At 51.5% G+C, this 57,671-nt stretch carries 49 protein-coding genes and 1 rRNA gene (1 of these 50 running past the window's edge); 31 read left to right on the top strand and 19 right to left on the bottom strand.

The genetic code is table 11. The features are described from left to right. The first annotated feature begins 145 nt into the window (after positions 1 to 145). From rrf to IEY53_RS16510, 3 genes are all read left to right on the top strand, one after another. Positions 146 to 262: ribosomal RNA gene (gene rrf, locus IEY53_RS16500) — 5S ribosomal RNA — on the top strand. 684 nt (positions 263 to 946) lie between these two features. Further along, a complete protein-coding gene (locus IEY53_RS16505) occupies positions 947 to 2,401 on the top strand; it encodes an HD domain-containing phosphohydrolase (RefSeq protein ID WP_229696204.1) in 1,455 nt (484 codons plus the stop codon). Between the two features lie 150 nt (positions 2,402 to 2,551). Then, positions 2,552 to 3,910: an LTA synthase family protein gene (locus IEY53_RS16510; RefSeq protein WP_189026818.1), complete on the top strand. Its 1,359-nt coding sequence runs from the start codon at positions 2,552 to 2,554 to the stop codon at positions 3,908 to 3,910. 136 nt (positions 3,911 to 4,046) lie between these two features. Here the strand turns inward: IEY53_RS16510 and IEY53_RS16515 are convergent, their stop codons facing one another. Further along, entirely contained in the window at positions 4,047 to 4,568 is a 522-nt protein-coding gene (locus IEY53_RS16515; RefSeq protein WP_189026820.1) for a DUF3231 family protein, read from the bottom strand. Positions 4,569 to 4,704: 136 nt separating this feature from the next. On the opposite strand from IEY53_RS16515, the gene IEY53_RS16520 reads away from it, so the two are divergent. Together IEY53_RS16520 and IEY53_RS16525 are read left to right on the top strand one after the other, a co-directional pair. Beyond that, positions 4,705 to 5,961 (top strand): erythromycin esterase family protein, encoded by a 1,257-nt coding sequence (locus IEY53_RS16520; RefSeq protein WP_189026822.1) that lies wholly within the window; start codon positions 4,705 to 4,707, stop codon positions 5,959 to 5,961. 61 nt (positions 5,962 to 6,022) lie between these two features. Then, positions 6,023 to 6,196: a hypothetical protein gene (locus IEY53_RS16525; RefSeq protein WP_157793966.1), complete on the top strand. Its 174-nt coding sequence runs from the start codon at positions 6,023 to 6,025 to the stop codon at positions 6,194 to 6,196. 62 nt (positions 6,197 to 6,258) lie between these two features. Here the strand turns inward: IEY53_RS16525 and IEY53_RS16530 are convergent, their stop codons facing one another. Both IEY53_RS16530 and IEY53_RS16535 read right to left on the bottom strand, forming a co-directional pair. After that, positions 6,259 to 8,031 carry an alpha-glycosidase gene (locus tag IEY53_RS16530; protein ID WP_229696192.1) on the bottom strand — a complete coding sequence of 591 codons (1,773 nt, stop codon included), beginning with the start codon at positions 8,029 to 8,031 and terminating at the stop codon, positions 6,259 to 6,261. A 122-nt stretch (positions 8,032 to 8,153) separates the two neighbouring features. Further along, complete coding sequence (locus IEY53_RS16535; protein ID WP_189026824.1) at positions 8,154 to 8,912, bottom strand: YqjF family protein; 759 nt, start codon at positions 8,910 to 8,912, stop codon at positions 8,154 to 8,156. A gap of 190 nt (positions 8,913 to 9,102) precedes the next feature. On the opposite strand from IEY53_RS16535, the gene IEY53_RS16540 reads away from it, so the two are divergent. The 3 genes from IEY53_RS16540 (at position 9,103) to IEY53_RS16550 (ending at position 11,829) form a co-directional block, all read left to right on the top strand. Further along, a complete protein-coding gene (locus tag IEY53_RS16540) occupies positions 9,103 to 9,798 on the top strand; it encodes a response regulator transcription factor (protein ID WP_189026826.1) in 696 nt (231 codons plus the stop codon). Beyond that, the gene (locus IEY53_RS16545) at positions 9,791 to 10,879 is read left to right on the top strand and encodes a HAMP domain-containing sensor histidine kinase (RefSeq protein WP_189026828.1); all 1,089 of its coding nucleotides are present in this window, start codon (positions 9,791 to 9,793) and stop codon (positions 10,877 to 10,879) included. The genes IEY53_RS16540 and IEY53_RS16545 overlap by 8 nt, the downstream gene beginning before the upstream one ends. Before the next feature lie 86 nt (positions 10,880 to 10,965). After that, positions 10,966 to 11,829, top strand: a complete 864-nt coding sequence (locus tag IEY53_RS16550; protein WP_189026830.1) for a M15 family metallopeptidase — start codon at positions 10,966 to 10,968, stop codon at positions 11,827 to 11,829. Positions 11,830 to 12,157: 328 nt separating this feature from the next. Here the strand turns inward: IEY53_RS16550 and IEY53_RS16555 are convergent, their stop codons facing one another. From IEY53_RS16555 to IEY53_RS16570, 4 genes are all read right to left on the bottom strand, one after another. Further along, complete coding sequence (locus IEY53_RS16555) at positions 12,158 to 13,690, bottom strand: DUF3502 domain-containing protein (RefSeq protein ID WP_189026832.1); 1,533 nt, start codon at positions 13,688 to 13,690, stop codon at positions 12,158 to 12,160. 141 nt (positions 13,691 to 13,831) lie between these two features. Continuing rightward, complete coding sequence (locus tag IEY53_RS16560; protein WP_189026834.1) at positions 13,832 to 14,716, bottom strand: carbohydrate ABC transporter permease; 885 nt, start codon at positions 14,714 to 14,716, stop codon at positions 13,832 to 13,834. A gap of 12 nt (positions 14,717 to 14,728) precedes the next feature. Then, on the bottom strand, positions 14,729 to 15,709 hold the full coding sequence (locus tag IEY53_RS16565; protein WP_189026836.1) for an ABC transporter permease: 981 nt from the start codon (positions 15,707 to 15,709) through the stop codon (positions 14,729 to 14,731). A 322-nt stretch (positions 15,710 to 16,031) separates the two neighbouring features. Then, positions 16,032 to 18,266, bottom strand: coding sequence for a helix-turn-helix transcriptional regulator (locus IEY53_RS16570; RefSeq protein WP_189026838.1), 2,235 nt, complete (start codon positions 18,264 to 18,266; stop codon positions 16,032 to 16,034). A gap of 201 nt (positions 18,267 to 18,467) precedes the next feature. On the opposite strand from IEY53_RS16570, the gene IEY53_RS16575 reads away from it, so the two are divergent. Both IEY53_RS16575 and IEY53_RS16580 read left to right on the top strand, forming a co-directional pair. Continuing rightward, on the top strand, positions 18,468 to 20,033 hold the full coding sequence (locus IEY53_RS16575) for a glycoside hydrolase family 43 protein (protein WP_189026840.1): 1,566 nt from the start codon (positions 18,468 to 18,470) through the stop codon (positions 20,031 to 20,033). Between the two features lie 18 nt (positions 20,034 to 20,051). Further along, positions 20,052 to 21,506 carry a glycoside hydrolase family 28 protein gene (locus IEY53_RS16580; RefSeq protein ID WP_189026842.1) on the top strand — a complete coding sequence of 485 codons (1,455 nt, stop codon included), beginning with the start codon at positions 20,052 to 20,054 and terminating at the stop codon, positions 21,504 to 21,506. Positions 21,507 to 21,514: 8 nt separating this feature from the next. On the opposite strand, the gene IEY53_RS16585 is transcribed toward IEY53_RS16580, so the two are convergent. Beyond that, positions 21,515 to 22,399: a helix-turn-helix transcriptional regulator gene (locus IEY53_RS16585; RefSeq protein ID WP_189026844.1), complete on the bottom strand. Its 885-nt coding sequence runs from the start codon at positions 22,397 to 22,399 to the stop codon at positions 21,515 to 21,517. A gap of 73 nt (positions 22,400 to 22,472) precedes the next feature. Here IEY53_RS16585 and IEY53_RS16590 point away from each other — a divergent pair, with 73 nt between their 5' ends. The 6 genes from IEY53_RS16590 (at position 22,473) to IEY53_RS16615 (ending at position 30,047) form a co-directional block, all read left to right on the top strand. Next, the gene (locus IEY53_RS16590; protein WP_189026846.1) at positions 22,473 to 23,363 is read left to right on the top strand and encodes a pectinesterase family protein; all 891 of its coding nucleotides are present in this window, start codon (positions 22,473 to 22,475) and stop codon (positions 23,361 to 23,363) included. 17 nt (positions 23,364 to 23,380) lie between these two features. Then, positions 23,381 to 24,403 (top strand): alpha/beta hydrolase family protein, encoded by a 1,023-nt coding sequence (locus IEY53_RS16595; RefSeq protein WP_189026847.1) that lies wholly within the window; start codon positions 23,381 to 23,383, stop codon positions 24,401 to 24,403. A 41-nt stretch (positions 24,404 to 24,444) separates the two neighbouring features. Next, a complete protein-coding gene (locus tag IEY53_RS16600; protein WP_189026849.1) occupies positions 24,445 to 25,572 on the top strand; it encodes a glycoside hydrolase family 88/105 protein in 1,128 nt (375 codons plus the stop codon). Between the two features lie 382 nt (positions 25,573 to 25,954). Further along, a complete protein-coding gene (locus IEY53_RS16605; protein ID WP_229696193.1) occupies positions 25,955 to 27,904 on the top strand; it encodes a serine hydrolase domain-containing protein in 1,950 nt (649 codons plus the stop codon). Positions 27,905 to 27,963: 59 nt separating this feature from the next. Beyond that, positions 27,964 to 28,641: a response regulator transcription factor gene (locus IEY53_RS16610; RefSeq protein ID WP_189026851.1), complete on the top strand. Its 678-nt coding sequence runs from the start codon at positions 27,964 to 27,966 to the stop codon at positions 28,639 to 28,641. Continuing rightward, positions 28,638 to 30,047, top strand: coding sequence for a HAMP domain-containing sensor histidine kinase (locus IEY53_RS16615; RefSeq protein WP_189026853.1), 1,410 nt, complete (start codon positions 28,638 to 28,640; stop codon positions 30,045 to 30,047). The genes IEY53_RS16610 and IEY53_RS16615 overlap by 4 nt, the downstream gene beginning before the upstream one ends. An 87-nt stretch (positions 30,048 to 30,134) precedes the next feature. Here the strand turns inward: IEY53_RS16615 and IEY53_RS16620 are convergent, their stop codons facing one another. Genes IEY53_RS16620 through IEY53_RS16645 form a run of 6 tightly spaced genes read right to left on the bottom strand, consistent with a single transcriptional unit; the run spans position 30,135 to position 36,829 of the window. After that, entirely contained in the window at positions 30,135 to 31,265 is a 1,131-nt protein-coding gene (locus IEY53_RS16620; RefSeq protein ID WP_189026854.1) for a YheC/YheD family endospore coat-associated protein, read from the bottom strand. Beyond that, complete coding sequence (locus tag IEY53_RS16625) at positions 31,247 to 31,774, bottom strand: GNAT family N-acetyltransferase (RefSeq protein WP_189026856.1); 528 nt, start codon at positions 31,772 to 31,774, stop codon at positions 31,247 to 31,249. The genes IEY53_RS16620 and IEY53_RS16625 overlap by 19 nt, the downstream gene beginning before the upstream one ends. Before the next feature lie 8 nt (positions 31,775 to 31,782). Continuing rightward, positions 31,783 to 32,904 (bottom strand): YheC/YheD family endospore coat-associated protein, encoded by a 1,122-nt coding sequence (locus IEY53_RS16630; RefSeq protein WP_189026858.1) that lies wholly within the window; start codon positions 32,902 to 32,904, stop codon positions 31,783 to 31,785. Beyond that, the gene (locus tag IEY53_RS16635; RefSeq protein WP_189026860.1) at positions 32,901 to 34,274 is read right to left on the bottom strand and encodes a YheC/YheD family endospore coat-associated protein; all 1,374 of its coding nucleotides are present in this window, start codon (positions 34,272 to 34,274) and stop codon (positions 32,901 to 32,903) included. The genes IEY53_RS16630 and IEY53_RS16635 overlap by 4 nt, the downstream gene beginning before the upstream one ends. A gap of 13 nt (positions 34,275 to 34,287) precedes the next feature. Continuing rightward, complete coding sequence (locus IEY53_RS16640) at positions 34,288 to 35,451, bottom strand: YheC/YheD family endospore coat-associated protein (RefSeq protein WP_189026862.1); 1,164 nt, start codon at positions 35,449 to 35,451, stop codon at positions 34,288 to 34,290. Positions 35,452 to 35,461: 10 nt separating this feature from the next. Further along, on the bottom strand, positions 35,462 to 36,829 hold the full coding sequence (locus tag IEY53_RS16645; RefSeq protein ID WP_189026864.1) for a YheC/YheD family endospore coat-associated protein: 1,368 nt from the start codon (positions 36,827 to 36,829) through the stop codon (positions 35,462 to 35,464). A 188-nt stretch (positions 36,830 to 37,017) separates the two neighbouring features. On the opposite strand from IEY53_RS16645, the gene IEY53_RS16650 reads away from it, so the two are divergent. Then, entirely contained in the window at positions 37,018 to 37,362 is a 345-nt protein-coding gene (locus tag IEY53_RS16650; RefSeq protein WP_189026865.1) for a YlbF/YmcA family competence regulator, read from the top strand. Between the two features lie 527 nt (positions 37,363 to 37,889). Here IEY53_RS16650 and IEY53_RS16655 read toward each other — a convergent pair. Next, complete coding sequence (locus IEY53_RS16655) at positions 37,890 to 38,465, bottom strand: LURP-one-related family protein (RefSeq protein ID WP_189026867.1); 576 nt, start codon at positions 38,463 to 38,465, stop codon at positions 37,890 to 37,892. A 201-nt stretch (positions 38,466 to 38,666) separates the two neighbouring features. On the opposite strand from IEY53_RS16655, the gene IEY53_RS16660 reads away from it, so the two are divergent. Continuing rightward, positions 38,667 to 38,951 (top strand): hypothetical protein, encoded by a 285-nt coding sequence (locus IEY53_RS16660; protein WP_189026869.1) that lies wholly within the window; start codon positions 38,667 to 38,669, stop codon positions 38,949 to 38,951. Positions 38,952 to 39,215: 264 nt separating this feature from the next. After that, positions 39,216 to 40,550, top strand: coding sequence for a DRTGG domain-containing protein (locus IEY53_RS16665; protein ID WP_189026871.1), 1,335 nt, complete (start codon positions 39,216 to 39,218; stop codon positions 40,548 to 40,550). Between the two features lie 235 nt (positions 40,551 to 40,785). On the opposite strand, the gene IEY53_RS16670 is transcribed toward IEY53_RS16665, so the two are convergent. From IEY53_RS16670 to IEY53_RS16680, 3 genes are all read right to left on the bottom strand, one after another. Next, positions 40,786 to 41,088 (bottom strand): YtpI family protein, encoded by a 303-nt coding sequence (locus IEY53_RS16670; protein ID WP_189026873.1) that lies wholly within the window; start codon positions 41,086 to 41,088, stop codon positions 40,786 to 40,788. A 70-nt stretch (positions 41,089 to 41,158) separates the two neighbouring features. Further along, positions 41,159 to 41,662: a sporulation membrane protein YtrI gene (locus IEY53_RS16675; RefSeq protein WP_189026875.1), complete on the bottom strand. Its 504-nt coding sequence runs from the start codon at positions 41,660 to 41,662 to the stop codon at positions 41,159 to 41,161. A gap of 4 nt (positions 41,663 to 41,666) precedes the next feature. Next, entirely contained in the window at positions 41,667 to 41,993 is a 327-nt protein-coding gene (locus tag IEY53_RS16680) for a YtrH family sporulation protein (protein WP_189026876.1), read from the bottom strand. Positions 41,994 to 42,137: 144 nt separating this feature from the next. Here IEY53_RS16680 and IEY53_RS16685 point away from each other — a divergent pair, with 144 nt between their 5' ends. The 9 genes from IEY53_RS16685 (at position 42,138) to IEY53_RS16725 (ending at position 52,920) form a co-directional block, all read left to right on the top strand. Further along, entirely contained in the window at positions 42,138 to 45,767 is a 3,630-nt protein-coding gene (locus IEY53_RS16685) for a DNA polymerase III subunit alpha (protein ID WP_189026878.1), read from the top strand. A gap of 72 nt (positions 45,768 to 45,839) precedes the next feature. Continuing rightward, positions 45,840 to 46,340, top strand: a complete 501-nt coding sequence (locus IEY53_RS16690; protein WP_189026880.1) for a phosphatidylglycerophosphatase A family protein — start codon at positions 45,840 to 45,842, stop codon at positions 46,338 to 46,340. Between the two features lie 285 nt (positions 46,341 to 46,625). Next, the gene (locus IEY53_RS16695) at positions 46,626 to 46,814 is read left to right on the top strand and encodes a glutamate decarboxylase (RefSeq protein ID WP_189027060.1); all 189 of its coding nucleotides are present in this window, start codon (positions 46,626 to 46,628) and stop codon (positions 46,812 to 46,814) included. A 76-nt stretch (positions 46,815 to 46,890) separates the two neighbouring features. Then, complete coding sequence (accD, locus tag IEY53_RS16700; RefSeq protein WP_189026882.1) at positions 46,891 to 47,784, top strand: acetyl-CoA carboxylase, carboxyltransferase subunit beta; 894 nt, start codon at positions 46,891 to 46,893, stop codon at positions 47,782 to 47,784. 1 nt (position 47,785) lies between these two features. Further along, positions 47,786 to 48,802 carry an acetyl-CoA carboxylase carboxyltransferase subunit alpha gene (locus tag IEY53_RS16705; protein ID WP_189026884.1) on the top strand — a complete coding sequence of 339 codons (1,017 nt, stop codon included), beginning with the start codon at positions 47,786 to 47,788 and terminating at the stop codon, positions 48,800 to 48,802. Between the two features lie 318 nt (positions 48,803 to 49,120). Further along, on the top strand, positions 49,121 to 50,539 hold the full coding sequence (gene pyk, locus IEY53_RS16710) for a pyruvate kinase (protein WP_189026885.1): 1,419 nt from the start codon (positions 49,121 to 49,123) through the stop codon (positions 50,537 to 50,539). Between the two features lie 227 nt (positions 50,540 to 50,766). Then, on the top strand, positions 50,767 to 51,951 hold the full coding sequence (locus IEY53_RS16715; protein ID WP_189026887.1) for an MFS transporter: 1,185 nt from the start codon (positions 50,767 to 50,769) through the stop codon (positions 51,949 to 51,951). A 37-nt stretch (positions 51,952 to 51,988) separates the two neighbouring features. After that, positions 51,989 to 52,525, top strand: coding sequence for an acyl-CoA thioesterase (locus IEY53_RS16720; RefSeq protein WP_189026889.1), 537 nt, complete (start codon positions 51,989 to 51,991; stop codon positions 52,523 to 52,525). Then, the gene (locus IEY53_RS16725; protein WP_189026891.1) at positions 52,522 to 52,920 is read left to right on the top strand and encodes an FxsA family protein; all 399 of its coding nucleotides are present in this window, start codon (positions 52,522 to 52,524) and stop codon (positions 52,918 to 52,920) included. The genes IEY53_RS16720 and IEY53_RS16725 overlap by 4 nt, the downstream gene beginning before the upstream one ends. Before the next feature lie 152 nt (positions 52,921 to 53,072). Here the strand turns inward: IEY53_RS16725 and ytvI are convergent, their stop codons facing one another. After that, positions 53,073 to 54,188, bottom strand: coding sequence for a sporulation integral membrane protein YtvI (ytvI, locus tag IEY53_RS16730; protein WP_189026893.1), 1,116 nt, complete (start codon positions 54,186 to 54,188; stop codon positions 53,073 to 53,075). Positions 54,189 to 54,574: 386 nt separating this feature from the next. Between ytvI and citZ the strand changes: the two genes are divergently transcribed. The 3 genes from citZ to mdh all read left to right on the top strand — a co-directional run. Then, the gene (gene citZ / locus IEY53_RS16735) at positions 54,575 to 55,687 is read left to right on the top strand and encodes a citrate synthase (RefSeq protein ID WP_189026895.1); all 1,113 of its coding nucleotides are present in this window, start codon (positions 54,575 to 54,577) and stop codon (positions 55,685 to 55,687) included. 102 nt (positions 55,688 to 55,789) lie between these two features. After that, positions 55,790 to 57,085, top strand: a complete 1,296-nt coding sequence (gene icd / locus IEY53_RS16740; protein ID WP_189026897.1) for an NADP-dependent isocitrate dehydrogenase — start codon at positions 55,790 to 55,792, stop codon at positions 57,083 to 57,085. Positions 57,086 to 57,128: 43 nt separating this feature from the next. Continuing rightward, positions 57,129 to 57,671 carry the 5' portion of a malate dehydrogenase gene (mdh, locus tag IEY53_RS16745; protein WP_189026899.1) on the top strand. The gene runs 399 nt beyond the window's last position, so 543 of the gene's 942 nt are visible here — the first part of the coding sequence; its start codon is at positions 57,129 to 57,131; its stop codon lies beyond the right edge, outside the window.

The raw sequence follows: 57,671 nt of genomic DNA on the forward strand, positions 1-57,671 counted from the left end.
GAGGGCTTATCCAAATAAATATAGAACGCAAATTCGATTCGGATTCAGTTTTCAGGCGATCAAGCCTGAGCAGAGTGTCGTTCCTTTTAAAGGTCTGATATTCTCTCGCAGCGATTTTGAGGAGCGGAAGCTTCGACAAATCATGTTTGGTGGCGATAGCGGAGGGGTTCCACACGTACCCATCCCGAACACGACCGTTAAGCCCTCCAGCGCCGATGGTACTTGGACCGAAGGGTCCTGGGAGAGTAGGACGTCGCCAAGCACTGAACAAAGTATGGCCCAATGGAGCCATGCTTTTTTTGTATGCATTTTTGTATACATTATTGTGAATTCCATCTCTGGAGAAGAGGGAGTTCATTATTTTTTAATTCTTTTTGTCATTAGGCAAACTCGTTTATAGTACATTTGGCTCCCCGCATCTTCAATTGGTTCTCACTTTAAAAGGTGGGAATAGAGGGCTCATTCGAAAGTCACCTCCCGGGAGGCACGCTGTAACCTAGGGCGGAGATCGATTGAGAGCACTTTATACATCAGAATGGGCAAAAGTAGGCTCGTTTTAAGGTTTCAGTGTATTTGGTGCAGCAGGAACCGCAGCCTTAGCCGGAAAGTGCCTTATGGCTATCCTTTGAATGTACAAAATACATCATGATGGAGGTTTGAGCCTCGTTTTAACCATTCTGATGTACGATATACATTAGAACAGCTCGAAGGCTGGTGACGAACGCTAATCCGTATCAAACAGCACAACCTTCTAATAAACGTACCCGTTGGTCCCTTTAACATCCCCTTCTAACATGGCCTTCGTAGTCTTTCTTCATATTCATAAACCAGATTCTCCTTCATTCTAATACAGTTTAAGCTTAAAGGCATCCTCTTTCCTGTGCTGCTGTGTGCCGTGTTCATCCCCCATTTTGTAAAAGGATTATCCGGGCATATGTTTTCTGAAATGTTCTATACGGCTGTGTTTCTCTTTTTTATCATCTTTTTTTCGAATGGATTTCTGCACCAGTATAACTTAAGGAAAAAAGCCTCTGAGGAGTTCATTCGTCTTTGTGAATTCAGGCAAGCGAAAACAGTCTATGGTCATGGGACAAGAAGCGGAGTGATTGCCGAACATATTCTTCTCAGGATCTCCTATAGCGGCAGATATAAAAATGAACTGATTATGTCCGCCATTCTTCACGATATCGGGAAATCATTAATTCCCTCCTTTATTCTGAAGAAACGGGGGGCCCTGTCGCTGACAGAAGAGAAAGAATACGAGTCGCACAGCGATAAAGGTGCAGAGGTTGTCCTGAATATTACGGGCAACAAAAAGATTGCCGACTGGATTAAATACCACCACGAGCGTTATGACGGAAAAGGATTTCCAGTAGGGCTAAAGGGTAAGGAAATTCCATTCGAATCCAGAATAATAAGCCTGTGCAATCAACTGGATCATCTGATGCTTAAATACAGCAGGGACGAGCATGTTCTAAATATGCTGCAGGAATACGCCGGCAAGATACTGGATCCGCGGTTGGTCAGTTATTTGGAGCCGGCCGATATCCGGTTGCTCCGCAGCCGTCTGGTCTACAATGAAGAGACGGAAGAGCAGCAACCGGAAGAGGAGGAGAGCTACAGCGAGAATGAGGCCTTTATAGGTAAAACCATTCTGGTGAAATACCCGGCTGCTGGGTATCTTAACGACATGCCGCCGCAGGATGTGGCGGAAGACATAACCAGGCTGGCCGACCGCGCGCTCTGTACGGAACATAGTTTTCACGAGGTGGTGAAGGGCGCAGGTACAACCTATGAGGCGCATTTCTACCCGGAGCAGGGGCTGGTCACCATTGTAATGACTGATATTACTCCTGCAATCCTTTATCGGGAGACGATGCACCGCAATATTTTGCGCTCCTACAAGGATGTTATTGAAACGTTGTCCAACAGCAAAGTGGATATTTGCTTAACCAAGGAAGAGCTTGAAGAGCGGCTGGGGAACTATATCGATTCCATGCAGGTCCAGACCAAAGCGGATGTATCCGTCAGCCGCGCCTTTGTAGCCGATTATTATGCGGACAGGGAGGATTCCAAGCGGCTGATGCATATCAAGCTTGCCGTCTCCGAAGGGGTTACCAATCTTATCAAGCATGCTGTTCTCGGCAAAGTTTCTTTATATGACAAGAATGGAACTCTTCAGGTGTATATATCGGACAAAGGCTCAGGTATTGCCCTGCATGAGCTGCCCAAGACCATTCTGGTCTCGGGTTACAGCAGCAAACGTTCCATGGGCAAAGGTTTTGCGCTAATCCATGCCACTGCCGATCATGTGTCACTGCATACGAATACCAAAGGGACTTCTTTATTAATCGAGTTTCACCCCGGCTTTAATGTTAGAAAAGAAGGGAAACCGTTGTAATCACAACCTGTATACTGCAAGCGAAAATAACAAGCAAATCAGGCCGTTCTCATGGGAGAGGGGGCACTGGTTTGCTTTTTTTATCTATAAAAACCAGCTGTGGCGGGCATAATGAAGCCATCCTGATGCAAAGGAGCGGTTTGGAAGAGAATGAATCGGGACCGAATGGCTTTGTATTTACGGAAAGCAGGCATAATTCTGGCAGCAGTTCTCGGGAGTTTGGCCTTATTCCTCTGGCATAACTATAAGAGCATGGACATTAAGCCGCTCTTGAAGCAATATAACTTCTGGGGCTCCAGGGTTTGCTTTGGGAAAGGATACGGAACCCACCTGATTGTGGTTCAGCTGGAGTCGTTTCAAAATTTCCTGATTCATACTTCCATCCAAGGTCAGCCGCTGACCCCGGTTATCAATAAGCTATCAGCGGAGAGTTTGTATTTCCCGCACATCTTTCAGCAAATTGGCCGCGGCAATACCTCCGATGCCGAATTCATCAGCAATACCTCCATCTATCCGGTGGGGGCGGTTGCGATGTCTAAGAAATATGGGGACCGGGAGTTTCCCAGTCTGGCGAGATTGATGCGTCAGAGGGGATATGTTGCGAATACGTTCCATGTGAATGATGTGAGCTTTTGGGACCGGAATCAAATGTATCCGGCGCTCGGCTTCGATACTTTTTATGACCGGCGGTATTTTCCACATATGAAGTTCAGCCGGTTTGGTGCCTCGGATGAGGATCTATACCGGGTAGGCATCAACAAGCTGAAGACTTTGGATAAACGTCAGAAGAATTTTTATGCCCAGTTTGTGACCGCCTCCAGCCATTCTCCTTTCACAATACCAAAGAACAGCAAGCGCTTGAAGCTGAACGAAACGTTAAAAGGCGGACCGTTAAGAGAGTATCTTACCGCTGTAAATTATGCCGATTATGCGCTGGGTACCTTTATTGATAAACTTAAAGAAACAGGATTGTGGGATAAAAGCGTCCTGGTCGTCTATGGGGACCATTTTGGCTTAAACAAAAAGAAATTTGATGCCAAAAAGCTTAGTGAGGCTTTGGGCATTCCATATCACAAGCAAATCAGTACCTTTAATGTGCCGCTGATGATCCATCTGCCGGGGCAACTCCACGGCAAAATCATTAAACAGACCGGGGGACAAGTCGACATTCTGCCTACGGTTGCCAATATTATGGGCATTGACCTGAAGGCTGAAGCCTTTACGGCTTTTGGGCAAGACTTATTGAATGTGGATCATAATGTCGTTGGGATGCGTTATTATTTGCCGACAGGATCCTTTTTTAATAATGAAGTGCTTTTCATTCCCGGGGAAAAAGGGTTCGCTGACGGGACGGCAACTTCGATCAGAACCCTGCAGCGGGTTGAAGACATTGCCCCCTACAAATCGGATTATGACGATATCATTCAAAGGATGAAGAGCTCTGATCGATATGTGAAGCAGCTGCCTATTCGCCGTAAAGAAATTGAAGGGCCGGATATAGATGAATAGGGAGCTGTGCGGTAAAAATCAGGAGAAACCGCAGATGGCCCAAAACGCAAAGCAGCGATTCTCCGGGTAACGGGAGAATCGCTGTTTTGCTGTCTTTTGGCGTGAAAATGCCTGCTTTGGGGTCTGTCTCTTGAGGTTACGCCTCTACTGGATCCGGTCTCTTCACTTGAAGCGGAGGAGGGATAAGCCAGCCCTTTTTCTTGTTCATCTGCAGAATTTTAACGCCTAATCCTGTTTTGGTGAGATGGTATTTGGCAAATAAGGCACCGATATCTTCTCTGATCGACTGCCCCATGGCCTGGCTGCAGGCGACCAATCCGGCTGCATTATCCGCAGCGATTTTGGCGGCAATCTCCGGATCGGTAAAACGGGCGCCCACAGGAATATCCTCAAGCTTCGCTTCGGGTCTGTTAGGCATTATAGGTGCTGAAGCAATGCCGTTATCTGCCAAAAGCTTATCGCATTCACTGACCTCCAGCTCGGCTTGATCAATTAAGGTATTCAACACTTTTTTCAGATCATGATCACCGGCATGAATCAAATAGGCCCGGTAACAGGAGATTGCGCCCTTCGCTACTGTGGAGGCCGACCACACATTGAAGATTTCTCCATAATGCATCGGTTCTTCTTTGGGATTGCCACCTAAGATACCTGTCATATACATGCTCCTTTGGTTTGTGGATTTTAACAAGTGTAGTATCCCTAGATACACAAATATTATACCGCCGGCATGTTTTGGTTCCTGCAGGTGCAAACTTGGAAGAACCATCTGAAGCAGCAAGGAGTGCAGGGATATGAGTGATAAATGGGTGATGGATTCTATTCGTAAGCTTGCCAGACCGCTTAGAAAAGAAGAAACGTTAGCGGGCCTGTTGAATGAGGCCGGAAACGCTAAATATGTACTGCTGGGTGAGGCCTCACATGGAACCTCGGAATATTACAGTGTCCGCACGGAGCTCTCCAAACGTCTGATTGCCGAACAAGGATTCCGGTTCATCGCCGTAGAAGGGGATTGGCCCTCCTGCTACACCTTGAACCGTTATATTAAAGGTTATACCGGTCCTGGTGCCGCGTTGTCCGATTTCAACCGCTGGCCTTCATGGATGTGGGCCAACCAGGAAATCCGGGATTTGGCGGAGTGGCTGCGCGACTTCAACAAGGATAAACCGGATGCAGACAAGGCCGGTTTTTACGGGATGGACGTCTACAGCCTTTGGGAATCTATGGATGAGATACTAAAGTATCTCGCCGCCAGGGGCAGCGTGGATCTGGAGGCGGCAGAAAGGGCTTTTGAGTGTTTTGAGCCCTATACCAGAGATGAGCAATCGTATGGGGTTTCAGCTTCTCTATATGGAGAGGGCTGCGAGGAAGAGGTTATTGCGCTGTTAAGTAAACTTCAGGGCCAATGGAAAAGCGCAAATCAGGATGACCAGGAGGAGGCGTTAAGCGCCGAGTTAAACGCTATGGCGGTAAAAGGGGCCGAAGCGTATTACCGGACCATGATACGCCATGACTCGGAATCCTGGAACATCCGGGACCGCCATATGGTGTCGGCACTGGAGAAGCTGATGGAATTCTACGGAGAAAAAACGCGCGCTTTGGTCTGGGCTCATAATACCCATATCGGAGATGCCCGGGCAACGGATATGGCGCAGGACGAAATGATTAACGTTGGGCAGCTGCTGCGGGAAAAGCACGGCAGCGACGTCTACGCGATTGGCTTCGGTTCGTATCAGGGCACAGTGACAGCAGGAAGATCATGGGGAGCTGTCCCGGAGACCATGAATGTCCCGCCAGCGATCACCAATAGCTGGGAGGAGCTTCTGCACAGGGACGGTGCCGAGGACAAGCTGCTTATGTTTCATAACGAGGAGAGGACGGTACTCGATGAGGTGATGGTTGGCCACCGGGCCATTGGCGTCGTGTACCATCCCGAGCGGGAGAGAGGCAATTACGTGCCCACCGTGATTTCAAAACGTTACGACGCTTTTATTTATCTGGACCAAACAAAAGCGTTGGTGCCGCTGAGGGTGGAGGCGGGCCAGGTGTAGTTTACAGGATAAAATGCAAAGCTCCTTCTCATACTAGGGGAAGACGATGGAGGTGAATATCATGCCCAAAAACAGTGCCGATCCCAAAATGGACCGTGCAGATAACCGTGCGGACAAAAAAAACAATCAACAAAATAAAGCCCATTTTACTGAAGAACCACAGACTTTAACTAACAGTAAATTAGCCGATTATGTCCCGAGTCTTAATGGAGTTACCAAAAATGAAACAACCTGAGTAGCAAAAGGCTGCTCTTAGTCGCTTCTGACGAAAAGCAGCCTTTTTTGTTAAACTGAATCCTACTCTTGCGTTTGCTCTTTGACCAGAATCTTGAAGCAAAACGGCTCAAGATGAACCTGTAAGTGATCTTCCGCAGCGTCAACCGGCTCTCCGTTCAGAGCGTCCCGCCAACGTCCCTCCAAAGCAAGAGAGAGGGAAGCGGGCTGCTCGGAAGGGTTCATCCAAATCGTGAAATGGGAATGCTCATCCCGGCGTTCGTAGACAAAAGGGCGCTCCTGTTCTTCTGCCTTTAAGAACCGGAAACGGCCGGTACGCAAGGCCGGGAATTCCTTGCGTAAATGGATTAGAAGCTTGTAGCATTCGAAAAGGTCCCGGTTCTGTTCCTCCTCTTCCCATATCATGCACTTGCGGCAATCCGGGTCGGCTTCTCCTTCCAGCCCGATTTCGTCTCCGTAAAAGATACAAGGCGTACCGGTAAAGGTGAACAAAAAGGCGATCGCAAGCTTGAGCTTTTGAGAGTCCCCTTCCAATAAAGTGAGAATACGCGGGGTATCGTGGCTGGCCAGCAGGTTGAACAGCACCTCATTGGCCTGCTGTGGATAACGCATCAACAGATGGCTGATATGGGCGGCGAAAGTTCGGGCGTCGAGCTCACTGTTGCGGATATATTCAATCAAACGGTCGGAAAGCGGATAATTCATGACGGAATCGAACTGGTCGCCTTGCAGCCAGCGCAAGGAATCATTCCACACTTCCCCGATAATGTATGCCTCAGGATTGATGTCTTTGACGAGCTTGCGGAAGTCCCTCCAGAAGGCATGGTCGATTTCATTGGCAACATCCAGGCGCCAGCCGTCGATCCCCACCTCTTGTAACCAGTACCCGGCTATATCCAGCAGAAATTCCCTGGTTTCGGGATTCGAGGTATTCAGCTTAGGCATTTGGGCAAAAAACCCGAAAGCGTCATAGTTCGGATTTCCTTCTCTGACTTCTACAGGATAACTGTGAATGTGAAACCAGCCGGCAAATTTGGATAACTCCCCATGTTCGATCACATCCCGGAATTGGGGGGACTTGGCACTGATATGGTTAAATACCGCGTCCAGTACAACCCTTATTTGTCTGGAATGCGCCGCTTTAACGAATGTTTTCAGCAGCTCAAGGTCACCGAAATGAGGGTCTACCTTTTTATAATCCGTCGTGTCATATTTATGATTGCTTGGCGCCTCAAAAATGGGGGTCAGATAAATTGCGGTAATCCCAAGGTCGGCCAAATAATCCAGATGATCGATAATCCCCTGGATATCCCCTCCAAAGAAGCTTTCAGTTGCAGGTTTCTCTCCCCAGATCGAAATTTCTTTTGGATCATTGTCCGGATCGCCATTGGCAAAACGTTCGGGCATAATTTGATAGAATATGGCTGACTTTGCCCACTCCGGTGCTCTAAACAAGTCAATCTCATGAATATAGGGACGATCATAATATCCGCCCGGCGGTCCCGGCTGTTGCCTGAATATCCCCGTCTCAATCATCCAGACCGTCTCATCTCCGGAATGAAAGCGGAAACCGTAAGAAAAACGCCTGTGTTCAGGCTTCACCGATACTTCCCAGTAATCAAAAAATTGGTCTGTGGCCACTTTCAGCATCTTCTGCTCGTGATGGTAAGTGTCCCAATCGTATTTATCGCCGGTCACGGCAATAACTTCATTAACATTGTCCGCTTTTGTCCTGACGCGCAGGTGGAAGGTATCCTTGTCGTAGAGATAGGCCCAGTTGCTGTGAGGAACGTGGTGCAGACATTCAAGCTGTATATTCGTTTCGTTTGCATGCATAAGTGTCCCTCCCGAAGATGTCTGTCAACCCTCATTGTAGCCTTTAATGAATCATTCAATTCGGATAGTCCGTCTTTGCCAATATGTAATGCTTGCAGAAGAAGGAATTGATCAATGAGGGGTCATTCTTTTATCTTTTTGATCGGCCACAAAAGAACCTCAAGACGTTTAGTGAAGGTAAGAAGTGAAGGTTCACCTTCAGGAGTGAGACCCAGCGCTTTCATTGAAGTGTTGTGTTCTATATGAAGCTCTGCTTCCTGTAAAGGCCAAGGCAGATGATGAATCTCGCCAATATACAGCCGGCCTGCCCGGTCTGAAGCGTACAGGCAATACCGTTCCGTCAGCCAGTGGAGAAGGGTGCCTGGCATCGCATGAAAGCACAAGGGCTGGACTGCCCGATAGATGCCTTGAAACACTGCCTCATCACCATTGGGGTTTATCCTCTTGCTGCTATAGCGAATGTCCCCGCCCGCACAATGATAAGACATGGTGGCATGCCTATAAGGCAGGTGGGCGAGCAGGCGTGCTGCAGCAACAGCTAACAGACTGGAGGCATCCAGATTAAGCAAAAAGATCCCGGGTTTGCCGTCCCGCACCACATAAGTGCGAATGTTAAGCTCTAAGAACCGGTGAACGCCTGGGGGAGGGGGCAATCCCCGCAGCTTCAACAGGTCCATTACAAAAGGAGACATACTGATCCAGGGTGTTCCTTCCCATTGTTCCAGCTCCAGACCCGGTGGAAGATACGGCAACAGCTCTACTTCATTCACGGGCCAATGTGCAAACAATAAGTCTTTCCAGACTTGCTTCATTACCCAAGGTCCTTGGGGCAAAGGAAAGGGACGATGGTTTGTGTGTACCAGAATATCGCTGTTCTTCAATGTGAATCCCTCCTGTAAAGATAGATTACCCAAAGTCCTGGATATATTTCGGTTCCGGCCGGAGGAATTGGGTTTGGCTTTAAACCGTGAGCAGACCCGCAAGGATGGTAAACTTTGAGAAAAGTGGCCCTCCTGCGGGTCTTTTATGTTTTAATATAAAGTGTCGATCTTATATAGGAGTGGAACAAGTATGAAGCGTATTACAATTCTGATCGCTGACGATGAGGCGGAGATTGCCGACCTGGTGGCTTTACATTTGCAAAAAGAGGGCTATCATATTATCACAGTCTCCGATGGACAAGCAGCGGTCCAGGCTGTTCAATCGCTGTCCATAGATTTGGCTATTTTGGATATTATGATGCCTGGGCTGGACGGGTATGAGGTCACCCGTCAGATTCGGGAGAAACATCATCTGCCGATCATTTTTCTGAGTGCCAAAACCACGGATCTTGATAAAATCACGGGCCTTGTGATGGGAGCGGACGACTATATGACTAAACCGTTCAACCCCATGGAGCTGGTGGCCCGTGTGAATTCACAGCTGCGCCGCTCGATGTTGTTCAATCAGCCGGCTGCAATGAACCGGTCCGTTCTGGATGCCGGGGGATTGACGATTTCACCTGAGCAGCATACGGTTACTCTTTACGGCAAAGCTGTCGAGCTCACGCCGAAGGAGTTTGATATCCTGTATCTATTGGCCAGTCATCCCAAGCAGGTCTTTAGCGCCGAGAATATTTTTCAGCAGGTATGGGGCGAAGCCTATTATGAAAGCGGGAATACAGTCATGGTGCATATCCGTACTTTAAGGAAGAAGCTGGGGGAAGACGTCAACAAGAATAAATTCATCAAAACGGTGTGGGGCGTGGGGTATAAGTTCAATGAATAAGAGAATCCGCAGCTTTAGGGCTAAAATGATTATGCTGCTGGGGCTCAGCATGCTTTTGTCCGGCAGTATCACTTATGGGATCTACAGACTTCTTCAACTTTATTATTCGGGCGTTCGCCGGGAGGACAAGCTGGCCGAGTACCGTCAGATGATGAACAGCATCGGAGATATTTATTTTTTCCTGCTGCTGTTTATCCCGCTCGCCATCCTGTTTTTCTTTTGGTTCACTAAGCCGTATGCCATTTATTTTCAAGAAATATCCAAGGGGATTCACCATCTGGCCAATGGCGAGTTTAAGAATCGGGTGTCTATTTCAGCGAATGACGAATTTAGCACCATTGCGGAGGATCTCAACCTGGCGAGTGCCAAACTGCAGGAGGCAGTCGAAAAAGGGGATTTTGCGGAGAACAGCAAAGATCAGTTGGTCGTGAATTTGGCTCATGACTTACGCACGCCGCTTACTTCTGTGTTGGGTTACCTGGACCTGATCCTTAAAGATGAGTCTGTGGAGGGGCAGATCAGGCATTTCACCTCCATTGCTTTCGCCAAATCACAACGTCTGGAGAAGCTGATCGATGAATTGTTTGATATCACCAGAATGAATTATGGCATGCTGCCTCTAGAGAAAAGGACACTGGATCTCAGCGAGCTGCTGAGACAGCTGAATGAGGAGCTGTATCCTGTTTTTGAGAAAAATCACTTGGTCTCCAGATTGAATATGCTGCCTAACTTGTCGATTTCCGGTGATGGTGAGCTGCTGGCCCGGGTATTCGAGAACCTGCTGACCAATGCCGCCCGTTATGGCAAGGATGGTCTGTATGTTGATATCAATGGCGATCTGGATTCGGGGCAGGCAGTGATTCAGGTCATTAACTACGGAGGGCATATCGATCCGGAAGATTTACCGCATCTCTTCGATATGTATTATACAGGTGACCGTGCACGGTCACATCCGGAGGGTGGAACAGGGCTTGGGCTGTTCATTGCCAAAAATATTGTGGAGCAGCATGGCGGTACCATTTCAGTGGAAAGCAGTGTGATACAGACATCGTTTGAGGTCCGGCTGCCGCTGGAGCCGTAATTTAAGAAAAACTTTATCTTTGTCCCATTTTTTTTTAACTAATTTTCCTTATCCTGATGATATGAGGGTTAAGGAGGATACAGTTGATGAAAAAGTGGGTTTTTTTTATATTAATCATGCTGGTGCTAGGGTATGTTGCATATGGGACGAACATGTACCTGGAGCAGAAAAGGGATAATAGCCTTGGGGGATATGAGCCTCAGGAAATGAACCGACAAGGGTACAAAACGATCAAAATTGTTCCACAGGATCAAGTGCACCAAGGGGATTTGTTGCTGGTCAACAAGGAATATCCCGTCCATCAGGAAGGGGTGAAATCCGATATTGTGAATTTATCCGAACATCCGGAGCTGCTCCAGGGTTATGGATTGCTGGATCAGCACATCTCTTTGTCGCAGCATGTAGCGCAGGAATTTCTGAAGATGCTCGAAGCTGCCAACCAAGAGGGAGTGAATCATTTCCTGATCAGCAGCGGTTATAGGGATTTTGAGAAGCAGGATCAATTATACCGGGATATGGGCCCGGATTATGCTTTACCGGCAGGCTACAGCGAACATAACCTGGGCTTGTCCCTTGATATAGGCTCTACCGAGACCGAGATGAGCAAAGCGGATGAAGGCAAGTGGCTGCACAAAAACGCCTGGAAATACGGCTTCATCCTGCGGTATCCCAAAGATAAATCCGAGCTTACAGGTATTCAATATGAACCCTGGCATTTCCGTTATGTCGGATTGCCCCACAGTGCCATCATGCAGGACAAACAGCTGGTACTGGAGGAATATTTGGATCTTTTAAAAGAACAAAAGAGGTTGACGACGGTGGTGGAGGGCCGGAAATATGAGGTCAGTTATTATCCGGTTTCCGAGAATGTCCTCAAAGTGCCGGATGAGGGTCAATATGAGTTGTCGGGCAATAATATAGATGGGGTTATTCTTACTGTGAAAGAATAATTGCTCAATCCTAATCAGCGGTTGACTTGGTCCCGGCAACCACTTGTCACCGCGACCGGCTGTGCAAGGAAGCGGACTCAGAGGATCTTATTTGAGGTAACGAAGGGTGTTGTCCTTTTATGCGGACACAGGTGCTCTTATTGTATGATCTCTAGCCCAAAAAGAGGGTCAATGGATCATTTAGCGGCACCTGAGTCCGTTTGACCAGAAAAATGAGCTGATTTGGCGAAAAAACGTTTCTCCGGTCCGTTAAGTATAAGAAAAAAAGCGTGTCTCCCTTGAGGAGCACGCTTCTTTATTGGCGATACGATGATTGCTGTGGTACTACTTATTGCTGCTTGGCATACCATTCTGAGAATTGTTTCTGATATTCAGCGATATATTTATCAATCCCCGCTGCTTTAAGTCTGTCCAGCGCTTTGGGGAAGGCGGTGTCATAATCGCTGAAGCCGCTGCCGATGGGTGCGAGGTATTCAGTGAATACGCCGTTCAGTTTCGTTTCTTCATTCTTGACGGGTGTATTGTCAAAGTTGAAGCCGGCACCCTTGGAAATGATTGCTCCATCGTCCCAAGCTTTGTATTCAGCGATGAATTCGTCCGGAACGGTGTTGTCGAAACGGATGAAGTTTTTGTTCATGAGCAGCCAGTCGGGGATCAGCGAATCGGTGTTTATTCTGGTCAGACGCCCGTTCTCGTCCAGCGTATAATCGGTTCCCTTTATCCCGTAGGCGAACAAGTCGTACAGCTCCTGGTTTTTTTGCAGCAGGTTGAAGAACATCACATAACGTTCAGGGTCTTTGGCTGCGGTAGAGACGAAGAAGGCGGTGCTGTACGTGCCACGGCTGATTTTTGGGCGGCCGCTGCCGAGGAAATAATTGACCAGCTTGGCCTCAGGCACTGCTTGTGAGATCGTTGCCGCCCCTTCAAAAGGACGTGCCGCTGTGCCGGCCCAGAACATCGCTTTGCCGGAGTTCCAGTCAGACTGCAGCTGCGGAACATTGGTGGCGGCATATTTCGGAATGATTCCTTTTTCATACCAGCCGCGCATCAGGTTCGCGTAACTCTTGAACTCTTCGGTTTCAAACCAGCTAATGATTTTATCATCTTTCACAGACTCGTCCAGGGCAATAAAATCATTTTGCCAATACAGGTTTTTGTCCGTGTAATCATATTGCAGTATCCGGCGAGCATCGGTGTTGGCGTACCCGATCAGTTCGGGATGAATGGCATGCACCTTATCATAGAACTGCTCCAGTTCCTTCAGCGAGGTGACCTGCGTCATGCCAGCTTCCTCTAGCAAATCCTGTCTAACTAGCGCGCTGTAGAACTCCGCAGAATTCGGCTTGTTGCCGACTGGAATTGCATACTGCTTACCTTCTAGCTGAAAGGCCTTGAAGGAGGCTTCGTCTACATTTTTACTCAAATCAGCTGCTGTACTGGCATATGGGGTAAGGTCGGCATAAAGCCCTTTAGCTACAGATTTCACCATGTAATTGGCATCAGTATAGGTTGCGAAGTCCTCTCCCGTAGACAACATCAGGTCGGTTTTACCGCCGCCATATTCTGTCCAAGGAAGAAACTGAAATTCAACCTCAGCGTTGATTTCTTTCTTGATTACGTCGTAGAATTCCGTCTTCGCCAGTTCCTTCATCCGGTTTGACTCATCCCCGTACAGCACAATTTTCAGTTTGGCGGGAGCCAATGTGCTGCCGTCATTACTGCCGTTATCCGTAACGGAAGATGTACCTTCATTTCCGCTTCCAGAACTAGAGGCAGCGCTTTCATTGTTGCCCTGAGAACAGCCACTTACCAAGAACACCGCTGCTAGGAGCAAACTTAACCAACCTTTTTTCTTATTCATGATGAACCCTCCTGAAATAGAATCATAATGTTTGAGGTATCTATTGCAAAGGTCGTGCTCCCTTAAGTCTTATTGTACATCAAGAAGTAGGGGAGCATAAACCCGGTGCAACCGAACAAAACAGGGCATCCTTGCCGGGAATTAGCCTTTGACCGAACCCACGATAATGCCTTTGACAAAAAAGCGCTGGAGAAAAGGATATAATATGGCGATTGGCAAAACGGTCAGGCAGGTCATCGCCATTTTGGCTGTCTCCAGTGGTGGTGCGATGATAGCTCCACCGACCTGAGCAGCATTGCCGGAGGCCAGGAACTGAATGTTCGCCATCATGTTGTACATTAAATATTGGATTGTATAGAGATTCTGATCGGTTACCAGCATTAGCGGCAGATAGAAATCATTCCAGAACTGCAGCGCGTAAAAAAGCGAGATTGTGACCAGTCCGACCCGGCCCAGCGGAATCATAATGCTGAAGAAGATCCGCAGATGTCCGGCACCGTCGATTTGCGCAGATTCCACGATTTCATGTGGGATGCTGCGGAAATAGTTGGCCATAAGAAACATCAGAAAAACACTTAGCACATAAGGGAGGAATAGGCCGAGAAGCGTATCGTCCAAATGATAATATTTGGTGCAGAGTATATACCATGGCAGTGTTCCTCCGCTGAACAACATCGTAAAATAGGCGAAGAAAGCGAAGAAATTTTTGAGCCGGAAGCTTTTAACGGATATGACATAGGCGTAAGCGGTGGTCACCAGTACGGCCGACACGGTACCCAGCATCGTAACGATCACCGACATAGAATACGCCCGCAGAATCTGCTGCGCCTTGGAGCCAAACAGGAATTCATATGTTTCAAAGGTGAAGCCTCTAGGCCAGAACGAATAGCCTTCCGCAGCGATTCTGGCTTCGGTTGATAATGAGCCGGATACGGCCAGAATAAACGGCACCAGACAGATGGCTGAAAATACGGTTATACAGAAATAAAAGAAAATGAGCAGGCCTTTGTTTTCGGTAGTTTGCATCTTATCAGTCTCCTAGAATAGTTTGCTGTCTTTGTCATACCAGCCAGCCAGTTTGTTGGCTACCAGTACCAGAATGAAGCCAAAGACGGATTGATAGAGCGTGATGGCTGAAGCAAAGCCGAATTCTCCGGAACGGATGGCTGTGCGGTATACATACACATCGATAATGTCGGTAGTAGGCAGAAGCAGCGGATTCAGGAAGGTTACTCCCATAATCATGCTGAGATCGCCTTTCAGCATGCCTCCAATGCCCAGCAGCGTCATTAGAATGATCGACGGAATAAGCATTGGCACCGTAATCTTGGTAATAATCTGCCATCTGGAGGCACCATCGATTTTTGCGGCTTCATAATAGGAAGTGTCGATGCCTTGCAGCACCGCATAATAGATGATGGCGCCGTAGCCAGCGCTTTTCCAGATATTGGCCAGCACCAGAATAATTACGAACAGCCAAGGGCTGGAATACCAGTCGACCTGGGAGAAGCCCAATGTTTGGAGCAACTGATTCATAATTCCTTTGTCGTAATCCAGCAGGGAGAACAGAATGGCTCCGATAATAATCCAAGAAATAAAATACGGGAAAAACATGACGCTCTGCGTAATTTTGATAAACCATTTGCTGCGCAGCTCATTCAGGGTAATGGCGATGGCCACTGAACAAAACGTGCCGGTCAGCATATATAGCACATTTAGCATCACCGTGTTGCGTGTAGCCCTAAGAGAGTCTTCCATACTAGAGAAGAAAAACTCGAAATTGGAGAAACCGGCCCACGGGCTGCCGAAGATTCCGTCGTTGAAGTTGTAATTCTTAAAGACAAGAATCAGACCACTCATCGGCAGATAAGCAAAAAGAATTAAAATGACGATTCCCGGAAGAGCGAGCAGGTAAAGTGTGCTGTCCTTCCTTAGGGATTTACGGAAGCTTTTGGCTCTGGCCGTCCTGATTCCCGGAATTAGCCGCCCCTGTGTCTCCGGTGTAGCCTCTTGCATCATTAACAGTCCACTCCTTTATACTAGCGTTGTCATTTCTGTCCCTTGTTGCAGGAGAACGCTTTACCTGGCAATCATAAATCGGCCTAGAATGTAAACGCTATCATAACAAACGAAAAAAAGTTAAAAAAGCGAAAAAGGGTGGATTAAAAAAACGAAAAAGATATCACTTTTTTGTTCTTTAGGCGTGTGAAAGCCTTATTTAAGGGGGAATTCCACAGTATACGCGAGGTGAAGGTGTTTCATCAAAAGTCAAAAAGGGATGTCCCCGGCTATGAAAATGCTGCCGGGACATCCCCTTCGTTCTTTGCTTATAGCGGGTCAATCAGGAAGATTCCTGCTTCTGTAGAATATGATTCATTCTCCATTTGGAGGGTGTAACCCCAAATCGCTTCTTAAACTGGGTTGTAAAATAGGTGCTGCTATTGTAGCCCACTTTCTCTGCAATTTCCCGGATATCTAAGTCAAGTTCAGTGACTAATAACATCTGAGCCTGCTCTAGGCGCAGCAGGTTGACGAAATCGGGAAAGCTGCCGTTTACTTCGTCGGCAATAAGCCTGCTGAGATAGGCGGGACTTAGCGACAGCTTGTCGGCAAGCGCATTAAGGGACAGTCTAGAGTCGTCATAATGATCTCTGATGTAACAAATGGCTTCTACTGCAATGCTCTTGGTCTGTACAGCGCTCATGCTGGCAATTCGTTTGAGGGCGGTATAACAGCTGTCCACAATCCAATGCAGCAGCTTGTCATAGCTTTGGATCTGCCAGATACGCTGGTAATTATCGAGAAAGCCGGATTGCTGAACATCTGCATTAAGCTCGGCCGTGCGGCTGAGCTCAAAGGCCAGTCTCGACAATGCGATGGTGGCAGACTCGACGCGGTAACTGCAGGCTACTGCCAGCAATCTTTCCACCGCCTGCGGAATATGGCTCGAGAGCTCCGTCTGCCTAACGGCTTGCAGCACCGGTTCAAGGGCGCTGTCAGGCATCGGGCTGCTGTTGAGATGGATGGTATCATCAGCAAAGATGATGTTCTGCTGTACATGGAATTTAATATACTGCAGACTGTCCGCAGCCTCATTATATTTAGCCCTCAGCAGGTTTAAATCATCCGAAAGTCCGCTGATTCCTAAGGCACAGCAGACACCTGAATGCTGGAGCTGAGCTGCAATTTCTTCCCATTTGCCGCGGAACAAGGCGTAATCGTCGAAGCTGCCGTTTCTCAGCTCACTTAGAATAAGCACGGCAGTTCCCTGATGCGGACGGAAGGACTGAACGGCCGCAAGTTCGAAGAAGGCAAGTTCAACTTGCTTAATGCCCTCCCCGAAGGTCTGCCCGGACCCTTCAGATTGTTCGGACTCCAGCAAAGTTAATACGCATACGCAATACGCTCCTCCAGAAGCGGCTATGCTCATCAGTGGCGTACTGCTGTTCTCTGGTGTTCCCTGTGGGGAAAGCAGCCATCGCATCAAGGCGCTGTCATCGCTTTCTTTCTTGAGCTGCTCCAGCTTAACGCCAATCTGCTCAAGTTCCTGGCTCACGGTATCGAAATCACCGCCTGACTTCAGCGCTCCTTCATTGCCGGATAGATGAACGATATTACCGAACAGTCTGCCAATCGGCTTATACATCCGCCGCGAGATTAAATTAGCGGTTATGGAAGCAGCAATAATCAATACTAAGCACAGACCGGTCATCAGCGTGCGGGCATTGGAGATATCGCGGATGCTGTCCTTGTAGGAAGTCTCCGACACAAACCATAGCTTGTCCGCTGCAGAATATATATAGGTAATCAGTTGTGGCTCTCCGCTCCCCCTATAGACAAAGGAGCCTCTTTCCGAGGAGGAAGCTACCACCTGCTTCAGCATGCCCTCTTCCAGCGGGGTGTCGGATAGTGCACTGTGCATGAGCACGGATGCGCTCCCGTCTAGCACCGCGTAACGGGTTACTTCTCCTTCTTTTTGCGTGAACAGATTGTTCTGCAGTTTGCCCAGATTGACGGTCAGTGCTACCGCCCCGTAATATTCGCTGTCCGCAAACGCCCGGTCATTATAAAACACGGTGAGCAGGGTAATTGGGGTACCGTTATTTAGGGTTGCCTCCCACAGAAAGGGAGACTCAACAATAACATTATTCCGCATCCGCGAGAACAGCTCCAGCTTAGACTCCGGGCTTAGCGGCAGGTTCTCAAACATCGCAACAGGTTCATCTACCCCCATGATGTAGGCGTTCTCCATATACTGGTTGACAACCAACGCTCCGCGGATTTGGCTTAAGGCACTGTACAGCTGGTCGCTCCAGCTCGTGTCTCCGTTCATCATGAGTGCGTTGATGTTCGGGTTCCTATAGAAGTCCATAGCGTAATTCTGGACGATCTCTTTATAGTTTATAAAAACGGTTTCAGTATTCACCAGCACATTCTGATTCGCCTTGTTGACATTATCTATCGTAATATTCCGGTACCAATAAAAGATCACAACGGCCAGCACAAGAATACAGCAGACTGAAATCGCGGTCAAGCTCATAAAAAAGCGGGTGTATAATTTCTTTCTTTTTCCCAAGCTGCTCACCCCTTAAGGTAAATCCTATTACCCCCATTCTAGAGGGAAAAGCCATTCGCTGACAAGGAGTGAAATATCGGAAATATAGCATGAAAGTATAAAAACGAAGAAATAGAACATAGAAAATACAAGAAAGTTAAACTTATACAAACTATAATTGGTGGTGCTTACATTTGAATTGTTTTGAGGAGGATTACTGTAATGAGAACATTCCGCAATCCGGTACTGCCGGGGTTTTATCCTGACCCTTCCGCTATCCGCGTAGGTGAAGATTATTATCTTGTGACTTCAAGCTTTGAGTTTTTTCCAGGCGTTCCTATCTTCCACAGCAAGGATCTGGTCAACTGGCGCCAGCTCGGCCATGTACTGGATCGTCCGTCCCAGCTCAATCTGGATCACACGATTCCCTCCATGGGCATTTGGGCACCGACACTCCGCTATCACGCGGGAGTCTTCTATATGATTACCACTTATGTTGATAATGACAAAAACCAGCATAATTTCTATGTTACAGCAACCGATCCGGCCGGAGACTGGTCTGACCCCATATGGCTGGAGGATGCCCCCGGTATTGACTCCTCTTTGTTCTTCGATGATCACGGTAAGGTGTATTATACTGGCAACCGGGTTCCGCCGGAAGGGCAGGATTATCCAAAGCATATGGATATCTGGCTGCAGGAGATCGATCTTAGCCAAGGCAAACTGATTGGCCCGAAGCATAGCATATGGCAAGGCGCCCTTAAGGTGGCTCATGCCCAGGAGGGACCACATCTTTATAAAATCGGCGCCTGGTATTACGTACTGATTGCCGAAGGCGGCACCGGGCATACTCATGCGATTACGATTGCCAGAAGCAAGAGCGTGACGGGTCCTTATGAAGGGCATAAAGCCAATCCAATATTGACGCATCGCCATCTCGGCAGAGCTTATCCTATTGTCAATGTTGGACATGGGGAGCTTGTGGAGACCCAGCACGGTGACTGGTGGATGTTCTGCCTGGCTTCGCGGACCTGCGGCGGCTATTACCGCAATCTGGGACGCGAAACCTTCCTGACACCGGTAATATGGGAGAATGAATGGCCGGTGGTCAACCCCGGCAAAGGCGTGCTTGAACTTAAGACGGCGGCTCCGGATTTGCCGGAGACAAAGTGGCCGGAGCTGCCCGCACGCGATGAGTTTATGGACAGTGAGCTTGCGCTGATCTGGAATTTCCTGCGGACACCGCGGGGGGAATTCTGGAGTCTCACCGAGAAGCCTGGAGTGCTGCGGCTTCATTTGAAGGCAGAGCGGCTCTCCGAGATTGCCAATCCATCCTATATCGGCAGGCGCCAGCAGCATTTGAGCTTCAGGGCGGCGACTGACATGACGTTTAGTCCCGCTGCCGAAGGGGAAGTTGCCGGACTGGTCCTCCTCCAGAATGCGGATCATCACTTCCGGTATGAATTGGGGCTGGAGGCAGGCGAACGTGTGTTGCAGCTGATTCAACGAATGGGTGGCAGCGAACAGCTGCTGGCGTCCGTGCCATATCCACAGGATCAGGTGCAGCTTAAGGTGGAAGCCAGAGGACAAGAGTACAGCTTCTATTACAGAGCCTCTGAAGCCGCCAAGTGGACAGCCTTCAGCGAACGGGCTGATGGCAGAGTGCTCAGCACCGATCTGGCTGGAGGTTTTACAGGAGCTTATATTGGGATATACACAAGCTCTCAAGGCGCCAAGAGCGAAAATTATGCCGATTTTGACTGGTTCAGCTATGAAGGACTTGAATAACAGGGGAGGTAAAATTCAATGTGCAGCAATCCGGAAACAACAGCTTATCCGGTTCCAGAGCTTCCCCGGATTCCCGAAAGGACTTTTGTAATCACGGACTATGGGGCAGAAGAAGGAGGACTTACCCTGTGCACCTCCGCTATTCAGGCTGCGCTGGACGCTTGCGCTGCCATGGGAGGCGGAAAGGTTGTCATTCCAACGGGTATCTGGCGCACGGGACCGCTTACTTTGCACAGCAGGATTAATCTGAGTGTAGACAAAGGTGCATTGGTGCAGTTTGACCCTGACCACACCTTATATCCGCTGCTCTCTTCCCATTACGAGGGGAATGCGGGTTGGCGCTGTCAGGCTCCGCTCGACGGTGAAGGTCTAAGCGATGTGGCAATCACCGGAGAGGGGATATTCGACGGCAGTGGCGAAGGCTGGCGTCCGGTGAAGCGGTTCAAAATGACGGAGAAGCAATGGAACCATCTGATCGAATCTGGAGGTGTGCTTGATCCACAGGGAGAAGTATGGTGGCCTTCCCGGGAAGCCATGGAAGGAGAGGGCTACTGTCGAAAGTTGTGGGACAACGGAGAAACCAGCATGGAGGCTTTTCTGCCCGCTCGTGCGTATCTGCGTCCAACGCTGCTTAGCCTACGAAACTGCCGGCGGGTGCTGCTGGACGGGCCAACCTTCCAAAATTCACCGGCTTGGTGTCTTCATCCCATGGGTTGCGAGCAGATTACCGTGCAGAATGTTCAGGTCCGCAATCCCTGGTATTCGCAGAACGGGGATGGCCTCGATTTGGAATCCTGCACTCATGCTCTAGTTGAGAACAGCAGCTTTGATGTGGGGGATGACGCCATCTGCCTCAAGTCAGGCAAGGATGAGGAAGGCCGTAAGCGGGGGATGCCCTGCCAGTATATTACCATCCGGAATTGCAAGGTATATCACGGACATGGAGGTGTTGTGATCGGCAGCGAGATGTCCGGAGGTGTGCATGCAGTTCGAGTTAGCGATTGTCTGTTCATTGGCACGGACATTGGCCTGCGGTTCAAGAGCACCCGGGGAAGAGGCGGTGTGGTGGAGGATATTGTAATGGAGAATATCAACATGACCGGAATCATCCACGAGGCCGTATCCTTCCATATGTTCTATGCAGGGGTTGAAGGATCGGAGGGGTATGACGAGCAGGTATTTTCGGTTACAGAGGAAACGCCGCAGTTCCGGAAGATTACACTCAAGAACATTGTGTGCCATGGAGCGGCAACCGCGCTGCTCGTGAACGGGCTGCCGGAGATGCTGCTTGCTGATCTAACCATCGAGAAATTTCACGCAGTGAGTGAACGGGGAATTGTACTGCGGCATGCCACGGGACTTACGCTGGACCGCATCCGGTTACAGACCGCAGAAATACCGGAGATAACGGCGCATAGATGCAGCCAGCTCACTCTCACCCATTCCGGAGATTTGACGATCACTGAGAAATAATTAAATTTCTATGGATGATGGACATCCGTCTTCAATTTCGGCGAAGGGTGCGACCTTACTTCTTTCCGATATTGAAGCGGGGTCAGGCCGGTTGATTTTTTGAATGTTTTATTGAAATGGGAGAGATGTTCAAATCCGACAGCGGAGGCGATTTCCTGAATTTTGCCTGTAGACCCGGCAAGCAGGCGTTCGGCTTCCCTTACGCGGACATGAACGATGTATTCCCGGAAGTGAAAACCCGTCAGCCGGTGAAATACCCGGCTCAAGTATGAAGGACTGATGTAAAAATTACCCGCTGTCTCTTCCAGAGTGAGGGCTTCACGGTAATGGTCGCGGATATAGGTGGCGACATCGGTTACCAGATGATGAAGCGGATGTTTGGTCCCGCCGGCCTGAGAGATGTTCTCTGAACGCTGGAGGAGAATCATCAGCTCGGTGAATAAAGTGATTATGCTGGTTTCGTAATAGGACCGCTGCAGCCGGCATTCTTCCAGTATGCGGTTCATCAGGATTTCCGCTTCGTCCTGCTCGCGCAGGGTCAGCTTGAACAAGCGGTACCCGCGATCATGAAACCAGATGGCTTCATTCTGCAGGGAAGGGGGCAGAAGAGCGGGATCATAATGGATCAGAATCCGTTCAAATTCGGCGACCTCAGAGCTTGCTGTGGAATGAAGCTCCCGGCCGGGAATAAGAATAAGCTCACCCTTATGAACCGTAATGACTCGGTCGTCCACAAAGTATACGCGCTCCCCTTGCATCAGATAGTACAGCTCGGTTAAGTCATGGCTGTGGGGACGCGGCATTGCGGTGATGCCTTTACGTTTCATATGTTGGATGCTGTAGCGGCCTTCTTCAATCTGATATTTGTGATTGGGACTGGTCAGGCTGGTCATAATTCTCCTCTTCTCTTACGAAGCGTTACGGTTATTATAGAATAAATACAGGTTGATAGGAAAGGAGCCGCAGATGTTAATTACAGTCTCTAAGAGTGTCGATGAAGGATTCAGCAGTCTGCAGGCAGCGCTGGATTCAATTCCGCAGGAATACAAGGAAGTAGTAACGATTCGCATCAAGCCCGGCATTTACGAGGAAAAGATTACGGTGAAACAGGGAACGCCTCCGGTTCTGCTGCTGGGGGAGGACACGAATTCCACCATCATCACCTGGTCGGACAACGCCCACACTCTGGGTCCGGACGGAGAACCGCTTGGCACGTTCAAATCCGGCACCCTGAACGTATTTGCTGAGCATTTCACGGCTGAGAATCTGACCATCCGGAATGCATCCGGCCCCGGCACCGGTCAGGCGGTGGCAGCTTTTGTAGATGCTGGTCATGCCGTATTCCGGCGTGTACGCCTGCTGGGCGATCAGGATACTTTGTATACGGGGCAAGGAAAACAATATTATAACGAATGCTACATTGAAGGCGATGTGGACTATATTTTTGGTGCTGCTACGGCTTTGTTTGAACGTTGCCGGCTGCATAACAAGCGTTCCAGAGGATATATTACAGCCGCATCTACACCCGAAGGCGCACCGTTTGGTTATGTGTTCCTCGATTGTGAAATTACCAGCGGTGAAGGTGTAAGCGAAGTGTATCTTGGACGCCCTTGGCGGCCTTATGCACATGTGGCCTTTATCCGTACTGTCATGGACCGTTCGATTATCGGGGAAGGCTGGCATAATTGGGGGCAGCCGGACAGGGAGAAGACTAGCCGCTATGAAGAATATGGCAGCAGTGGCCCGGGAGCCAATCCTGAAGCCAGGGCTGTCTGGTCGCGGCAGCTGATTCCACAGGAAGCTGCGTTGTATAGGGTGCTGTCCGTGCTTGATGGCTGGCATCCCGAAGGCTATTAAGGGAAGGAGCACTTCGGATGGAGCCTCTGGAACAATACATGGACAAACTGGCCGGTTCAATACAGCGCAATTCGGCTTTCAGCAAGGACATCCCATTTCAGCAGTGGCGCGATGGGCTTGCCACAGCATTTAAGGAGCGGCTGGGCGGCTTTCCAGAAATAGCTGAGGAGCTGCAGCCGGTTCTTCTGGAACGTACAGTCTGCTCCGGGTATACCCGCGAACGTATAGAGATCACTACCTATGAAGGACTTCGCATGCCGCTGTATCTTCTGATTCCGGATCAGCCGCTATATACCCCTGCCCCTGCCGTTCTTGCCATTCATGGACATGGCTATGGAAGCCGGGAGATCGTCGGCTTGGATCCGGGCGGAGCGGATCGGCTGGGAGATCCCGGGCTGCATAAGGACTTCGCCGTTTCACTGGTAGAACAGGGCTTTGTAGTGGCTGCCCCGGAATTGCTCGGCTTTGGAGACAGACGTTTGGAAGAAGACCTAACCAGCGGTGAGCCGGGGCGTAATTCCTGCTTCCGCCTGTCTTCGGCACTGTTGATGGCTGGGAAGACGATGGCCGGTTACCGTATCTACGAAACCATGAGAGCACTGGATTATTTGCAGACAAGGCAAGAGGTTAAGGGCGAACGCATTGGGATTATGGGTATTTCCGGCGGCGGACTGGTGGCTGGCTTCACAGCTGCACTTGACGAACGGATCGCTTGCGCCGTCGTAAGCGGGTATGCCAATACCTTCGCGGATAGTATTCTGACACGTAATCATTGTCTCGACAATTATATTCCGGGGATATTGCTGGAAGCGGAGATGCCTGATCTTCTAGGTCTCATTGCCCCGCGCGGCCTGTTCCTCGAATCGGGAGATGCCGATCATCTGTTTGGCCCGCGGGGAGCAAGATTTGCTTTGGCCCGGTTGGAGACTATTTACGGGGCAGCGTATCATCCCGGACAGGTTAAGGCGGACTTCTTCACCGGAGGTCATGAGATTCATGGTGAACCGGCCTTTGCCTGGCTGCGTAAGCAGCTTGCCTGACCATAAGATTAGACTTCATGACTAACAAAGGAGGAATAAAGATGTCTATAACTGAAGCAACCACCGTTCGCTGGTCCAGTAAAATCGCGGATACGATTCTTGGAAGGTGCAATAAGCAGGGAGAGGATAAATATGTGCTGGAACGATGGGCTTACGTTCCGGGCATGCTGCTGATGGCAATGGCCCGGGCGGGTGTCCAGCTCGACCAGCCTGAGTATGTCTCCTATATGGAGCGTCATATGGACACATTCATTGGAGAGGATGGTTCCATTCGTACCTACAGGCTGGAAGAATACAACCTGGACCAGATTAATGAGGGGAAAAATCTGTTCCTGCTGTACCAGAAAACGGGAGAAGAACGGTATGCTAAAGCAGCCGAGCTGCTGGCCGCACAGCTTATTGGACATCCCCGCACCTCCGAAGGGGGATTGTGGCATAAGAAGGTGTACCCTTTCCAAATGTGGCTGGATGGGCTGTACATGGCATCGCCATTCCTGGCGGAATACGGCAAGGTCTTTCAGCGTTCTGAGCTGATTGACGAAGCAGCACACCAGCTGCTGCTGGTCGAGCGGCGGACCCGCGATCCACGTACTGGCCTGCTCTACCATGGCTGGGATGAATCCAAAGAGCAGGAATGGGCTGACTCGTCTACCGGATTGTCCTCCCATTTCTGGAGCCGGGCGATGGGTTGGTATGCGATGGCTATGGTTGACTGCCTGGAGCATTTTCCGCTCACTCATCCGAAGCGGGGGACGATCATCGGTATTTTTCAGCGGATGTGCAGTGCGCTTCTGGAGGTTCAAGACAAGGAGACCGGCCTTTGGTACCAAGTGCTGGATCAAGCGGGGCGAAAGGGCAATTATCTGGAAGCTTCCGGCTCCTGCATGTTTGTTTATGCGATGGCCAAGGGGCTAAGATTGGGTTATCTGGAACCGTCTTTTAAAGAGGCGATGCTAAAAGGTTATGAGGGCATTCTGGAGCATTTGACTGAAGAGGATGAACATGGTGTACACTTGCACCAAATCTGTCATGGAGCGGGTTTGAGTAAAGACCGCAATGGTTCCTACGATTACTATATCTCTGAGGATGTGCTGTCGGATGTGCCTATGGGGGTCGCTCCATTATTATTAGCTTCACTTGAAGCGGAACGATACCAAGCTGCCAGATAACGATGATCTGAAGCAAAGGGAAGATCTGCTCTGCTCAGAAGACAGACCGCCGGCTCTCAGCCAGCGGTCTGTCTTTGTAAGAGGAAGGTATGCCATTATAGATGTGGGTACTAGGAGTACCTCAAATTGCTCTTTATACTGGTTGGGTCCTTTTTTATAAACCACTTTGTTCAGTACGGAATTCAACCATTTGATCTTATAATTGTTCAGCCAAATCGCTGCTGCGTGTTGGACAACCTACCGTACTGCGGCCAAAATGTGACGGTTGTCATTGATAGTTTATAGTCTTGTTAACGTTCCATTCACAATACTCTGATAATCTCTATAAGTGTTAGGGGATGATCATCCAACCTCAATATAAAAGATGATGCGGAGGATAATTATGAAAAAAGGGCTGATCGCTGGTCTGACAATATTAGCTGTGATTGGGTTAAGCACGAGCCTTGTATTCCCCGGGAAACATGCTACGGCTGAGACGGGTCAAACCGGGCCATCGGTATCTCAGATTGAAGCACCTGCCAATCTTGATGATATCGCAGGTCTGACTGCCTTAGTTGATGGAATCATGGAAGAAGATATGAACCGTTTACAAATTCCGGGAGCGGTCATCTCCATCGTAAAAGGCGACAAGATCATTTTGGCCAAGGGTTATGGCAGTTCCAATCTGGAACAAGCGGCTCCGGTTGACCCTGCAACCAGCATGTTCCGAATCGCTTCAACGACAAAGCTGTTCACCTGGACAGCGGTGATGCAACTGGTTGAACAGGGCAGGATTGATCTGGACACTGATATTAACACCTACCTGAAATCAGTGAAGATCCCTGCTACTTATCCTGAGCCAATCACGATGCGTCATTTGATGACACATACAGCAGGGTTTGAAGAGGGTGGAGTCGGTTATCAAATCGCCATAGATCCTGCCAAATTGCCGGGGTCAATCTCGGAAACACTCAATAAGCATATGCTGGCACGGGTGAGACCGCCCGGAGAGTTGAGTTCCTATTCTAACTATGGAGCCACTCTTGCGGGTATGATTGTGGAGGATGTCAGCGGCGTTCCTTACAATGATTATATTAAAAAGTATATTTTCGATCCGCTGGACATGAAATATTCGACTGTAGTGGAGCCTTTGCCGGAGTCTTTCATGCCCTACAAAGTTGTGGGGTACAAGAGCGAGAACGGCAGCTTTATTCCTGGCACCCCTACATTCGAGGGCGGCTTTCGTCCTGCCGGCTCGGGTACCGTATCTGCAGTAGACATGGCATACTTCATGATCGCCCATCTGCAGAACGGGAAATATGGTGACCAGCAGATTCTGAAACCCGAGACCGCAGAACTAATGCATTCAACGGCGTTCCAATTCGATAAACGTCTGCCGGGAGTGGATCTTGGGTTCGCAGAGAAACGAATCAACGGTATAACGCTGATTACTCATGGTGGTTCCGACCCAATGTTTAATACGGAATTATATCTTGCGCCTGCCAAGCAAGTAGGTATCTTCTTATCCTACAACGGCGGTCAAGGTGGTGAATCCGCGGCAGGTCTAGTCCAATCCTTGTTCAATCGGTATTATCCCGCTCCTGAAACGGAGCAGCCTGAGTTCTCCGTTTCTGCGGAATCTATTCAGAAATATGCCGGCTCCTATCAATTTACACGCCGAAACATTAGTGATATTGATAAGTTTTTCAACTTTTTTGCCCAACTGAATGTCGCGATTGTGGATAATAAGCTATCCTTGGGAAGTGGTAGTGAACAACAGCTGTACAGAGAAACCGGTCCGAACCTGTTCCAGCTCGAGGGAGGTACCGAACAAATTGTCTTCCGCACGAATGAGTCCGGTAAGGTTACACATATGCTCTTGGGCATGGCTCCGGATATGCCGCTGGAGCGTACGCCACTCTTGGATCAGAATAAGTTTTGGCTTATCGTACTTGGCGTCTCGGGGTTGATTTTCATCACTGCATTGCTTGGACTAATCTTCTCCAGACGCAAGATCAAGGCGATGACGCCTCCGGAAAAGTGGGCCATCCGACTATCTGCGGGAACTGCTGGTTGGGCGCTGCTGTCTTTTGTCACGACATTTATGGTGATTATGTCAATGGACACGATGCAGAAGCTCAGCGGTATCAGTCCTTTGCTTTCTCTCAGTTTGGTTATGCCAGTCATTTTGGTTGGCTTGGCCTTATCTTTGCTAGTCTTGGCTATATTGGTTTGGAAGAATAAGTATTGGACAGCTTTCAAACGTGTGCATTACACGCTAGTTACGCTTTCGGCTGTCGCGATGACTCTATTTTTTTACTATTGGAATCTGCTGGGTTGGCAGTTCGGATAACGCCATTTCTTGCCAAGAATAAATTATATATGATATAAGCCTAAGAGAGGAGGATGATCGTGGCTACTATACTTATCGCGGATGATGATGATAACATCCGAAAGCTGATGTCTCTGTTTTTGCGCAAAGAGGGTTTTGACCTCAAAGAAGCCAGGGACGGCACCAAGGCGCTGTCCATTATAGAGAACTCGCAAGTTGATCTCGTCATTCTAGATATTATGATGCCAGGATTGGATGGTTGGGATCTGTGCAGGGAAATCAGGCGCTCTGATGCCAACCTCCCCCTCCTCATGGTGACGGCCAAAGCGGAATCTGCACACAAAGTGAAAGGGTTTCAACTCGGTACGGACGATTACCTGACCAAACCTTTTGACCCGCTTGAACTGGTGATGCGAGTAAAAGCGCTGCTTAAACGCTCGCTGGTTGTTTCTTCCCAGTCTGTGCAACTGGGCAATGTGGTGCTTAACCGCCGCACTTTTCAGGTTACGCGTGGTGAAGAAATTGTCACGATTCCTTTAAAAGAATTTGAGCTTATGTTTCTGTTAGCCAGTCACCCCGGGCAAATCTTCACAAGAGAACAGTTGATCTTGCAAATCTGGGGATTAAATTATGAAGGAGACGGCCGGACTGTAGATGTGCATATAAGTCGGTTGAGGGAGAAATTCAGCGGCAACGGCGAGCGCTTTCAAATCGAAACGGCTCGCGGCCTTGGATACCGGCTGATCCCTGAGCGATGATCAAGACATTGTATGTACGCGTCATTCTCACGTTTCTCGGCATCATTATCTTTAGTCTAATCTGTTCCTTTTTCATTGGCTTATATGTTTTTCAGCAACAAATAAGTTATAAGGGACAGAACGAAATGATCGCAGTGGGCAAGGAGATCATTCACCGCTATGATGAAGCCAAACCTAAAGATACGGACGAGTTCCTGAATAGTATGGTTAAGGTATCGGCACATCCTATCCACCTTTACAAACAGTCCGGGGAACATACTTTTTATGGGCTCATGGATAGTCCTGCTGTCACCATCACCTCCGAAGCTGTCAGGCAAGTGTTGCAGGGAAAGATCTATCGTTCCTCCACGGAAGATAAGGATACGTTCATCGGAATGCCCTTTATGTTAAAGGGGGAGTGGTGTGCGATGTTCTTGCAGTACTCTGCCGAGAACGAAAATATCGTCAACCGGATGATGCTCTTTGTGCTTTTACTCGTGCTTTTGCTGGGGAGTGTATGCATTCTTATTGCTGCCAGATATTTGGTGGAGCCGATCAAAGCTTTGACGAATGCAACAAAAAGACTAGCCAAGGGTGATTTCGAGGTAGATCTTAAAGTGAACCGTGTGGACGAAATCGGGGATTTGACTCAAAGCTATGTGGAGATGGCAGGTGAACTGAAGCAGTTGGAGCAGATGAGGCAGGATTTCGTATCCAACGTCTCTCATGAAATCCAGACACCGCTTACGTCTATTTCCGGCTTTGCCAAGGCGCTGCAGAACAATGATTTGATTGTGGAAGAGGAACGCAAGGACTATCTTGATATCATCATTGCGGAGAGTGAACGTCTGTCGAGGCTAAGTGATAATTTGCTGAAACTCGCTTCCCTAGATTCCGAGCATCATCCCTTCAAAGCAGGCTCCTTCCATCTTGACGAGCAGATTAGAACAATCGTTGTGACCTTTGAGCCGCAGTGGTCAGCCAAAAGCATCGTGATCGATCTAGAGCTGCCGGAAGCTGTCAATATTAAGGGGGATGAAGATCAGCTGAAGCAAGTATGGATGAATCTGCTCAGCAACAGCATTAAGTTCACGCCTGAAGGCGGGAAGATCCGCATCAGTTTAGACAGCAGTGCAGCAGAAGTATCCGTCACCATCAGCGATAATGGCATCGGGATTCCCCCGGAAGAGTTCAACGCCGTATTCCAAAGATTTTATAAAATAGACAAGTCGCGGAACGGAACTAACAATGGGAATGGTCTTGGACTTGCGATCGTTAAAAAAATTGTCTCCCTGCATCAGGGGAGCATTGAGGTGGACGGTGCGGTTGGAGAGGGAACGACGATTATCGTCAGGTTGCCCGTCTCTCCGTCTGCTCCCAGCCGAAAGAACCATAACCCCTCTGAAGAACGAGCGCAAGGAAACTAAGCAGCTTATTTAAACTCAATTCACAAAACAACCGCTCCTTCTGCAAACCTGCGAAGGGGCGGTTGTTTGTCGTTCGCGTAGCATCTTCTACTCCTCAACCGTCTTCGCTGAACTCGGCGTGTTCTTGTTCTTATACATCCACAGCGCATATTCGAGCGGGCGCAGCAAAGATTTGCGATAAGTTGCCATGTCTCCGGAACGGGCAAATACTTCGCGGGCCGGCTTGGGGTTGACCTCCAGCACGTAAATTCTGCCTTCGCGGTCAATGGCGAGATCCAGGGCAAGCTCGCATAAGGCGCCGAAGCTGTCTTCCAGGAAAACTGCAGCCTCGAGGCCCAGCTTCTCTGCGGTCTTCATGGCCTTCTCCGCCTTGTCTTCGCTGCCAAGCCACTCTTTCAGCAGCTTCTCCGCACGGACGGCGCGGCCGCCTCCATGCAGATTGGAGGTTACACTGTTGGCCGCACCCACCCTTCCGGCCATGCCGGTCAGCTCCCAGATCCCCTGGCCGTTTTTCTGTACCAGCATGCGGTAGTCGTGGAAACGTCCACTTGACAGCCGCAGCGGGATGCCCTGCTGCACCAGGTATTGCCCTCCAAGACACCACTGGCGGACAATGCTCTCCAGACGGGGGAGGGTTACTTTCCTGGGCGCGATAATGCGGCGGTCCTGGCGGCGGCCTTGAATGTCGAACCGGCGTTTTGCGCTCTGCAGGCGTTCTATTCTCAGAATGCCGCGCCCGCCCGTGCCGTTAATCGGCTTAACATAGATTACAGAGCTATGTTTGAGCAGCTTCTGCAGATCCGCCGTGGATTGATACAGCATGGTTTCCGGCAGGTGCTGCCGGAAACGGCTCTTTTGCGAGAAGGTCTGATGAATCGTCCATTTATTACGCAGAGGCCGGTTCAGGAAGGTCAAATGATGGTAGCGCGAACGGAAGCGAAGCAGCTGCTGGAAACGTTCGCTGCGCTGAATCCGGCAGCGGTCATAAATCATGTTCGGGAACTTTCGCCATTTGCGGGACCACTTCCCGCTTTTTGGATCATAGACAAGGGCATGGATCAGCTCTTTGCCGGGATTTACGTCTGCTGGAGTGAATACGAAAACATCCAGGCCAATCCGGCTGCCTTCCACAATCATTTTCTGGTAGACGCTTTTTTCTTCGAGCTGCTTGGCTTCGTTCAAATATAACGCAAGAATGCCTAAAACGGGCTCTGGCACAGGGATTCACCTTCTTGTGGAGAGATGGGGTGGCTAACGCTGCCAGGCAGCGACCGGAGCAGCAGGGTGGCCTTGCCGGTAGGGCCGATTGTCAGCGACACGGCGGCAAGGCCGGCGTTGAAGCACATCTTCAGGCTGGGTATATTGTCGGCAGCGACACAACACTCCAGCCGTCCCAGCCGTTCCAGCTGGGCAGACATCAGGGAAGTGCCGGTACGTCTGTTCCGGTACAAAGGATGGACAGCGACAAGACAAGCCGTCTTGCCGTAGTCCGATACGAAGCTGACACCCGCAAGCTGGCGGCCTTGTTGTCCGCGTACGGTGGCAACCAGCAGCGAGGTGCCGGGCAGGGCAAGCTGACTCGGCGTCAAGCCGGCCAGCACCTTGCAGCCGCGGTGGGTAAGCCGCCGGTCGCCGTGTTCTCTCATGAATGAAAGCAGCCCGGCGATCCGGTTCTTCCACGGTCCCGCATCCGTATCATAGAGGGAAGAAATCAACATGTCTGTCACTTCCTAATTTAAGGGGTCTGCTTGCTCTGGCGGGCCAGATAATGACTGTATTGAAAAATCCGCTCCAGCGACAGCTTGCGGATGGCCGGTTCATCGAATTTCATCGGCCGGGAGTTGGCTTCAAAGAACCAGAGGCTGCCATTTTCATCCACGCCAAGGTCCATCGACATTTCACCCAGCCTCGTCTCCGAAGCACGCTCAATTTGCCGGGCAATCAGCAAAGCGGTGGTGGGGACGGTCTTCAGAATGGTGGCGGCACGCTCGCTGCCGAAGGTACTTTCCAGCATGGTGTCCGGCTCCTCGATACTTCCGCCGCGGGGCACATGGGTAGTGATGCTGCGGGCCCCGGCCAGCCTTGCGCCGATACCTGTAATGCCCCAGCCTCCCCGGCCGTTCTTCTGCAGCAGCACCCGCAGGTCAAAGGGACGTCCCCGGTGGGTTGCCAGCTCGATGGCCTGCTGTACGATGTAACGGGAGCTGCCCTTTTCCTTGACGATGCGTGCCCAAAGGCGGTCCATTGTGGCCGACTTGTAGGTGACATTTCTTCGGCCGCTTTGAATCTGCAGCCGGTAAGGCAGGCTTGCCTCGGAGCGGTATTTCAGCCGCATGATGCCTTTGCCGGCTTTGCCGCTCTCCGGTTTGAGGTAAAGGCTGTCATGATGTTTCAGCATGGCAATGAGTGTGTTCGCGCTGCGCAGCCGTCTGGTTTTGGGAACATGTTTGGCGGTGGCGCGCGACCCCTTCAGCCATTCAAATAAGTCCCATTTATTAAAGAAAAATGGATTGAACAGCTGAATTTCCGGATGCTCCAGACATTGGGCGATTTTGCGGATCACCGGCTCCCGCTCTTCTTTCTCGCGGGTCGGAATCCGGTTATAGATTATTTGCGGCAGGGGCAAAGGGATGCTGTACCAGAGCTTGCCGCCGGGTGACGGAACATAACCCGTCACCGTGCGGTCTTCAAGCTTCAGATCCCGAACCGTCACCACATACACAAGGTAGCCCATTTCTTTGCCCATACGGATAAGATCCCGGAAATTATTGCGGTTCCCGGCGAATTGCCGTTCTTTGTCACTGGTGGTCAGGATGGCAACGACAGGTTTATTGTGATCCGGCGTACGGGTGTTCACATCTCATCCCTCCTGCGGAATTTGCTGAGATACAGACAATGTTCCAGAATGTGCTCAATGGAAGCTTTGCCCTCAGCGCGCAGGGAAGGGTGGCGGAAAATGGAGCGTCCCGGTTTGGCATTCGCCTCGAACATCCAGATATCTTCATCCTGATCAATTCCAAGATCGAACCCGATCTCGCCAAGCAGATGGCGGTGCTGAATTTCCAGCGATTCGGCCAGCTTGACTGCGGCTCCTTTGGCCCGCTGCAGCACCTCATCCGCGCGGGCTCCGAACACACGTCCAAGCGCCTGCTGCGGCGTGAGCAAGGCGCCGCCATTCTTAAGATGGGTCGTGACACTGCCGCGGCCGGCCTTTTTCGCGCCGATACCGACAACGACCCATTGATTGCTGCCATTCTTGTGCATATGGAAGCGGAAATCAATGGGGCAGCCGTCGATTTCAATCAGCCGGATGCCTTGCTGCACCACATAGTTGTGCAGATGCTGGCCGTGACGGCCCCGCAGCATGCGCATGAGGCTTTCAAAGGTGGTGAAACGCAGCAGTACGTTTTTTCCACCCTTGCGGTAACGGGCAAAATAGCCCTTTTTCGGCAAATAAGTCAGCCGGTAAATGCCGTGGCCCAAGCTGCCTGCGGAAGGTTTGTAATATACGAAGTGATGGCGGTCCAGCATATCCTTAATTTTGTCCGCGGCCGGATTGCTGTGGGTTTCGGGCACATACCGGTTGGCGGCACTATCATTCTCCAGCAGCCGGTAGATATCCGATTTATTGAAGAAGCTCCAGTTGAAATATGGAATCTTCTTGCGCATGAACCTCTCCCGCAGCTGATTCATGAACGCGGAGGTCTCTGCTCTCCGGCTGGGCAGCCGGTTGTAGACAACGTCGGGAAGGGGCACCATCTTGCGTTCAAATTTGCCGGTTCCGCTCAGGAAATACCCGTAGACCTGCTCCTGCTGCCAATCGATGTCTCTGGGCATAAAGGCAAAAATATAACATTTTCCGCTGCCCTCACGCAGCAGCTGCTTGATAAAGCCGGTACGGGAGCCGAAAGGATTGGAGGAAGAAGACGGCCCGTCGGATAATATGCCGACCAGCGGCCCGAGCTGAACTTCGTCATTTTGCAGATTGCGCAGGTAAATGCCCCCTGATTTGGGGATTTTAATCGCGCTCTTGACACCCGAGGCGAGAAACATATGTTTCCCGGCCCGTTTGATGGGCTTAATCAGGGCCGGGATCGTGTTTTTGCCGAGCCGCAGCCTGATATTCTTTTTTCCGGAAAGCTTGAGGCTTTTCATCAGCGAACCCGAGACATACACCACTCTCTGGGGCTGCTTGGTGAAATGCACATTGCAAAAAGTGAGACCCATTTATGAATCCTCCTTAGGAACCATTGATATCATTCTTCGTAGTGACGTTAGCGGTCTGCGAGCTGAGCCTGCGTCCGGCGCCCGCAAGCAGCAGATGGCGTGCATAGCGCAGCGGGTTCTCGGCTGCCAGCCTTGCTGCCCGCCTGTCGCCGGTGAGCTGGAATACCGTGCGGCCTGGTTTGGAATTGGCCTCCAGCAGATAGAGCCGGCCGCCTGCATCAATTCCGAAATCCAGGCCAAGCTCTCCCAGTCTTCCGCAGGCATTCTCCAGCAGTGGCGGCAGATATTCGGCTTCTGTTATAAGCTCCTCCATGATGTCTCTGCCCGCCGGACCATATTCGGCGAGCAGAAAGGGAAGGAGTGCCGCCGCTGTTCCTCCGCCGTGCAGATTGGAGGTCAAGGAACCACGGTTTCCGAGCCTCACGGCCATGCCGGTGAGGGACCAGGCGCCGTGCCCGTTCTTTTGCATCAGCACACGTACGTCGAACGGCTGCCCTTTACTGCTGGTCAGATGCAGATAAGGCTGTATAATATAGCGGCGTGAGCCGATGAAATCATGGATCCACTTCAAGGCGTTATCCTCTGCTGCAAATACATAGTGAAAAGATTCATTTCCCGGATCACGGCCCCGAACGCTGATTCCTCCGCCTGAGCCTGAGCCCAGCAGCTTGGTATGCAAGGTTCGTTTGCCGTGGGTGCCGGCTTTGGGCTTTAGAAAAAGTCCGTATTCTCTTTCAGCAAGCAGGGTACTGAGATTCCGGCTGCCGGTGTACAGCCTGGTTTCAGGCAGCAGTGCCGCAGCACGGCGGTCATGTTTCAATATTTCATAGACCCCCCACTTATCGGGTAACCCGCGTGACCAGGGCAGGCTGCGGGAAAGTGCGGATAATGCCGCCGCAGCTTCCTTCCGTTCCTTAAAGCTCCGGTAGAAACAGCGGTTATATACAATGTCGGGCGGCGGGGATACCCGTTGCTGCCACTCTCCGTCTTGCCAGGTGAAGCCGTTGACGCTTTGACCGTCTGCCGCCACCCCTTCCGGATGAAAGACGAGGACCTTCAGATTGTACAGCGGGGCCGCCCGGCATAAATCTATGCAGAAGGCAGGTTCCGCTATCGGAGGATTCCCGTTCCGTTGACCCGTCATAATGCCGAGGCAACCCGCTGCAAGATCTCTCATAATGTCCTCCTTATAAACCGGCCAAATAGCGGCAGTACAAAACCATTTGCTTGACGGACGGTCTTATTTTTTGATCATTAAGCGGAGTGTTGTCGTTCTTGGACGGTTTGGAATTCACCTCCAGCAACCAGATCCGTCCGGATTGGTCCAGCGCGATGTCGATGCCAAGCTCCCCGAAGTGGGCGGGGATATAGGTCTCGACACCACGGGCAATCGCCAGAGCCGCCTTGGGCAGCTGGATTTGCACGCTTTCCTTGGCCCCGGGGGAGAGATTGCTTTTGCCGACAGCTTCCTTAACCGTGCTGAGGCTGCCTCCCCGGGCCAGATTCGACACAAAGTGATTGCTGCCTGCGGTGCGGGCAACGATAGAGGTAACGCCCCACTTGCCGGTGCCGTTCTTCTGAACGAGCGCCCGGAAATCTACGGGCCGCCGCCCCAGCTCCATCAGGGGCAAGCCCTGCTGAATCTGGTAACGGGTGCTCTTCATCTTGGGGGCAACAGCCTGGAACAGCTTCGTCAGACTGGGGAAGCTCTGCTTACGCGTACCGAGCTGTGTCGTGGACAAAAGCCGGTAGCCGCCTCCGTCTTCCCGGGAGATACGGAGAATGCCTTTGCCAAGGCTGCCGCGCACCGGCTTCAGGAATACGCTTGGATAATGGCTGCACATTTTCTTTAATACAGCAAAGCCGCTGAAGGCATGCGATTCCGGCAAATAACGCTGCAGGGCAGCGTCCTGTGCTAAAGCTTCAAATACTTCGGTCTTGTCGAGGAACTTCTCATTGAAGAAATGGGTTCCATAACGTGATTTTACTTCCGCCAAAAAATGCTGTACGCTAGTTTTGTTCTCTGCCTTGCGCGAGGTGAGCCTGTTGTTGATGACATCGGCCACCGGCAGACTCTGTTTCCGCCAGCCTTCGTCGTATACCCACCCCTGAATGGATGAGCTGCGCATCTCCAGAGCTTCCGGGGTGAAGAAATATACGCAGGCCCCCTGTGCGCGGCAGGCATTGGTCAATTCCCGGCAGAACAGGGTAATTTGGCCGAACAACCTGTCGGGGTTATCCGGATGGTCCCGGCTGACGAGCACCCCGATGAGCGGACCCAGCCGCAGTGTGCGGCTTCCGGAGCTGTAGGAGGCACCCAGCGATTGACGTCTTTTCCAGCCGGTTCTACTTGCCAGTCCTTCGCTTACGCGCAGACTGTCGGATTTGGGAACCGGGATAACGGTGACCTCCTGCCGTAAAGAGCCGAAAGCCAGCTGGATTGTGCTGTGTGCCGGGATCTTTAGTTTCTTCATGGACCTCTCGCCAAGCATGACGGTATTGTCCTGCAGGATGCCCGTGTGGACCGTCTGGACCGGGATCTTATATTGGGACATCGTGGATCTCCTTCCGGTAGGCAGCTTGATGCCGGCAAAATGATAGCTAAGGGTTACATATCATTCATCATATGGAGACATCTGACCCTTGGTGATTGACCTAGGGGTTAAAAAGCCTGGTGAAGCAAGTTTTACTGAGCACATAAATCGCGGAGTCTGCCCCCGCAAAACTTTTAGGAGGAATTATAATGAGCATTTATGACAAAGCGCATGAATTGGCGAAAGCCATCAAAGAAAGCAGTGAGGTGATTGACATCAGAAGTGCGATGAAGCTGGTAGAGGCCGATGCGGAGAGCAAGCAGATGCTGGATAATTTCCGGCGGAGCCAGATGGAGCTGCAGCAGCGGATGATGAGCGGAGATATGCCGCCGCAAGAGGAAATCGAGAAGATGGAGAAATTGTTTGAGGTGCTGAACCTGAATTTGGGCATCCGCCGTCTGTTCGATGCCGAGCGCCGGCTCAGCGTGGTCATTGAAGATGTGAACAAGATCATTACCGAAAGTCTGTCGGAGCTGTACGGCGACGCAGAATAATCGGGCGCTTTGGGAGCGGCAGCGCCAAAGCTCTCCGCAAATAAGGGTGTTCCCATAGCCGCAAGGCTTCAGGAACACCCTTATTTGTTGTGCATTCAGATCGCGGGAAACGGGCTGGCCACCGACAGGCCTGCCAGCGGCGTTTTAATGCAAAAAATACAGCAGAAACAGCCCTGCGGGCTGTTAAACCGGATTGTGCTGTATTTCGTACATCAAAATCCGGCAAATCCCTCCATAAGGAGCGTTCCCGGCTGTTTCTGATGTACAAATTACATCGGAGCGGGTCCCAGGCGCTCTTGTGAGTCTATACTGCTGCACAATATGCAGCAGTATGCGGTATGCGGCATTCAGTATGAGGTATGCAGTATCCGGTATCATCCGGTATCCGGTATCCGGTATGCAATATGCAGGATCGCTTAGCCCCACAAGGCAGCCACAAGAAATAGGCTGCAGGCTATAGGCCGCGGGCTACATGCCACAAGACTGGCCGGGCTGGCTGCTGCCCAACAACCGTCCCCGCTCAGCCTCTAGTCCTGTTTGCCTTCCACGGCGCAGAGCAGAACGCCTGCGGCCAGCCCCAGACGGCGGTCAAGCCGATGTTTGGGATCTTCTGTGAAATCAGCCAAGATCTTGGTCACCAAAGGATTGAAGTTCTGATTGAAACCGGCAATGGCGCTTCCACCAATTTCAACCCTATATTTCTGGGGAATAATGTTGATGAACCGCCGCAAGAGAGCCATGGCTGTGCTGTCTTCCGTAATTCTGCCGATCTCTTCGTCGTTTCTGTCAAGGATCAGCCATTCGTCCTTGAGGATCGATTTCAGTCCTTTGCGGCGCAGAGCGCCGACATGTTCACCGGTCTCCGAATCGTGCACATCATAGGTCGCCCCAAAATCAATGACACTGCGGGCTTTGATTCGCAGCAGCTCTTTATGCATATTCTCATCCGTGTAAAGAGCAATATCTTCTTTCAGGCGGAAGGCTTTCATCTGGGAATAAAGAACAAGATTCTCCGAGTTGTCATAGATATGAATCTTGGCCCCCAGCACGGAAAGCACCTTTTTGCGGATAACATATTCAGTGTGATTAAATGCCTGGTTCACTTCAGAAATCGCCTCCTAAATTGAATTTTATCATCTCATAGATATACTCTATTTGCTATGCTGATTCTGCCGGATAAATGATTTTTTATGATCTGCCGGAAAGTTTTTTAAAGACTTGTCTCATATTCCGGGCGGCTTGTTCATAGAGTAGAAATATAGAGTCGGGCCAAGGAATAATCTTATAAAGAAGGAGCTGTCCCTATGAGAAAAAGAAACAAGTTCAAGCACGGAGTATACCTGCTGGTAGCACTGGCTATGCTGCTGTATGCTCTGCCGAAACTGTCGCTGGATAGTGGGCCAAGCTGGGTATTCGGGTTCGGTATTGTCTGGTGTGTTTTTGCCTTCCTGGTTATTGCTGCACATTTACATGTGATTATCGGGGTGGACGAGGAGAAGGCCAAACGCCTGGAGGCGGTCCGCAAGGAGAAGCTGAGACAATGGGAAGGCAAATGGTACGACGAAGGCCGGGTTACGCAAAAGTCATAAATTCGCTGTAGAATTAAGTCGCATTTTGGCAAAATAATTAAATATCCAAGTAAAGACGTCTTACTGGTGAAGAAGGCAGGATCTGATTTGGAAGAGTACGTACATTTTGCTGTGCGTATTTTTCTGGTTGGATCCTTTTTTGTTTTTAATCATCTGGCCTTATCCAGCTGTGTGGGAAAGCGGTGCGGGACGGTTGTACTGAAGCTTTCTCTCCGTGTATAATGAGTACAGGTTAGTACAGATCGGAGCATGGGGGTGTAACAGTTGGAAGGACAAGGCGATGCAATTACCAAACACGAGCAGCTGCTGCAGCACATCGAAAGTCTTAAGGTAGGCACCAAAATATCCGTCCGCAAGCTGGCCAAGGAAATGGGTGTCAGTGAAGGTACCGCCTACCGGGCAGTGAAGGAAGCGGAGAATCTGGGTATCGTTATTACAAAGGAGCGGATCGGTACGGTCCGTGTGGAAAAAAAACCCCGCAACATTTCCGAGCAGCTGACATTTGGGGATGTAGTGGATATCGTGGAAGGCCACGTGCTGGGCGGTTCGAACGGCCTGAACAAACATCTGCACAAATATGTGATCGGAGCGATGAAGGTTGATGCGATGATCCGGTATATCGATGCAGACAGTCTGCTGATTGTAGGGAACCGCGACGATGTGCATTCGCTTGCACTTGAGCAGGGGGCAGGTGTGCTGGTCACAGGCGGCTTCGGCACCAGCCGTGAGGTTAAGGCGCTGGCAGATGAGCTGGATCTGCCGGTGATCTCTTCCCGGCACGACACCTTTACCGTGGCTTCCATGATTAACCGGGCGATTTTTGACCGGTTGATCAAGAAGAAGATTATGCTGGTTGAAGATATAATCGATAATAAGCCGCGCCTGAACACGATGAAGATCTCCAGCACCGTCAAGGAATTGCGGGAGCTGTCGAAGAACAGCGGAGAACAGCGTTTTGCGGTGACGGATGAGTGGAACCGTGTGATTGGGATCGTGGGACGCCGTGACGTGGAGGACTCCGCAGAAGGAATGAGCATTGAGAAGGCGATGATCCGCAGTCCCATTACAGCAACCCTGCAGACCTCGCTCGCTTCGGCGGCCCAGATCATGATGTGGGAAGGGATCGACTTTCTGCCGATTGTAGACCGCAACCGCAAGCTGGTCGGCGTTCTGACCCGCAGGGAAGTGCTCCAGAGCCTGCGTGATGTCCGCAACCAGCCACAGCTGGGGGAAACGTTTGACCATCTGATCTGGAACGGATTCGCAGAGGAGCGCGATGAAGAGGGGCATCTGTTTTTTCACGGCTTTATTACACCGCAAATGGCTACCGACCTCGGAACCATTTCAGAAGGTATCTTGTCCACGCTGATGACGTTGTCCGCATTCAAGGCAGCCAAGGACCTTACGGGGAATGATTATGTGCTGGACAACATGTCGACGTATTTTATCCGTCCGGTCCAAATCGAACATTCCATCACCGTGATGCCGAAGCTGCTGGAGATCAGCCGGCGCACCTGCAAGCTGGAAATTGAAATCAGCCATATGGACATTCTGGTGGCCAAAGCCGTGCTGATGCTGCAATCTATAGACCACGGTTAGGGGATGCTGCGAATCCCGGAAGCACACATAAGGGCTGACCCAAGAGCCATGAATTTGGCCGGACGGGTCAGCCCTTCGCTTTTTTTTAAATATAAGAATTTATATGCTTCGCGCTATAAATTATCCTTCTATTTCTCGCTGAAACGGTTACCGTCCTTATAAGGACGGCGTAGCCGTTTCTACTTGTTCCCGTTAAATAGAAGGCAGCATAGGCTCCGTTTCCAGTTCCCGGAAATTAGCCTTTGCTGCGGATACGGTTGTAATAGCCGTAGCTGCGCAGTCCCGAGAAAATATTAAAGATACCGATGACCAGAAACAGCGCTTCCACAATGATACTGACCGTAGAGCCGCGGAACAGGAACATGGACATCAAGGCAAGGGTCACCAGCATGGCGCCCTGCATCACGTTCATAACGGAACGTTTCCGGCCTTTGACTGCGGGGTCTGCGGCCCGGCGGGAGGATAAACTGAATACGGCGGCGCCAATGACGAAGACCACCAGCAGGACAAACAGCAAATACTTGATGAGGATGATCATGGACAGGCAGCTCCTTTAACATGTCATGCTTGAGTTTGTTACCCTGTCCCTTATTGTAGCATGATTGCTGTCAGGTGCGCCTATAAGGATTGATTTCCACCCAGATTTGGAGCACGCCCTCCATGACAAGCATGGTCCGGATGCGGACGGTATACTCTTTGTCCCGCACCGGGTACACTTTGCCGTCCAGCAGCAGGCGGGCCAGCTTGCCGTCGGTATCAATCTCGAACATGCTGCGGCCGCGCATGGGCTCCAGATCCGAGAGCATATGGCGGATAATTTCCTTAATTGTGACCTGATCGAGGACTGCGGTACCTTCCCGGGCTTTGCCTTCTTCGGCCCGGATCTTGATCTCGCGGATGACGGTGGAGGTATTGCTATATTTTTTGAGCGTCAGAATATCCTTTTGGTATTGTTCAATCTGTACACGCAGATCCTGGTTCTTTAGCCACAGCACATTATAACCGAGATGAAAAATGGCATTATACACAATGCCCCCAACGACCATCCCGAGTACAAAAATGGCGGAAATTTGCGAAAAATGACGGAAGCGCTGAAATGGCGGGACTCTCATGGCGTTAGCGCCCCCTGCCGCACACCCATTTAACCAGTTCGCTGCCCATATGGGCTCCAAGAAATGCGAACACGAGGTAGAGAATCTGTTTGATGGCCGGAGAGAGATTGCCGCCGAGCATATTGCTCTCAATTACCCGCATCGGATCAATGGTGCCGCCGACCGCTGCGGCGAGGGCCCAGATTTTGATCCGGTCGGCAACTTCCAGCATCGTTTGGGTGGGCGGCTGCAGGGAGACAACGGCACCGATTCCGCCCAGCATGGCTCCGCCCAGTACAATCCCGCAGGCAATGAAGAAATCAAGGATGGCTTTGCTCAAAAAAATGTTCATAGGGGCTCCTTTCAAGGGCGAGGCTTGTGGGAGGCGCTGCCTGTCCCTGTGCTCTTAATCCATTCTATGGGCGGTTACCCTCCGAATATGATAAAATAGTTACATCTTATAGCTGGATTTGTGACAGTGGAAGGAAGTGGGAGGATGAGCCCTTTCGTGCATTTGCATGTGCACAGTGAATACAGTTTGCTGGACGGGGCAGCGCGCATTGCTGATCTCGTGCGCCGGGCCGGTGAATACGGCATGAAATCGCTGGCGCTTACCGATCATGGAGTGATGTACGGGGCAATCCCTTTTTATAAAGCGTGCCTGGCCAGCGGCATCAAGCCGATCATCGGCTGCGAAGCCTACATGACCTCCGGCTCCCGCCGGGAACGGGGCAGCCGCAAGGATCAGCCGATCTATCATTTGATCCTGCTGGTGAAGAATGAGACCGGATACAGGAACCTGATGAAGCTGATCTCCATCGGCCATCTGGAAGGCCATCATTATAAGCCGCGCATCGATATGGAGGCCCTCGCTGCACACGCAGAGGGCATTATTTGTCTCAGCGCCTGCCTCGGCGGCGAGGTGCCGCAGCATCTGCTGCATGGGCGGGAAGCGGAGGCCCGCAAGGCCGCGCTGCGGTATAAGGAGATTTTTGGCGAGGATTTCTATCTGGAGCTGCAGGACCACGGAATGTCCGAGCAGAAACGGGTGAATCCGCAGCTGATCGCGCTGGCGGCGGAGTGTGAGATTCCGCTGGTGGCAACAAACGATGTGCATTACCTGGCCAGAGAGGATGCCGAGGTGCAGGATGTTCTGATCTGTATCGGCACAGGCAAAACAGTGGATGATGAGGAGCGCCTCAAGATCGGCACGGATCAGCTCTTTTTTAAGAGCGGTGAGGAGATGGCCCGGCTGTTTCCGCATGTGCCGCAGGCGCTGGAGAATACGCTGCGGATTGCCGAGAAATGCAATCTGGAGCTGACCTTTGGCGAGCATATTCTGCCTGCCTACTCACCGCTTCCGGACGGCATGGATGCCGCGGCTTATTTGCGGCAGCTGTGCCGGAGCGGTCTTGAGGAACGTTATGCGGACACGGAGCGCTGGGCTTTCCCTGAGCAAAGGGAGGCAGCCGAGCAGCGCCTGGCGTATGAGATTGGCGTGATTGAGAATATGGGCTTCTCCGACTACTTCCTGATCGTCTGGGATTTTATCGCCTATTGCCACCGCCAAGGCATTGCCACCGGACCTGGACGGGGCTCATCAGCCGGCAGCTTGACGGCCTATGTGCTGCGGATTACCAATGTGGACCCGCTCAAATATAATCTGCTCTTCGAGCGTTTCCTCAACCCGGAACGAATCACGATGCCGGATATTGATATTGACTTCAGCGACGAACGCCGTGATGAGGTTATCAGCTATGTCGTGGACAAATACGGCAAGGAGCATGTGGCCCAGATCATCACCTTTGGAACGATGGCGGCGCGCGCCGCCGTCCGCGATGTGGGGAGGGCCCTCAATCTTCCCTATGGAGAGGTAGACAAGGCGGCCAAGCTGATTCCGGGTCAGCTCGGCATCAGCATTACCCGGGCGCTTGCGGCCTCGCCGGAGCTGAAAGCTCTGTATGAAGGCAATCCCAAGACACGCAGCCTGCTGGATATGGCGATGAAGGTCGAAGGCATGCCGCGCCATGCTTCTACGCATGCTGCAGGTGTCGTCATCTCGAAGGGGCCTTTGACGGATGCCGTGCCGCTGCAGGAGGGCAACGAGAGCACCGCGCTGACCCAGTATTCCATGGAGCATCTGGAGAGTGTCGGACTGCTCAAAATGGACTTTCTGGGCCTGCGCACGTTGTCCATTATTGAGCGCTGCATGAATGGAATCCGGGAGTTGGAAGGTTCTGTTCCCGACTTCCGGCTGGTCCCCGACGATGATCCGGCGACCTATGAAATGCTGGGGCACGGGGATACTACCGGGATTTTCCAGCTGGAGTCCTCGGGGGTAAGGCGGGTGCTGAAGGATCTGAAGCCGAGCGGATTTGAGGATATCGTATCGGTCGTGGCCTTGTACCGTCCGGGACCGATGGAGTTCATCCCCAAATATATCGCGGGCAAACACGGCCAGATTGCGGTCGAGTATCCCCATCCCGACCTGACGCCGATCCTGGCGGATACTTACGGGATTATTGTCTATCAGGAGCAGATCATGCAGATTGCCTCCCTGATGGCAGGTTTCTCGCTCGGCGAAGCGGATCTGCTGCGCCGCGCCGTCTCCAAGAAGAAGCGGGAGACGCTGGACCAGGAGCGGAGCCACTTTGTGGAGGGGAGTCTTAAACAGGGCTACACGGAACAGGATGCGAATGCCGTCTATGATATGATCGTACGTTTTGCCGATTACGGCTTCCCGCGTGCCCATGCCGCCGCCTATGGCGTACTGGCTTTCCAGACGGCCTATCTCAAGGCCCATTATCCGGTACAGTTCATGGCTTCAATGCTGACAGCTGTGATGGGCACCCACCGCAAGGTGGCGGAATATGTGCTGGAATGCCGCCGGATGGGCATCGGTGTCCTGCCGCCGGATGTCAACGAAAGCGGTGTGCTGTTCACCCCGGTTCCCGGAGAGGGCAAAGGACATATCCGCTTCGGGCTGGCAGCGGTGAAGAATGTTGGAACGCTTGCTGTCGAGAACATCATGGCGGTCCGCAAGGAGCGTCCGTTCGACAGTCTGCTGGATTTCTGCCGCCGCGTCGACTTACGGATCTGCAACAAGCGGGTGGTGGAATCCCTGCTGCAGGCCGGCGCCTTTGACTGTCTGCCGGGCCACCGGGCACAGCTGCTCGCCATGCTGGACGAGACGGTTGACGCCGCTGTGAAATGGCGCAAGGAGCGGGATGAACTGCAGATCCAGCTGTTCGATGATCTGGTCGAGACACCGAACTGGGAAATCCGCTACCCGGACATCCCGAGGTTCACAGGCAGCCAGCAGCTGGAGCTGGAGCGTGAGCTGCTGGGCCTGTATCTCTCCGGCCATCCGCTGGATGACAGCGCGGAGCTGCTGGAGGAGCCCAGCATGATGCGCCTGATGGATCTCGGCGAGGCTGCGGACGAGAGCCAGACCGTCACGGCCGGCATGGTCGTCTCCGTCAAGGAGATCACCACGAAGCAGGGCAAGGCCATGGCTTTTGTGGAATGGGAAGATCAGATCGAGCGCTGCGAGGTCGTGCTTTTCCCCGAGGTGTGGAAGCGGAGCCGCAGCCTGATCGAGAAGGGCGCGCTGCTGGCTCTGCGCGCCAGGGTGCAGCTCGAAGACGAAGGCTTCAAGCTGCTGGCCGAGGAGGTGGCGCCGCTGGCCGCGGAGCCCCTGCGCGGCCTACTGCAGCGCCGCAGCGCGGCGGCGGCCCGCCCGCAGGGCACGGGCCGCACGGCACCGGCAGGAGCTGCCGCAGGCGCTCCTGCATCAAGGCCGGGCACCGGGGGAAGCGGTGCCCGCAATGCCGGCCCAGGCGGCGCGCCTGCGGCTCCGGCCGAAGGCCGGCGGGACGCCTCCGCAGCCGCCGGGAGCAGCCAGCGTGTCTTTATCAAGATCACGCCGGCCGCAGAGCAGGCGGGTCTCTTGCCCCGCCTGCAGGAGCTGCTGCAGGCCCACCCGGGGCCGGTAGCAACGCTGCTGTTCTACGAGCGGGAGCAGAAGCTGCTGGCGCTCAGCGACAGCTACCGGATCAAGCCCTCTCCGGAGCTGTCCGCAGCGATTGAGGGCATGCTGGGAGCCGGTACGGTGAGAATAAAATAAGAACATTTTCCCCTTTTGCCGCATACATTAGGAAACCACAGGGGACTTCCTGTGCGGAAAGGGGAATCACTTATGTCCTATCAAATGGCAGCGGATATGCTGGAGCGCAGGGGAGTATCGCTTGCTTCTGTAGCAGAGATCGTATATATTTTGCAATCGGCTTATTATCCCGATTTATCCATGGAGGAATGTCTGGCCAGCGTCAAGGCCGTTCTCGGCAAAAGGGAAGTGCAGTACACCCTGATGACCGGTATTGCGCTCGATGAGCTGGCGGAGAAACGTCTGCTGCCGCAGCCGCTGCAGGCGGTAATGGAAGCTGATGAATCCCTTTACGGGGCGGACGAGACTCTGGCGCTGGGCATTACCGGGGTATACGGGATGATTGGTCTTACGGGATTTGGATATCTGGACAAAATAAAGCTTGGCATCATTGGTGAACTCAACGATGATAAGAGAGGGATTCATGTCTTCCTCGACGACCTGGTCGCCGGCGTTGCCGCCGCGGCTTCTGCCCGGATCGCGCACCGCCATGAGGGCGCCAAGGTCTATCCCCATGTCACCGGTACCGAATGACACATATAATGGACGCTGAATGTGCATCAGGCATTAAGGCATTCAATCGCCGGGAGTTTTGCGCAGAAGACACAGCCTGGATCTCCCGGTGCCGTTGGGCGCTCAGGATGACCTTAAGCAGCTATCGGGGTTAAGGCATTCAGACGGCTTTAAGCGGCCTGGGATGTCCGGACTTGTGCCGGATGAAGCGGGAGGCTCCTGTTGCGGTCAAAAAGAAAACTGTGTTATCATGATTCCATCATACGGGATACGGCGGGAATTAAGATTGGGGAGGCCTTGCAGGACATGTGGACGGTAATCTATATCGCGCCAACCGCCAGAGTGGCGGATATGATTCAACGCAAGCTGACGGAAGAAGGATTTATGATTAAATGCCGTCCGGTTAATATGTCCAAGCAGCAGTTTGAGATTTTGGTGCCTTCGGGTGAGCTTGAGGAAGTGCAGGAAGTCCTTAATCTGATTCTGCATCCCTGAATAGAACATCTGAATGAGCAGTATTACAGCGGCAAGCTGCTATATACGCAAATAAACGGCTGAAGAGGTGCGACCCGTGTTCAAAGATTTATTCCAGAAAAAACGAAAGTACGCAACAATACCTTCAGAGCGTCAGGAGCGAAGCGGCGGCCCGGTAGAAGGGGAACGCCCCAAACGGGAGATTCCTGAAGGATTGATGAGCAAATGCAGCAAATGCGGTACGATCCAGTACAGCAAGGAGCTGGAGAAGAACCTGAAGGTATGCCCGTCCTGCGGACATCACATGCGTCTGAACGCCGCTGAGCGGATTGCCATGACGCTGGACCCGGAAGGCTTCATTGAGTTCGACAGCGAGATGAGATCCATCGACCCGCTGCAATTCCCCGGGTATGCTTCCAAGCTCGAACAACAGCAGCTGAAATCCGGACAACCCGATGCCGTTATCACCGGCCAGGGAAGCATCGGAGGCCACCCGGTCATTGTGGCTGTGATGAACTTTGAATTTTTCTCCGGCAGTATGGGCTCGGTGGTCGGAGAGAAGATTACCCGTGCGGTTGAGGAAGCAACGGAGAAGAAACTTCCGATGCTGATTTTCTCCACTTCCGGCGGGGCAAGGATGCAGGAGAGCATTCTCAGCCTGATGCAGATGGCGAAGACCAGTGCAGCTCTGGCCCGGTTCGGGGAAGCGGGAGGACTGTATATCTCCATCATTACGGATCCGACAACTGGCGGTGTGTCGGCCAGTTTCGCGAGCCTTGGCGATATCAATATTGCGGAGCCTGGAGCATTATTCGGCTTTGCCGGGCGGATCGTCATTGAACAGACGATCCGCCAGAAGCTGCCGGATGACTTCCAGACCGCTGAATTTAATCTGGAGCATGGTCAGCTTGATATGGTGGTGCACCGCAAGGAGATGCGGGCCACGTTGATCAAGCTGCTGGAATTGCATGATGTGAAAGGGGGATTTTAGGTTGGCAGGAGAGTTGCCTTTTGAAATGCCTCTGGTAGAAATGCGCAAGAAGATTGCCGAACTGCAACAGTTCGGAGCCGAGAAGGGCATCGATTTCAGCGATGAGGTGGCCCGGCTGGAAGAACGCTACCGGGTGCTGGAAGAAGAAGTGTATTCCAATATTTCGCCTTCCCAGAAGATGCACCTGGCCCGGCACCAAGCCCGTCCGACCTCGCTGGATCTGATGGGGTTCATCTTTACCGATTTCATCGAGCTGCACGGGGACAGGCTGTTCGGGGATGATCTCGCTGTAGTTGGCGGAATTGGCAAGCTGAATGGCATTCCCGTGACCGTGATCGGACAACAGCGGGGCAAAGATACCAAGGATAATATTCAAAGATTTTTCGGCAGTGCCCATCCTGAGGGCTTCCGTAAGGGACTGCGGCTGATGCGGCAGGCGGACAAGTTCAAACGTCCGATTATTACCTTTGTGGATACCAAAGGAGCCTATCCCGGCAATACGGCCGAGGAGAGAGGCCAATCCGAAGCGATCGCCCGCAATCTATTGGAAATGTCGCAGCTGGGGGTACCCGTTATTTGTGTGGTTATCGGCGAAGGGGGCAGCGGAGGTGCGCTTGCACTGGCCGTGGGTAACCGCGTGCTGATGCTGGAGCATGCGATCTATTCGGCAATTACACCGAATGGTGCAGCCTCCATTTTGTGGAAAGACGCCTCGAAGGCAGATCAAGCAGCCGAAGCCATGCGGATCACAGCTGCAGACCTGCTGGAGATGGAAGTCATCGAAGAGATCGTGCCGGAGCCAAGAGGCGGAGCACACCGGGATTACGAGGCTACGGCAGCGGCGATCAAGGATTCGTTATGGCGTCATTTGCAGGAGCTGTCTACGATGGATTCGGCAGAGCTCAAGGAAGACCGGTACCGTAAATTCCGCAAGATCGGTGAGTTTTCAGAGGGCCAGCAAGAGCTGTTATCCCAGGAAGAAGAGGCACTGGATGAGGAGCCTTCACGCTCCCTGTAATTTGCACTTTAACACATATAACTATACTTATCGGCCCTGAATACCAGGGTATAACCGATATCCATTTTTTACCTCAATAATAATCCCGGGATTTGGCCGGGATTATTTTTCTTTTGTCCGGATTTTCTGAAAATAAAGCAAGAAATTGCTGAGAAAACTCGCGAGAACATTGATTTTGTGTCTAAGTTGCAGTAATATTCATAAGGGCGAAGTTAAAGGTACATGTGATAAAGTTCCTATGCAAACGATAAGCCTTGTAGTAGATTTTGTAGTTGGAAAAAGTGAGACAGAGAGAACGAAAAAACGGAGGAAAACCTAATGCGGAAAAGTAAAATTGTATGTACGATCGGTCCTGCTAGTGAATCGTTGGAGAATATCAAAAAATTGATTTTGGCTGGTATGAATGTAGCCCGTCTGAACTTCTCCCACGGCGATTTCGAAGAGCACGGCAACCGGATCAAAACGATCCGTCAGGCATCTGCGGAGCTGAACAAAACCGTAGCTATCCTGCTCGATACGAAAGGACCTGAGATTCGTACAGGCAAGCTGGAAGTAGAACCGATTGAACTGGTTCAGGACGAGTATCTGACATTGACTACGGAAGAGATCCTTGGGGACCAAAACCGTATATCCATCACTTACAGCGAACTTCCTAACGATGTTCAAGTAGGCTCGACCATCCTGATCGACGACGGCCTCATCGGACTTACAGTTGTCGACATTCAAGGCACAGAAATCAAGACCCGTATTGTCAACGGCGGTACGATCAAGAGCAAGAAGGGCGTAAACGTACCGGGAGTTCACATCTCCTTGCCGGGTATTACGGAAAAAGACACCAACGATATCGTTTTTGGGATCGGACAGGACATCGATTTTATCGCAGCTTCCTTCGTTCGCAAAGCAAGCGACGTTCTGGAAATCCGTGAACTGCTTGAGAAGCACAATGCAGCTCACATCCAAATCATTTCCAAAATCGAAAACCAACAAGGTGTTGACAACCTTGATGAAATTCTGGCAGTTTCCGACGGCCTGATGGTTGCCCGCGGCGACCTGGGTGTGGAAATTCCGGCTGAAGATGTGCCGCTTGCCCAAAAGCTGATGATCCAAAAATGCAACATTGCCGGCAAACCGGTAATCACAGCTACCCAAATGCTGGATTCCATGCAGCGTAACCCGCGTCCTACCCGCGCTGAAGCGAGTGACGTGGCAAATGCGATTTTTGACGGAACCGATGCGATCATGCTGTCCGGTGAGACGGCTGCCGGGAAATATCCGGTGGAGTCCGTGCTGACAATGTCCCGCATTGCCGAAAAAGCAGAATCTGCATTGAACCACCGTGAAATCTTCATGAAGCAACAAATTGCCCAAGAAACAACCGTGACTGAAGCTATCAGCCAATCGGTAGCCATTTCGGCTCTGGATCTGAACGCAAAAGCTATTATTTCTTCGACTGTGACAGGTCACACTGCACGTGTAGTTTCCAAATACCGTCCTAAATCGCCAATCATCGCGGTTACGACACAAGAAAGAACTATGCGTCAATTGGCTCTTGTCTGGGGCGTAACTCCAGTATATGGTCAGGTCGCTTCCACAACAGACGAGCTGCTGGAAACCGCAATTAAAGGCGGTAAGGATTCAGGTCTTGTCAAAGCTGGAGATCTGGTTGTTATCACTGCCGGCATTCCGCTGGGACGTTCCGGTTCCACCAACCTGGTCAAAGTCAGCACAATTGAGTAGATCCCGGTAACCCCGGCGGCGGGTTCTGCTGCAGGGCTATGGGTCCTAACCATAAACGAAGCAATGGTGAATCCGCCATTGCTTTTTTTTTTTGCTGAAATGTGACGTTGCATTTCGTCCGTTTATGCTATTGTAATAAGGGATATTTTTGTGCTGTATGAATGTGGAGGCAGAGCTGGTAGCAGGGGTATTCCGTTAAAAAGGACTGGAGAGGACTTGGCGTACAAATGGAAAAATTAGTGAAGCTGCGCGGCTTTTATCTTTTTTTAGGACTGGCTGGTGGTTCTTTTGGCTCATATCTTACGCTGCTGCTCACCAAAAACGGGCTGGACAGCGGACAAATCGGCCTCTTGATGGCTACGGGCACGCTTATTGCAATTTGTATTCAGCCGATGTGGGGAATGATCTCCGACCGGTATAATCAGACCCGGCTGGTGCTTATTCTAAGTGTAGCCGTGCCTGCTGTGCTGGCGGTGTTTTACCGTTCCGAATATTTTATCGTGCTGCTGCTTGTCTACACTGTGTCCACGGTCTTTTCGTCCACACAGGCCCCTATCGCCGATTCTTACGCCATAGCGGCGGCGAACAGGGCTGGGTCCACTTATGGGAGCATCCGCCTCATGATGAGCATTGGAGCGGCTGTGGGGGGCTATGCAGGCGGGATGTACGTCAATGCTTTCTCCGTATCTTCCATCTGGCTGCCATTCCTCTTCTTTAATCTGCTGGCGGTGTTTATTGCCTTAACCCTGCCCAGACAGGCGGAAGAAAATCATATGATGAGCCAGTCGTTTAAACAGGGAATCCGGCAGCTGCTGGGCAACCGGGTATTTCTGGCCTTTTTGGGCGGGAGTTTTTTGGTGAACCAGACGATGACGGCTTTCGGCACTTATTTTGTGCTTGCCTTTCAATCTGTAGGCGGTTCTATTCAATATGCGGGGATCGCCCTGTTCCTGGCCTCAGTAACCAATGTGCCTTCCATGTTCTTCGCTTCGGGAGTGATCCGGAAGATCGGCCGGGAGCGGACCCTGCTGCTTGGTGCGATTATTTATGTATTGCGATGGGGCATACAGGTGGCTTTTCCGTATCCGTCCGTGATGATCGGTGTGCAGGTGCTGCACGGGCTGTCTTTTGGCTTTTTTTACATTGCTGCGGTCGAGTATGTTTCACAGATTACTTCCCGGGAGATGCAGGCCACGGGCCAAAGCGTATTCAACATGGTCTTTACCGGATTTGCCGGCATTCTCGGAAATCTGCTTAACGGGGTTCTGCTTAACCGGGGCGGCGTTGAGGCGATGAATTTGTCGTGTATGCTCAGCTCGGCAGCGGGAGCGCTTTTGCTGCTCTATGTCGCCCGGAGCACCCGCCGGAAGAAGCTCCCCTTGCCCCTTGCCTCGGAGGGGGCAGGCGTCTGAGCTTTGACTATACACAAGGAAAGGAGCATACCTTTATATGGAGTCGCGTAATTTGGGCCTGCCCAGCCGCTGGTACGCTGCCACCCTGCGCGTAAGGTATCAGGAGAGCGATCAGATGGGCGTGGTGTATCATGCCAATTATTTGAACTGGTTCGAATGCGGCCGTACGGAGATGTTCCGTGAGCTTGGCTTCGCCTACCGTGAGCTGGAGAAACAAGGTATTCTTCTTCCCGTAACCACTGCGGATTTGCAATTTAAAAGTCCGGCGCGATATGATGATTATATCGCCGTATTTGCGCGGCTAACGACCTTTTCGGCGCTGAGAGTTGTCTATGAATATGAAATCAGACGGCTGCCCGGCAATGAGGAGAGTGGCCCTCTGCGCCCTGCTGGCAATCGTGGACAGGAAGGGCAGTTTGACCCCTTGAAGCCTGTGGGTGAACTGCTGGTTACCGGCTCTACCAGCCATGTCTGGCTGAACCGGGAATGGCGGCCCACCAGGCTGGACAGAGCCCTTCCTGAGCTGTATCAAGCGATCACGGGGGCGCTGCGGGAAGAAGGGGGAGCAGTATGATTAGAAACAAATGGCTATGGGCTGCGTTGTTTATCGTCCCTGCCGTGGAATTATTCGGGTTTATTTATGTGGCAAGTTACCTGGGGGCGCCCAAGACCATGCTGATTGTGCTGGCCACCTCGGTTATCGGCCTGCTCATGATGCGTTTTGAAGGCAAAAAGGTGCTGCAGGACAGCAAAATTCAAATGCAGGAAGGCCGGGTCCCCGGCCGGACGATGCTGGACGGCTTATGTATCTTTTTTGGCGGCTTGCTGCTGATTCTGCCGGGATTCGTGACCGATCTTATCGGCTTCACGCTGGTATTCCCGCTAACCCGTCCGCTGTATCGCGGGTTTCTCCTGAAGTGGATTGAGAAAAAAATGAAAAACGGCACGTTCACCTTTTACAGACGGTGAAGAATACAAGAGGGGTGTCCCAGCATTGAAACGGCTGTATGGGACACCCCTCGTTCATGTACTGGAATAAGCGGATGTAATTGGAGAAAATCCCATCGACTCCGCTCCCTTCGCCAAGCGCTGGGCTTGGTGGGGCAGCTTCCCCTCCAGGCTCAGCGCAGCCTGCCGCTGACAATGTAGCTGTGCAGCGCCCGGAATACGCCCGCCCGCCGGGAGGCGTTCACGATGACCAGCAGCACAGGGCCGAGAATCAGGCCAAGCAACCCGAACAGCTGGAGCCCGGCGAACATGCCGATCAGCATGGCGAGCGGGTCCAGCCCGATACTGCTGGCCAGCACCTTGGGCTCCAGAACTTGGCGGGTGACCAGTACAACGCCATAGAGCACCGAAAGGCCGATCCCAAGCGCCAGATTGCCGTTCATGTAGGAATATAGCGCCCAGGGCAGCATCACAATTCCGACGCCGACATAAGGCAGCAAATCAACGAAGCCGATCATCAGCCCAAGCGCAAAAGCGGAATCAACGCCCAGCAGCAGCAGCCCGATGATGACAATTACCGCAGTAATGAAGATAAGGATCAACTGGGCGCGGAGATAGCCAAACAGCGCTTTGCGCAGATCTTTCCAGATGTCTGTAACCGGCCTCAGCAGCGGGGCGGGCAGCCAGCTGGCCCATTTGTCGTTATGCCGTTCCCAGCCGGTGCTGAGGAAGAAGGCGGCGAGCACGACTACTATAAGAATCGTCCCGAGACTGGGGAGAACGGAGATCAGATTCAGGATCAGATTGAAAAAACCGGTAACCAGCTGGGTCACCGCGGCTCCCACCGTTTCTGTCGTTCTGCTGATGTTGCTGTCGATCGTGGCATGGTAGTTGGGGTTGTCCTGGTAGAATAGATTGATCTGGTTAATAATGTTCTGGATGCTGGCATTTCGGCTCCACCTTAGCAGCAGCTCGCGCCACTGGTCGGTATGCAGATTAAACGTCTGGAGCAGAATAATCAACTCTTTGACAAGACGGGTAATCAGGGCGGTCAGTACCAGCGCGGTGCCGCCAATATAGAACAGTAGTGCCAGGGAGACGGCCAGCCAGCCCGGAAGCTTGAATCCTCTAAGGATGAGCACCAGCGGATGCATGAGATAAGCGAGCAGCCAGGCGAGCAGCAAGGGGTACAGCAGAGGGAGCAGCACATACAGCGCCAGCAGCAGCAGGGCTGTAGCCAGCACGACCCAGAGGCCGCGCAGCACTCTTTTTAACATCAATCGGTCCATAAGGCGGTGTACCTCCTTCAAGCTGCCGCTTGCGCGGAAATCAAAGCTCGTCTTATGTATATTCACAGAATGAAATTTAAAGACTAGCACCTTAGACAAGGCTGCAGCGGACACGCACTAACCTGAAAGCGCCATCATGAATCAACATTTCAAATTTAATTTTCTATCTCCGTGATAAAATCATTTAATCTGTTGTATAGCTTCCACGTTGTTCACATAAACGTCAAAATCCGTTATGATGATTAGAGATTCTAATCACGAATGTTTGGTTGCAGGGCCTGAGGATTGAACGCTGATGTGAATTCAGAGTTCGGATACATCAAATTGTAAATGTTTTCATGAATGAAAAAAGCTATTATACCCTTGTTGGCAAAGGAGAGACACTTATGACAGCTACCAAAGGACTGGAAGGCATTGTTGCCACAACTTCCTCCATCAGCTCCATTGTGGACGGCGTGCTTACTTACCGCGGCTATGATATTGACGATCTCGCAGCGAATGCAACTTTTGAAGAAACGGCTTATTTATTATGGTTTGGTGCGCTTCCAACCGCAGCCGAGCTTGAGAATCTCCGGCGTGACCTCAGCAATTTTGCCCCCGTCCCTGACGAGGTTATTCAACAGATGAAGCTGTATCCCAAAGAAGCCAACACGATGGCTGCTCTGCGTTCAGCCGTATCCAGTCTTGCACTCTACGATCAGGCAGCCGATGATATGAGCCGTGAGGCTAATGAAGTCAAAGCGGTGAAGCTGCAGGCACAGATCCCGACGCTTGTAGCCGCATTGTCGCGCATCCGTAAAGGACTTGAGCCGGTGGCCCCGAAAGAGGGCGTATCCATTGCCGAGAATTTCCTCTATATGCTGTGGGGCAAGGAACCGGATCTCGTATCCGTGAAGGCACTGGACACCGCACTGGTGCTGCATGCCGACCATGAGCTGAATGCTTCTACTTTTGCAGGCCGTGTGACCGTTGCTACCTTGTCCGATATTTATTCCGGGGTGACCTCGGCCATTGGTGCATTGAAAGGGCCGCTGCATGGCGGTGCGAACGAAGCAGTGATGAAGATGCTGGAGGAAATCGGCAGCCTGGACAACGTGGAGACCTATGTACAGGGCAAGCTGGAGCGCCGCGAGAAGATCATGGGCTTCGGACACCGCGTCTACAAGAATGGCGATCCGCGCGCGAAGCATCTGATGAAGATGTCGCATGAGCTGGGAACCATGAAGAATGACACCACGCTGTACGACATGTCCGTAAGAATTGAAGAGCTCATTACGGGACAAAAAGGCCTCAAGCCGAACGTGGATTTCTACTCGGCCTCCGTCTACACCCAGCTCGGCATTGAACGGGAGCTGTTCACGCCGATTTTTGCAATCAGCCGCACTTCGGGCTGGACCGCTCATATTCTGGAGCAATATCTCGACAACCGATTGATTCGTCCGCGTGCAGAGTACACAGGCTTGGCTGAACAGAAATACGTTCCGGTCGAGGAAAGATAAGGCGGCGGCCTTGCAGGCCGCTCCTGTAGTCTAGTAGAATTAACGCTAGGTCCAACGTTATACAGCTGAAACACACTAAATCTTTGGGAGGAATACACACAAATGTTGAAACTTGAGAAATACGATCTGCCGACAGAAGGCGAACAAATTACGATTGAAGATGGCAAACTGCAGGTTCCGGATCGTCCGATTATTCCTTTTATCGAAGGTGACGGTACTGGCCGCGACATCTGGAAAGCCTCCAAACGGGTGCTGGATGCAGCTGTAGCCAAAGCTTATGGCGGAAGCAAGCAAATTGCCTGGTACGAAGTATTCGCCGGCGAGAAGGCCTTCAATACATATGGAGAATGGCTGCCGAACGATACGCTGGAAGCAATCCGCGAGTTTATCGTAGCCATTAAAGGGCCGCTCACTACTCCAATCGGAGGCGGTATCCGTTCCCTGAATGTGGCGCTGCGCCAAGAGCTGGACTTGTATGTATGTCTGCGTCCTGTGCGTTACTTTGACGGTGTTCCCTCACCGGTGAAACGCCCTGATCTGGTAGACATGGTTATTTTCCGTGAGAACACTGAGGATATTTATGCCGGAATCGAGTATCAAGAAGGTTCTGCCGAAGTGAAGAAAGTCATTGAATTCCTGCAGGAGCAAATGGGTGTGAACAAGATCCGCTTCCCGGAAACTTCCGGTATCGGCATCAAGCCGGTGTCCGCCGAAGGCTCCAAGCGTCTGGTGCGCGCCGCCGTGGAATATGCAATCAAGCACGGACGCAAGAGCGTGACCCTGGTACACAAAGGCAACATCATGAAGTTCACCGAAGGAGCCTTCAAGAACTGGGGCTACGAAGTGGCGGAACAGGAATTCGGCGACAAAGTATTCACTTGGAACCAATATGATGTGATCAAAGAGCGGGACGGCGAAGCTGCGGCTAATGCAGCACAGAAGGAAGCCGAAGCAGCAGGCAAAATCATTATCAAGGATGCCATTGCCGACATCGCCCTGCAGCAGGTTCTGACACGTCCTACGGATTTCGACGTCATCGCGACGCTGAACCTGAACGGGGACTATCTGTCCGATGCGCTGGCTGCACAAATCGGCGGCATTGGTATCGCTCCGGGAGCGAATATCAACTATGTTACCGGACATGCCATCTTTGAAGCCACACATGGTACTGCTCCTAAATATGCAGATAAAGACGTGGTTAACCCGGGCTCGGTGATTCTGTCCGGCGTAATGCTGCTGGAGCACCTGGGCTGGCAGGAAGCCGCTGACCTGATTTATAACGGTATGAGTACAGCGATCAACAACAAGACTGTTACTTATGACTTCGCCCGCCAAATGGAAGGGGCAACCGAACTGAAATGCTCAGCGTTTGCCGACGAGATCATTAACCATCTGTAGTTCTAACTAAGCGCATGCTTACCAACTATTAGGAGGATAACTCGTGGCCATCAAACGTAATAAAATTACAGTCGTGGGTGCCGGTTTCACCGGTGCTACCACGGCGCTTATGCTAGCGCAGAAGGAACTCGGCAATGTGGTTCTGCTGGACATTCCGCAGCTCGAGAATCCGACCAAAGGCAAGGCGCTGGATATGCTGCAAGCATCCCCGGTACAGAAATTCGACGCCCAGATTACCGGAACATCCAGCTATGATGATGCCGCGGATTCCGATATCGTCATTATTACAGCCGGTATCGCCCGCAAACCGGGAATGAGCCGCGATGATCTGGTCAATACCAACGCCGGCATTGTGAGATCCGTATGCGAGAACGTAAAACGGGTCGCTCCCGAATCGATTGTTATCATTCTAAGCAACCCGGTTGATGCTATGACTTATGTGGCCTATCAAGCACTTGGCTTTCCGAAGAACCGTGTTATTGGTCAATCCGGTGTGTTGGATACAGCCCGCTACTGTACTTTTATTGCCCAGGAGCTTAATGTTTCGGTAGAAGATGTACGCGGTTTCGTGCTCGGCGGCCATGGT

The sequence above is a fragment of the Paenibacillus albidus genome, assembly GCF_014644435.1.
Lineage (GTDB): Bacteria > Bacillota > Bacilli > Paenibacillales > Paenibacillaceae > Paenibacillus_AQ > Paenibacillus_AQ albidus.

Bases quoted from the DNA above. Each gene is read 5' to 3' on its own strand.
- IEY53_RS16505 (WP_229696204.1), top strand. From the start codon at position 947: ATGTTCTATACGGCTGTGTTTCTCTTTTTTATCATCTTTTTTTCGAAT.
- IEY53_RS16510 (WP_189026818.1), top strand. From the start codon at position 2,552: ATGAATCGGGACCGAATGGCTTTGTATTTACGGAAAGCAGGCATAATT.
- IEY53_RS16515 (WP_189026820.1), bottom strand. From the start codon at position 4,568: ATGACAGGTATCTTAGGTGGCAATCCCAAAGAAGAACCGATGCATTAT.
- IEY53_RS16520 (WP_189026822.1), top strand. From the start codon at position 4,705: ATGAGTGATAAATGGGTGATGGATTCTATTCGTAAGCTTGCCAGACCG.
- IEY53_RS16525 (WP_157793966.1), top strand. From the start codon at position 6,023: ATGCCCAAAAACAGTGCCGATCCCAAAATGGACCGTGCAGATAACCGT.
- IEY53_RS16530 (WP_229696192.1), bottom strand. From the start codon at position 8,031: ATGCATGCAAACGAAACGAATATACAGCTTGAATGTCTGCACCACGTT.
- IEY53_RS16540 (WP_189026826.1), top strand. From the start codon at position 9,103: ATGAAGCGTATTACAATTCTGATCGCTGACGATGAGGCGGAGATTGCC.
- IEY53_RS16545 (WP_189026828.1), top strand. From the start codon at position 9,791: ATGAATAAGAGAATCCGCAGCTTTAGGGCTAAAATGATTATGCTGCTG.
- IEY53_RS16550 (WP_189026830.1), top strand. From the start codon at position 10,966: ATGAAAAAGTGGGTTTTTTTTATATTAATCATGCTGGTGCTAGGGTAT.
- IEY53_RS16555 (WP_189026832.1), bottom strand. From the start codon at position 13,690: ATGAATAAGAAAAAAGGTTGGTTAAGTTTGCTCCTAGCAGCGGTGTTC.
- IEY53_RS16560 (WP_189026834.1), bottom strand. From the start codon at position 14,716: ATGCAAACTACCGAAAACAAAGGCCTGCTCATTTTCTTTTATTTCTGT.
- IEY53_RS16565 (WP_189026836.1), bottom strand. From the start codon at position 15,709: ATGATGCAAGAGGCTACACCGGAGACACAGGGGCGGCTAATTCCGGGA.
- IEY53_RS16575 (WP_189026840.1), top strand. From the start codon at position 18,468: ATGAGAACATTCCGCAATCCGGTACTGCCGGGGTTTTATCCTGACCCT.
- IEY53_RS16580 (WP_189026842.1), top strand. From the start codon at position 20,052: ATGTGCAGCAATCCGGAAACAACAGCTTATCCGGTTCCAGAGCTTCCC.
- IEY53_RS16585 (WP_189026844.1), bottom strand. From the start codon at position 22,399: ATGACCAGCCTGACCAGTCCCAATCACAAATATCAGATTGAAGAAGGC.
- IEY53_RS16590 (WP_189026846.1), top strand. From the start codon at position 22,473: ATGTTAATTACAGTCTCTAAGAGTGTCGATGAAGGATTCAGCAGTCTG.
- IEY53_RS16595 (WP_189026847.1), top strand. From the start codon at position 23,381: ATGGAGCCTCTGGAACAATACATGGACAAACTGGCCGGTTCAATACAG.
- IEY53_RS16600 (WP_189026849.1), top strand. From the start codon at position 24,445: ATGTCTATAACTGAAGCAACCACCGTTCGCTGGTCCAGTAAAATCGCG.
- IEY53_RS16605 (WP_229696193.1), top strand. From the start codon at position 25,955: ATGAAAAAAGGGCTGATCGCTGGTCTGACAATATTAGCTGTGATTGGG.
- IEY53_RS16615 (WP_189026853.1), top strand. From the start codon at position 28,638: ATGATCAAGACATTGTATGTACGCGTCATTCTCACGTTTCTCGGCATC.
- IEY53_RS16635 (WP_189026860.1), bottom strand. From the start codon at position 34,274: ATGGGTCTCACTTTTTGCAATGTGCATTTCACCAAGCAGCCCCAGAGA.
- IEY53_RS16640 (WP_189026862.1), bottom strand. From the start codon at position 35,451: ATGAGAGATCTTGCAGCGGGTTGCCTCGGCATTATGACGGGTCAACGG.
- IEY53_RS16645 (WP_189026864.1), bottom strand. From the start codon at position 36,829: ATGTCCCAATATAAGATCCCGGTCCAGACGGTCCACACGGGCATCCTG.
- IEY53_RS16650 (WP_189026865.1), top strand. From the start codon at position 37,018: ATGAGCATTTATGACAAAGCGCATGAATTGGCGAAAGCCATCAAAGAA.
- IEY53_RS16660 (WP_189026869.1), top strand. From the start codon at position 38,667: ATGAGAAAAAGAAACAAGTTCAAGCACGGAGTATACCTGCTGGTAGCA.
- IEY53_RS16670 (WP_189026873.1), bottom strand. From the start codon at position 41,088: ATGATCATCCTCATCAAGTATTTGCTGTTTGTCCTGCTGGTGGTCTTC.
- IEY53_RS16675 (WP_189026875.1), bottom strand. From the start codon at position 41,662: ATGAGAGTCCCGCCATTTCAGCGCTTCCGTCATTTTTCGCAAATTTCC.
- IEY53_RS16680 (WP_189026876.1), bottom strand. From the start codon at position 41,993: ATGAACATTTTTTTGAGCAAAGCCATCCTTGATTTCTTCATTGCCTGC.
- IEY53_RS16685 (WP_189026878.1), top strand. From the start codon at position 42,138: ATGAGCCCTTTCGTGCATTTGCATGTGCACAGTGAATACAGTTTGCTG.
- IEY53_RS16690 (WP_189026880.1), top strand. From the start codon at position 45,840: ATGTCCTATCAAATGGCAGCGGATATGCTGGAGCGCAGGGGAGTATCG.
- IEY53_RS16695 (WP_189027060.1), top strand. From the start codon at position 46,626: ATGTGGACGGTAATCTATATCGCGCCAACCGCCAGAGTGGCGGATATG.
- pyk (WP_189026885.1), top strand. From the start codon at position 49,121: ATGCGGAAAAGTAAAATTGTATGTACGATCGGTCCTGCTAGTGAATCG.
- IEY53_RS16715 (WP_189026887.1), top strand. From the start codon at position 50,767: ATGGAAAAATTAGTGAAGCTGCGCGGCTTTTATCTTTTTTTAGGACTG.
- IEY53_RS16720 (WP_189026889.1), top strand. From the start codon at position 51,989: ATGGAGTCGCGTAATTTGGGCCTGCCCAGCCGCTGGTACGCTGCCACC.
- IEY53_RS16725 (WP_189026891.1), top strand. From the start codon at position 52,522: ATGATTAGAAACAAATGGCTATGGGCTGCGTTGTTTATCGTCCCTGCC.
- ytvI (WP_189026893.1), bottom strand. From the start codon at position 54,188: ATGGACCGATTGATGTTAAAAAGAGTGCTGCGCGGCCTCTGGGTCGTG.
- citZ (WP_189026895.1), top strand. From the start codon at position 54,575: ATGACAGCTACCAAAGGACTGGAAGGCATTGTTGCCACAACTTCCTCC.
- icd (WP_189026897.1), top strand. From the start codon at position 55,790: ATGTTGAAACTTGAGAAATACGATCTGCCGACAGAAGGCGAACAAATT.